Genomic DNA, 49226 nt, shown 5'->3' on the forward strand with positions numbered 1-49226 from the left:
AGTTGGAAAAGGTCGGTGTCTTTCATAGGCGAACGAATTACCCGGATGTGGTCAGGGGTTCAAGGCTCCTACCCACTTGAAACAGCGAGGAACCATTTTTTTCTCAAAAAAACAAGAAAAATACTTTACAAGCAGGCACAGGAAAGATAGCTTTTTCTTCCCTTATCCCACACGCATTGTTTCGTTACGTTGTAGCGGTTACGGTGGTAAAGCACAACCATTTGTGCATGTTACCTCCGATCTCAAGGTTGAAAGCACCCGCAACGACTCGGGTTTATCAGGCAGGAGCCACAGAAATGAAGACGTACAGTCCCAAAGCAAGTGAACTGACCCACAAATGGTACCTTGTCGACGCCAAGGACAAGGTCCTGGGCCGACTTGCAACGGAAATAGCAACCCGCCTCCGGGGAAAACACAAGGCCGAGTTCGCCCCGCACATGGATAACGGTGATTTCATCATCGTCATCAACGCGGACAAAATCAAAGTAACCGGTCAGAAGGCTTCCCAGAAGACCTACTACCGTTACACCGGTTATGTAGGCGGCCTTCGGGAAACCACTCTGGAAGAGATGATGGTCAAAAGCCCGGAAACGGTCATCACCAAAGCGGTCAAAGGCATGCTGCCCAAAAGCGCATTGGGCTTTCAGCTGATCAAGAAACTGAAAGTATACACCGGCACGGAACATCCTCACCAGGCACAGCAGCCTGAAGTGCTGGACATCTAATCAGGGATGGAGAAGATTATGAGTCAAGATTTCTTCTACGGTACCGGCAAAAGAAAGACATCCGTTTCCCGGACCAGACTGTATAAAGGCACAGGGAGCATCACTGTCAACGGTCGCGAACTGGGTGACTACTTTCCCCGGGCCACGTTGCAGATGATCATTCGTCAGCCCCTCAAGCTGACCAAGACCCTCGAAAAATTCAACATCGCCTGCCGTGTCACCGGCGGCGGACTTTCCGGACAGGCTCAGGCCGTGCGTCACGGCATCAGCCGTGCACTGCTTGAATTCGATCCGGAAATGCGCGGCGTGCTCAAGCGTGCCGGTTTCCTGACCCGCGATTCCCGCGTCAAGGAAAGAAAGAAGTACGGCCAGCGCGCTGCCCGTGCCCGGTTCCAGTACTCCAAGCGTTAATCGCCCTCTGGTTTTCGAACACACTGGGGCAGAGGTGCACGCGCACCTCTGCCTTCTTTTTTTCAAGGAGCGTCCTGTGAGCAGCAAAAAAATCCAGCCGGTCATGGTTTTCGCGGATGCGGACGGCAATGTTTACGACCACCCCGACCTGCTCATGCTCGTGCGCCGGGGCCGCGAACTGACCCTGCCCCGCCCGGACGAACTCATTCCCCTGCCCGAAGGCAGCGACCTGTATCTTTTGCCCGGCCGCCACGCCCTGGGGCTTGACCCGGAGACGGGCAAGGCCGAGGCCATGGAAGAGCGGGCCGTGGCCGCCTTTGTCTGCCCGTCCTACACGCTCTCCGCCTCGGCGGCCTACCTGGCTGATGCCGACGCCCCCAAACTGCCGTTGTTCGCTTACGGAGCCATCGGCTTCGCCAAGGACAAGTTCTGGGTCGCAGCGACTCAGGTGGACAAGGACAGAAGACAGGTCTTCACCCAGGTCGCGCCGGAACGGATCACCAAGGGCGCCCAGGATCTGCTGAAGCGCTATCCGGAGAACCGGCTGATCTCCCATCTTTCGCGCTGCGCCCTGACCTTTTGCTGCCCGGCCGCCAAAAATCTGGCCCTGGGCCGGTTCGAGGCGCCCCTGCCTACGGCCAAGGCTTGCAATGCCCGCTGCTACGGCTGCATCTCGCATCAGCCCCTAGACTCGGGATTTCCGTCCTCCCAGAACCGCATTGATTTCACCCCCACGGCGAAAGAAATTGTCGAGATCATGCAGCTGCACTCCAAGCGGGCCAAGAATCCGGTCATGTCCTTCGGACAGGGCTGTGAAGGCGAACCCCTGACGGAAGCCGCGCTCCTGACTGAAGCCATCGCCCTCTTCCGTGGCGCGGGCGGCCGGGGCACGGTCAACATCAACACCAACGCGAGCCTGCCGGATACCATGCCCTGCCTGGCCAAGGCCGGCCTTGATTCCATCCGGGTCAGCCTGAACAGCGCGCGCGAGTCCGTCTACAACAGCTACTACCGGCCCCACGGCTACACCTTCGCCGACGTCCGCCGCACCATCGTCACGGCCAAGGAACACGGACTTTTCGTGTCCCTCAACTACCTTTTCTTCCCAGGCGTGAATGACGTGGAGAGCGAACTCGAAGCCCTGACCGATCTCGTTGCATCCGCCCGCCCCGACTACATCCAGATGCGCAACCTGAGCCTCGACCCCGAGCTTTACCTGGGCTGTGTCGGAGACCCGACCGAGCCGTCCATGGGCCTTGGCAATTTCATGAAGCGGCTCAAAAAAGCCTGCCCCTGGATCAATTACGGCTATTTCAACCCCTACATCGAGAACAAGACTCCCCTGCTCTGGACATAGCTGCCGCCTGCGCGGAACCGGCCTTCCAAAACGCCAAAAAGAACCCCGCCTGGAAAACCAGACGGGGTTCAAACATTTCCTGGGAAGAAAATGGCGGCCCTTGTCGCCTTGCCGTCAGCTCATGCGTCGGCGACGGGAAAATCTATGCGGACCTGCTCTTCGCCGTCAATCCGCTCGACAATCTCGCCGATGATCCAGGCATCCTGTTTCAGGGCGCCCAGCCGGTGCACCACATCCTTGGCCACGTCCTTCTTGACGACCATGATATAGCCGATGCCACTGTTGAAAATCTGCAGCATCTCCTCCCACGAGAGGTCCCTCTGGGTCCGCAGCCATTCAAAAACGGGAGGGATGCTCCAGGAGCCGAAGCGGATCTGCGCGGTCACGCCCTTGGGCAGGATGCGCACGATGTTGTCGTAGAAACCGCCGCCGGTGACATGGACCATGCCATGAATTTCCCAGTCCCGCATGACGTTGCGCACGGCTTCGACATAGATGCGGGTCGGCGTGAGCAGCACCTCGGCCACGGTCTGATCCGTGCCGGGAAAAATGTCGGCGGGCTGCAGGCCGGAGCGCTCATAGATCTTGCGTACAAGGGAGTACCCGTTGGAATGCACGCCCGAAGAGGCCAGACCGATAATGATGTCGCCCACGCCGATGCTCGAACCGTCCACGACCTTGTCGTTGTCGACCATGCCGACGCAGAACCCGGACAGGTCGTATTCGCCGTCGGCGTAGAAATCAGGCATCTCGGCGGTTTCGCCGCCAATGAGGGCGCACTGGCCTTCCTTGCAGCCGTCGACGATGCCCTTAATGACCGCTTCGGCCTTGTCGATATCAAGCTTGCCGGTTGCGAAATAGTCAAGGAAAAACAGAGGCTTGGCGCCCTGAACAATTATGTCGTTGACACTCATGGCCACCAGGTCGATGCCGACGGTGTCGTGTCTGTCGAACATGAAGGCCAGTTTGAGCTTTGTGCCCACGCCGTCGGTGGAAGCCACCAGCACCGGTTCGTTGACCATGGACATGGAAGGCTTGAAAAGCCCGCCGAATCCTCCGATATCGTTGACAACGCCCTTGGTGTAGGTCGATGCCACCAGAGACTTGATCCGGGACACGAACGTGTTGCCCGCTTCTATATCGACTCCGGCATCCTTGTAGGCCTTGTCTCGCTGGGACATGTACAACTCCTTGTTTCTTCGCCTTCAACCAGCTACGTTAATGCAAATCATTCTTCATCTGGAGGCCAAGTTGCATAATCTCACGACTGAACCAAGTAAAGCAAAAAACACGTCGTTGGCAAGGTCGATCCTTGTCCCGGCCTGTCTTTTCATTTTCATGGGGCAGTTTGCCCTGGCTGATATCATCATTGATTCCGGCCCACAAAAGGACACCGTGATGCAAACCGGCAAGGCGGGAAACGATGCCGGGAGCATCCTCATCCATTCGGACCCGGACAACGGCTCGCTGATTCTGGTCTCGCCGCCGCCAGCTCCACCGCAGGAGGATTCAGGCCTTGGCCCAGTTATCATTGTTCCGGAAATCAACATCAAGGAGTAGGACATGAAAACACCAGCGCTACTCTGGCGATCGCTGGAAGGCAGCACCGTGCAATGTCAGCTTTGCGCCCACTTCTGCCGTATCGAGGATGGCACACGCGGTCAGTGCGGGGTGCGCGAAAACAGGGGCGGCCAGCTCTTTTCCCTCTCTTATGACAAGGTCGCGGCCCTGAATCTCGATCCGGTGGAGAAAAAACCCCTCTTTCATTTCCTGCCCGGGACCAAAACCCTTTCCCTTGGCACCCAAGGCTGCAACCTGGCCTGCGCGTTCTGTCAAAACGCGAGCCTCTCGCAGCCTCCCCGCCAGGGCAAGGCGCTCGGCGGAGAGGCCATCCCGCCCCGGGAGATCATTCGCATGGCGCAGACATCGGGGGCCGCGTCCGTGGCCTACACCTATTCCGAGCCCACCATCTTTTTCGAACTCATGCGCGAAACCGCGATCCTGGCTCAGGAAGCAGGGCTGGCCAACATCATGGTCAGCAACGGGTTCCAGAGTCCGCAATGCCTCGACGCGCTGGGCGACCTGATCCAGGCCGTCAACATCGACATCAAATCCTACCGCGAGGAATTCTACAGCGACATTTGCGCCGCACGCCTGGGACCCGTACTCAAAAACCTGGTGCACATGAAAAAACTGGGCTGGCACATCGAAACGACCACCCTGGTCATCCCGGACCTGAACGACTCGGACCGGGAACTGGGCGAGATCGCCCGCTTCGTGCACGACGAACTGGGAAAGGATACTGCCTGGCACGTCTCGCGCTTCCACCCCTGCCACCAAATGCTGGACCACGCGCCAACGCCGCTGGACACGCTGAAGCGGGCCTACGACATCGGACGGGCCGCCGGGCTCTCCCATGTCTTTGTCGGTAACGTGCCAGGATCGGATCTGGAGAACACCATCTGCCCCGGGTGCGGACAGATGGTCGTGGAACGGGTCGGCTTCAACATCCTGCGCAACAGGCTGCAGCGGGGCGTATGTCCCGGGTGCGGAGAAGTCGTCATCAGACCGGAGAATCTGGGAAAGGGCGATTAGAAGACAGCTGGAACGGATTCCTTAAAATTCAATGCCGCGACGAGCCTTGCCGCCCTGGGCGTAAACGTGCTTGACCTCGGTGATGTCCGAAACGATGTCGGCCAGCTCCACGATCCAGGACGGAGCGCCGCGCCCGGACAGGACCAGGTGGCGTCCCTGGTCCTTGCAGCGCGTGATCAGTTCCCGCAGCTCCTCTTCCATGAGCAGGCCGTGATTCAGGGCGTACAGGGCCTCATCGAGGACCAGCATGTCCACACCCCGATCAAGGAGCTCTCCTGCCCAGCACAGAAGCTGCGTGGCCTTCTCGCGGTGGGTGTCGAAATCAGTGTCGCGGTAAAAGCCCGCTCCCGAGGCCAGAAAACGCTCGCCAAGCAGCTTTGCCAGCATCTCCTGCTCACCGGCCTGATCGCCCCGCTTCATGAACTGCCCGAAGGCAACGGTGAGCCCCTGCCCCAGGGCGCGGATGGCCTGGCCAACGCAGGCCGAGGTCTTGCCCTTGCCGTTGCCGGTATAGATCAGGAGCATGCGTCCCCCTCGGGCTCTCGCGGGGCATTGAGCCGGGCCAGCGTCGCGCGGACCTGGGCCAGGATCTCCTCCTCGCCCTCGACCTTGCCACCGAGCATGAGCACCCGGCCGTCGCAGATGGTCGTGTCCACGCAGGAGCTGTTCGCGCTGTAGACGAGGTTGGAGACAAGATGATGCCCCGGAACCATGCGCACATGCTCCAGATTGACCAGGATGCAGTCCGCGAGCTTGCCGGAAGCGATGCGGCCCGCGTCCAGGCCATACATGCGCGCCCCGTTCAGGGTGGCCGTGTCGAGGGCTTCCTGGGCGGGCATGGCGGTCGGGTCCATGGACGTGACCTTGGCCAGCAGGGAAGCGATCTTCATTTCCTCGATCATGTCCAGATTGTTGTTCGAAGAGCACCCGTCCGTGCCCAGGGCCACGGTGACTCCGTGAGCCTTCATGGCGACATGGTCGAACTGGCCGGAGCAAAGCTTCATGTTCGAGACGGGACAGTGCACGACCTGCACCCCGTGCCGGGCCAGGAGTTCCATCTCGGTCCCGTTCATCCACACGGCGTGCGCAAGGATGAGGTTCGGGGCCAGCAGGCCCAGTTCGTGCAGATACTCCACCGGCCGTTTGCCATGCTTGGCTAGGCAATCCTCGACCTCTTTTTGCGTCTCCGAAAGGTGCAGATGCACCAGAAGCCCGTGGCGGTTCGCGTATTCCCCCAGCCAGCGTAAGGAATCCGAGGACACGGTGTAGATGGCGTGAGGCCCGAGAATGAACTGGATGCGGTCCGGAAACGCGGCGCTGACGGCGTGCAGATCCATGACCTGACGCTTCATGGTCTCGGCGCGGGCCGGATCGTCGAAATCGAAAAAGGCGGCGGACAGGGCCGCGCGCATGCCCATCTCGGTCACGGCGCGGGCCGTGCCCTTCCAATGCCAGTACATGTCGGCGAAAAAAGTCGTCCCGGACTTGATCATCTCAAGGCAGGCCAGCTTCGCCCCCCAGTAGATGTCATCCTCGCCAAGCCGGGCCTCGAAAGGCCAGATGTGGTCGGCAAGCCAGGTATGCAGCTCCATGTCGTCGGCATAGCCGCGCATGAGCGTCATGGCGGCGTGGGTATGGGCGTTGTGGAAGGACGGCAGGATGGCCTTGCCCAACCCGTCGATGACAACGTCGGCGGACGAATCCACGTCCGTTCCGATGGAGTCGAAGCGATTGCCCTTGATGAGCACATCAACCAACTCTCCATTCAGGCGCACTTTTTTTATCAGGATACTCAAGGGGCCACCTCCGTTGTTTGGAGGTACCTGATAACGGCATCCCCCAGGCGTTGTCCATAGAAAGGCCCTGGCGCCGCCACCAGGAAGATCGACATTTCCCGCGAATGCGCCCTTCTCTTTTGCCGCCGGCTCATTTATACTCATGTGCACGAAATTCATGGAACACGAGGTATTGAAATGAAAAACACAGACGCGGACCCAAAATCGGGCGACACCATACTCTCCACGCTGCGAGGCAAGATAACGGCGACGATCCTGACCCTGCTGGCCTTGAATGCTGCGGGCCTCATCTGGATCGCCCTGACCGCAAGCTCCGCCATTCCGCCGCTGTCGTGGAGCGTGGCCGGGATCATCCTGCTCCTGACCGTGGGGATCGGAGCCGTCGCCCTGAAGGTTCTGCACCGTGAGGCGCAGCGGGGCATCGCCGACATAAACGCCGTGTTCCAGAACATCCAGGGCCAGGAAGCCGACCTGTCCTGCACCATGGCGGATCTGGACAACCCGGACCTGAAGCACATCTCGACCTGCTACAACAGCTTCCTGGAGAGCGTGCGGGAACTGGTGGAAAAAATCCGCAAGATGGGCATCGACATCGCCCTCGACAGCACCCGCATGGCCAAATCCGTGTTCGACACCAGAAACAAGACCGCCGCGCAGGGTTCCATCGCCGAAGAAGTCGCCGTGGCCAGCAACGAGGCCAACGAGGCCATCGCAGAAATTGCACAGAACACGCAGTATGTGGCCGAAAAGACCACCAGCAACCTGAACACCGCCCACAGATCGCACACCGAACTGCAGGACGTCACGGACAAGATCCACAAGATAAACACCATCGTCGAATCCTTCCGCAACACCGTGGACGATCTGGGCGCAAGCTCGGCCAACATCCTGAGCATCGTGACCATCATCAACGGCATCTCCGAACAGACCAATCTCTTGTCCCTGAACGCCACCATCGAGGCGGCCAGGGCCGGTGAACACGGCAAGGGTTTCGCAGTAGTCGCCGAGGAAGTTCGCGAACTATCGCGCAGGATCAAGCCCGCAACGGAAGAGATCTCCAACAATATCGGAGCAATGATCAAAATCGTCGAACGCACCCAGACCGAGACCGCGCAAATCCTGGATTATGCCAGGGACACCGATCAGGTCGTGACTGCGGCCACGGTCAATTTCGAACACATGATCGACGACTTTGAGACGGCCAACGACCAACTGATCAAAATCGCAGCCGCCATCGAGGAATTGTCGACCAACAACAACGACGTCACCGAGAAGGTCAACAACATCAATGCGCTCAGCCAGGAGATCGCCACGGACATGAACTCCTCGGCCACCTCGGTGGATGCCCTGAACTCCGTGACCGAGCGGATGCTCGAACTGGTGGCGCGCTTCAAGACAGGGGAAGGAAAATTCGACACGGTCATCGACACGGCAAAAGAGATCCGCGACGACTATCAGGTCCGGATTCAGGGCATGAAGGACCGGGGGATCAACGTGTTCGACACACAGTACAAGGCCGTGCCGAACACGTCGCCGCAGAAATACGTCACCGCCTTCAGCGACGTTTTCGTCAAGGAAATGCAGAGCGTCGTCGATGACGCGCAGAAAAGAATCCCGGGAACCATCTATTGCCTGGCCATCGATCACAAAGGCTATCTGCCCATCCATCACGGGGCCGTTTCCAAGGCCATGACCGGAGACCCCGTCAAGGATCTGCTCCAAAGCCGGCACCAGCGCATCTACCAGAGCAACCGCACAGAACAGCGCAGATGTTCCCACACCGACCCGCTCCTGCTGCAAACCTACATGCGCGACACAGGCGAAATTCTGAACGACCTGTCCATGCCCATATTTGTCGACGGCAAGCACTGGGGAGCCTTCATCATGGGCTTTGACCCGCGAGCCATGTTCAACGAAGCCTGAAAGACCCGTGCTCCATTTCGAAAAGGCCGGACCGCTCCGGCCTTTTCGTCTCCATGCAACGTAATCATCCGGCCAGACCTCTGCGCATCCGATCCGCGCACAAATCCAGAAAGCAGGCATGCACGCGGCCGTCCCCGGTCAATTCCGGGTGAAAGGCCGTGGCCATGAGATGGCCCTGACGCAAGGCCACCGGGGCATCTCCCCGGCGGGCCAGGACCTTAACGCATGGTCCCGTTTCAAGCACTCTCGGAGCGCGGATGAACACGCCGGGGTAGGGCCGGGAATCCGTCAGCCCGTCAACGCTCAAACCGGACACGAAGCTCTCCTGCTGGCGACCGTAGGCATTGCGCGCGACACCCATGTCCATCAGCCCCAGAAAGGGCGCTTCGCCCTCGACCCTGGCGGCCAGAAGAATGAGTCCCGCGCAGACGCCCCAGACCGGACGGCTTGCCCCGAAATCGCGCAAGGCGACGTCGAGCCCGGACTGTCCTGCCAGACGCCGCATGCTCGTGCTCTCTCCGCCAGGCAGGATGAGCCCGTCCAGACCCTCCAGTTGTGCGCAGGAGCGGACCAATTCGGCCCGCGTCCCAAGAGCCCCGAGCATTTCGACGTGCTCGGCGAAAGCACCCTGCAGGGCAAGGATGCCGATACGCATCACCAGCCCCGACCCGCGAACTGCTGCGCGGCGTCAAGGGACCGAACCGCGATGCCGGACATGGCCTCGCCAAGATTTTCGCTGACCTCGGCCAGAATGGACGGATCTTCGAAATGAGTCACCGCCTGCACGATGGCCCGCGCTCTCTTGGCCGGATCGCCGCTCTTGAAGATTCCCGACCCAACGAAAACACCGTCCATGCCAAGCTGCATCATCAGCGCGGCATCAGCCGGGGTGGCCACTCCGCCGGCCGCGAAATTGACCACCGGCATCCGGCCCAGCTCATGCACCTGACGCAAAAGCTCAAGGGGCGCGCCGATATTCTTGGCATGCGTGGCCAGTTCCTCAGGGAGCATGCCCTGCACCTGCCTGATCTGGCTCTGCACGGTCCGGGCATGGCGCACGGCCTCGACCACGTCCCCCGTGCCCGCCTCGCCCTTGGTGCGGATCATGGCCGCGCCCTCGGCAATGCGGCGCAGGGCCTCGCCCAGATTGCGGCACCCGCAGACAAACGGCACCTTGAAAGCGTTCTTGTCGATATGGAATTCCTCATCCGCCGGGGTCAGGACCTCGCTCTCGTCGATGTAATCCACGCCAACGGCTTCGAGGATGCGGGCCTCCATGAAATGGCCGATGCGGCACTTGGCCATGACCGGGATGGAGACGGCGGCCATGATCTCTCGGATCATGGCCGGGTCGGACATGCGGGCCACGCCGCCGCAGGCGCGGATGTCGGCGGGAACCCGCTCCAGAGCCATGACCGCGCAGGCCCCGGCCTCTTCGGCGATGCGGGCCTGTTCCGCGTTGATCACGTCCATGATCACCCCACCCTTGAACATCCGGGCCAGACCTGTATTGAGCAGCGCCTTGTCGTCATTGCAGTCACTTGATTTCATGCTGTCCTCCTGGTTGAGATTGGACAGTCGTTGAAACAGTCAGGCCGCAAAATGACAATAGTGGTTTATTGCGGAGAAAATATGGAGGATTTCTCCATATCAGGATTCGAGGGAGAGCAGATGGGAGCGCAAGCCGTCCCGGCGGTCCTTGAGCCCGAGCTTGCGGCGGAGATGATGGCGATGGGTGTCGATGGTGGAGGCTCCGACACCGAGACGAGCGGCGATTTCCTTGGTGCCGAGTCCCTCGCGGATCAATTCGGCGACCTGGATTTCGGCCGGGGTCAACCCCTGACAAACGGTGGACAGCCGATGACAAAAGGGCTCGGTCAATTCCTTGAGGCTCCGGCGAAGCTCATCGGCCAGCAAACGGGCCTCTTCTCCGACGCAAAGCCCCTGCAGGCGATCCAGGGTCGGGGAGATGCGGCGGCGGACATTGGCCAGCACGACCTGTTCAAGATCTTCGCGATCCTCTTCGCGCTGACGCAAAAGGACCTTGAGCGCCGTGTTCATCTCAGCCAGGCGCTCGGTCTGGGCCAGAAGCTCTGCGGTGCGCTCCCGAACCCTTTCCTCCAGCACCTCGCTGTGCCGGGCCCGCAACGCCTCCTCTTCCTTGCGCCCGCTGATCTCGGCCAGGGTGCCTACGTAGCCCAGCAGATTCCCGTCCGGGGCGTGAACCGGCCGGGTCTGTTCCTCCACCCAGCCCACTCGGCCATCCGGGCGGGAATACCTGTACTCGGAACGAAAAAGCGGCTCGCCTCGGGTCACGGCTCCAGCCCGCTCGCTCAAAAGCCTCGGCAGATCCTGCGGATGAACGGTCCTGGCCCAGCCGTCCCCCAGGGCGTCCCTCTCGGACAGCCCCATCATCTCGCAAAAGGTCCTGTTCACGAAAACGCACTTGTCCTCGGCATCGTCAAAAAAAATCCCCAGGGGCGAGCCATCGACCAGAACCCGCAAGCGACCCTGCAGGATCGCAAGTTCGGCTTCAAGATCGTGCCGGGATTTTTTTGAATCGGTTGTCATGGAAAAAGCAGATAAAGGCTCATGGCGGTTATGGGAATACCTCTTTTTGCAGGTCCGCGCCCGGGACAGCCCCGCCAAAACAAACCGGCCCTTGATCCTGGCCCGTGCACGGCGTACGTACCTGTGAACGCACCCATACTGGAGTTTGCCATGAAAAAATTGATCCTTGTTTGCGCTCTTTTGCTGGGCATCCTGCCTGCCACCGAGTCCACGGCCGGACCGTGGACCGCCCTTGAACCCGTCCGCCTCCTGGCCTCGGACACCTCGGCGACCCTGCCGGTGGGTGAAAAGCTGGGCAAGATCGACAACCTGCGTTTCAGGATCGACGGCGCCACAGTCATGTTCGAGAGCCTGACCCTCATCCCGGTTGAAGGCGAGCCCATCGAACTTCGCGCCCCCGTGCAACTCAAATCCGGAGAATCCTCGGGGCTGATCAACATTCCGGGAATGGCCACGGTCATCGACAAACTAAGGCTTGTGTACCGCATCACCGACGGCAAGCCCGCCACGATGACCCTGCGGGTCAAGCAGGACTGAACGGCAGGACGCAGGGCAAGCGCCGCGAAATCCGCGCACGAAGCTCGGGCACCCGAAAATCCGGGGGCACGCGCAGGAAGCCGGACGCGGCAACGCACAGGTCCAAGCAAAGAATTGCGGTTTGCGGAATCAATGGATAGGGCCAGCGGAACAAATGCCCGCGACAATGGCGTTGACGGGCTCAATTCTGTTGCGTGGAGGCGCGGTTATGCTCATGGAAGACGAGGAAATCCTCTTTTCGGACATCAAACTTGACCCGGACACGTTTTATTTCCTGTATATCGGCGAAATAAAAACGGACTGCCTGAACCAATTCTTCAAGGAGACTCTCTCCAAGATTCACGGTCAGTCTTTCGACTTCATTTCCATCCTGCCGGATGTGCTCGAATCCTACCCGCACAAGAACACCATGGTCATAAACCCCATGGCCAGGGAGCTTTTTCGGGCCAAGGGCCGCAAGGTCAGCTTCCGCATCCCGCCACGGACCTTTGCCTCCCTGGTCTCCGCATCGGACACGGTCAATGAACTCATCCGCCAGCTTCTGGACAAGCAGGGGCATGTCTTCATCCACGTCTTCGAATCCGTACCCGAGCTGACCCTGGCGCTCATTCCCGGCGTGCGCATCCTCGGGCCCAGCGGCCACATCGCCAACATCTGGAACAACAAACTCTACCAGCTCCAACGCCTCAAAAACGTCGCCCCGCTGATCAACTACCGTGTCTGCCAGGATGCGCAGGACATGATGGAAGCGGCCCGGGAGCTCTGGGAGGAGTGGCCGGACGGCATATTTGTCAGCCAGCCCTATTCGGCGGCCGGAGTGAACAGCTTTGTCGCCCGTTCGCAGGAAGAGATCGAGACCAAGACCGCGCATCTGCGGGGCAAGTTCTTCATCAGCCGCTACATCCCGCATGTGGCCGACCCCACGGTTTTGGGGATCGTGGCCAACGCCCAGGACGTGTTCATCGCGGCCACCGCCGACCAGGAAATATACGACGGCAACAAGTTTCGCGGATCGACCTTCCCTTCCGAGCAACCCGAAGCCACGCAGCAGGAACTGCGCGAGATCACGCGCAGGATCGGCCAGGTCATGGGGCGCGGCGGCTATCGCGGCATCTTCGGGTGCGACTACATCGTCGACGACCAGGGCCGGATCTTCTTCGTGGAGGTCAACGCCCGCAAGCAGGGCACGACCATGGAGATGTGCTGCACCCTTGAGAACGCCCTGCCGCCCGAAACTCCAGGCCTGCTGGAACTGGAATATCACGCCGTGATGTTCGACCGCTTCCCGGACAACAAGATGGAGATCAAGGAAGCGCTGAAGGGAATCTGCTGGCGAACCTACAACTTCAAGCTCGAACACGAGGCCGAAACCGAGCACATCGTCCCCGTGGACGAGGACGAGCGGACCCTCTTTCGACAGATCGTGAGCAACGGCCAGGAGCACGGCGTGATCGTGGTCGAACACGTCGGCGGCAAGCAGGCCGTCATGCCCGGCACGTTTCTGGGCAGGGTCGTGGCCGTAGCCCGGGACCGCTGCCTGCTCGATGAAGACATTCGCCTGGGCATCGAGCAACTGAACGGCTCCATCCGCAAACACTCACAAACACAGGAATCAAGCGAGGATGACAAGTAATGAGCATCAATGCCCTGGACACGTTTACGACGGATCTCTTTGAAAAACTGTTCACCGTGAAGAATGACGCCGCGCCATCGGATGAAGCGCGTCAGACCATTGCCGAACTTTTCAGGCAGGCCGAGGCCGAAACGCTGACCGGCCCCATCGTCGCCCTTTTCGCCGCGCTGGAAAAATTCCACGACGACCGGGGCTGGACTCCAGAGCAGCTGGGCATGACACGAGACGGCCTCGCGGCCCTGGCCGTGAAGCATGAACAGATCGACGAACACAGGGTCACCGTGGGTGGCCGCGTCGGCAAGGCCCTGGCCATCGTCGATGCCGCCCAGGAGCGGGTCGCCGAATATCTGGACCGGCACCCCCGGGAAGCCCCGAGCGGTATCGAGGTCTGGGACCGGATGCTTGAGAACCAGGCGCGCATCAAAAAAGTCCTGGGCATGAGCGAGGACGACTGGAACTCCTATTCCGGCCAGCTTCGGCATGCCATCGAGTCCGTCGAGACCCTGTCCAAGGTGATCGACCTGCCCGCCAAGGCCGTGCAGGACGTGCTGCGGGTCACCAAGACCTACCGCATGCGCCTCACCCCATATTACGCGAGCCTGATCCTGCCGGGCCAGGTCAACGACCCGGTCCTTTTGCAGTCCGTGCCTACCGGAGAGATGATCGACAACGCCGGCGTCGAGATCCCTCCCGTGGCTGCGGACCATTCCCCGGCCCGGCTCATCGACCAGTTTTACCCCAGAGTGGTGACCATCAAGGCCACCAACATGTGCGCCATGTACTGCACCCATTGCCTGCGCATCGCCCACATCGGCGCCAAGGACCGCCTCTACGGCAAGGAAGCCTACGGCGAGGCGCTTCAGTACATCCGCGCCAACCCCGAAATCCGTGATGTGCTCGTGACCGGCGGCGACAGTCTGGTCCTGCCCAACAGCATGCTCAAATGGCTCCTGGGCGAACTCGACGCCATCGATCATGTGCGCATGAAGCGGCTCGGCACGCGCATCCCCGTAACCACCCCCCAGCGCATCGACGACGAACTTCTGGATATCCTGGAGGCCAGCAGCGACAGAAAACCCCTGCGTGTGGTCACGCAGATCAACACCGCCCAGGAGATCACACCGGTCTCGAAGGCCGCCTTCCAGGCCATCTCCAAACGCGTGGCGGCGGTCATGAATCAGGCCGTGCTCCTGAAAGGCATCAACGACTCCAGCGTCAAGATGTGGAAACTGTGCGAGACCATCCAGGAAGCCTATGTCCGCCCCTACTATGTCTTCAACTGCAGCTACCGCAACCCGCAGTTCATGCATTTGCGAGTGCCCGTGGCCGTCGGGCAGGGCATCATCGAGAGCATGTACGGCAACATCTCCGGTGACGCCATCCCACGCTACATCGCCACAGCCGGGGGCAAGATCCCATTGCACCGCACCAACGTGCTCGAACACGCGCAAGGCCACGTGAAGATGCAAAAACCCTGGAGCGGCGAGCAGGTCATGTACCCAGATCCCGATCCGCAAGAATACGCCCGCCGGGACTTCGGTTTCGCCAAGTACGAAAAATGATCCCGGCCATGCACGACAAAATCCAGTCATATCTCGCCCCCCGCCGCAGGGATGCCCTTGATCTGCTGCGGCGGCTGGTCGAGATCCAGAGCGGCAGCCGCAACAAGCCGGGCCTTGACCGCATGGCGGGGGAAATGGCCACGGTCCTTGGCGAGGTCTTGCCCGACGTGCGCACCCTGCCCTTCACGGAGCACGGCAACATGGTCCAGGCCATGACCGCTCCGGCCGCGAAGGGACGCAAGGGGATCGTGCTGGTCGGGCACATGGATACGGTCTTCCCCGCCGACACGGCCTTCACCGCGTTTCGCGAGGAAGGCGACCGCTGCCACGGCCCGGGCGTCTATGACATGAAAGGCGGCCTCGTGGTTGCGGTCTATGCACTGAAAGCCCTGGCGCACCTGGGCCTTCTGGACGAAATCCCGATCACCATGCTGTGCAATTCCGACGAAGAGATAGGCTCTCCCGCTTCCCGCCCCTGGATTGAAAAAGAGGCGCAAGGCGCCCTGGCTGCCCTGGTCTTCGAAGGTGGCGGAGCGGACAGAAATGTGGTCACCGGCCGCAAGGGTCGACTCGGGATGCTTCTGACCGTGCAGGGGCAGGCCGGACATGCGGCCAAGGGCGGTGCAAAGGCCAGCGCCATCCTGGAACTGGCGCACATGGTCATCGCCCTTGAAGGACTGAATGACGGCCGGGACATCACCCTAAACGTCGGCCTGATCGAGGGCGGAATCGGACCCAACACCGTGCCCGAACTGGCCACGGCGGCCCTCGATGCCCGGTTCCTGAACCCGCAGAGCAGGCAGCGGCTTGAAAAGGACTTGGACCGGATTGTCTCAAGGACCACCATTCCCGGAACCGTGGCCACCCTGATCAAGCAGTCCGGACGACCGGCCATGCCCCAGTCGGAAGGGAACCGGCGGCTTTACGCCATGGCTCGCGAGCAGGCGCAAATTCTGGGTTACGACTTGCCCGAGGAACTGCGCTCGGGCGTGTCCGACGCCAACTTCATCGCCGGCCTGGACGTGCCGGTGCTCGACGGGCTGGGACCCGTTGGCGACCTGGACCACAGCGATCTGGAGTATATTCTCAAAGACACGTTGTCCGAAAGAGCGGCGCTGACGGCGGCAACCATCGCAGCAATCTGGAATCATGCAACAAGCGCATGATTTTTCCAACCTCTCGCAATTTGACAGGATGAATGATCTTCAGCATAGAAGATCAACAACGTAGTGGATTTTTTATCCTTGATTCACAACAATTCATCGATGGAGGTGCTTATGGTTGGAAGAAAATGGCTGGTCGCCCTTGTGGTCGTACTCGGAATGGCGGTAACGGCGCCCCAGGCAATGGCCAAGCAGGACATTCTCTTCGGCGGAGCGTCGATCACCGGCGTCTACTACCAGGTCGCATTGCAGCTCAGCAACATGATGAACAAGCATGCAGCCGACAAGTACAACTACATTGGTCGCCCCACCGGCGGCTCGGTTTTCAACATCAATGCCATTGACCGTGGCGCGTTTGACTTCGCCGTGGCCCAGTCCGACCGCAACTGGCAGGGCTTCAACGGCGCCGCTGACTGGGAAGGAAAGCCCGTCAAGGGTCTGCGTAGCGTGTTCAGCATGCATCCCGAGACCGTTCTGCTGGTCACCCGCAAGGACACCGGCATCAAGACCGTCATGGACATGAAGGGCAAGCGGATCAACATCGGCAACCCCGGCTCCGGCCAGCGCGGCAATGCCGAAGACGTCCTGCGCATCTACGGCCTGGACTTCAACAAGGATTTCAGCGCCGAGGCACTGCAGCAGGCTGAAGCCTCCCGCGCCCTGGTCGACCAGAAGGTCGACGCCTTCTTCTTCACCGTCGGCAACCCCAGCGCCGCTGTCGAAGAGCCTGCCCAGTCCGTCGAACTTGACATCGTCCCCATCAATTCGGACGGCATCAAGGACTTCGTAGCCAAGCATCCCTATTACATCATGACCAAGATCCCGGCCGGCACCTACAAGGGTGTGGACAAGGACGTCGAGACCTACGCCGTGACCGCGACCGTCATCTCCAATGACTCCGTGTCCGAAGAAGTGGTCTACGACATGGTCAAGACCGTTTTCGAGAACCTGGACGAACTCAAAGCCTCCCACGCCGCTTTCCGCAACCTGAATCCCAAGGAAATGCTGCAGGGCCTCTCCGCCCCGCTGCATCCCGGTGCGATCAAGTACTACAAGGAAAAAGGTTGGATGTAGCCTCATCCTGACAAGGGGGCCACGCGGCCCCTTTGTCTGTTTGAAAGGCCCGCATTTTTCTTCCGCCTCACTTCTCTGACGCAAGGACACTGTCATGGCAGAACACGAAACACCCAAACAAGACAACGTCGCCCCCGGCCAGGAGTCTTCCGCCAGCATGAAGAAAGCTGCCGAAGACCTCGTGGCCATGGTCGAAGCAGGGGCGCGGGAACCCTCTAATTTCTTCGCGTCTGGAGCGATCACGCTACTGTGCCTGTGCTGGTCCGCCTTCCAGCTCTTCCTGGCCTACCAGCCCCTGAATTCACACATCGCCCGGGCCTGGCATCTGGCGTTTGCAGTGTGTCTGGCCTTTCTGGCCTATCCTGCCTACAAGCAGCACACTCCGCCCATGTGGGTCAACTGGACCCGGAAGGTCCTCCCGAATTTCGCCAGGCGCTCCATACGCACCTTCATTCCCTACTACGACATGATCCTTGCGGCGCTGGCCACGTCAGGCGCGCTCTACATCTGGTGGGACTACGACCAACTCATCAACCGGCAGGGCCTGCCCAACACCTTGGACATCTGGATGGGCATCATCCTGATCGTGCTGTTGCTTGAAGCCGCCCGACGCTCCCTTGGTCCGGCGCTGACCATACTGGGCTCGGTCTTTCTGGCCTACACGGTCTTTGGGCCCTATTTGCCCGAGGTGCTGCGTCATCGCGGCGTGCCGCTCGATTTCATCATCAGCGACATGTACCTGACCACCACCGGCATTTTCGGAGTACCGCTTGGCGTATCCACGGATTTCGTCTTCCTCTTCGTCCTTTTTGGCGCACTGCTCGACCGCGCGGGCGGCGGAAAATATTTCATCGACGTAGCCTTCTCGGCGCTCGGCACCTTTCGCGGCGGCCCGGCCAAGGCCGCGGTCCTGGCTTCGGGCCTGACCGGGCTGGTCTCGGGCTCTTCCATTGCCAACACCGTGACCACCGGCACCTTCACCATCCCGCTGATGAAGAAGGTGGGCTTTCCGGCATACAAGGCCGCGGCCGTGGAGGTCGCGGCGTCCACCAACGGCCAGCTCATGCCTCCGGTCATGGGCGCGGCGGCCTTCATCATGGCGGAGATAATAGGCATTCCATATCTGGATGTCGTCCGGGCCGCTTTCCTGCCCGCGATCATCTCCTACCTCGCCCTGTTCTGGGTCGTACATGTCGAGTCCATGAAACTGGGCATCAAGGCCATTCCCCGTTCCCAACTCCCGCCGTTCTTCAAGACCCTGCTGCGCGGCTGTCACTTCATCGTTCCGCTGGCTGTGCTGATCTTTTTCCTGGTCGTCGTGCGCCGCTCGCCCGTGACCTCGGCGCTCCTGGCCATCGAGAGCCTGGCCGTGATCATGCTGGTGCAGCGTCCGATCATCGCCTACCTGACCATGTGCGCTCATCGCCGCGCCGGAACCCTCGACCCGAATGTGGACACCAGGCACTTCATGGCCGTGGCTTTCCGCCAGGGCCTTGTCGACATCTGGAACGGCCTGATCATGGGCGCGCGCAACATGATCTCCGTGGGCGTGGCCACCGCCACGGCCGGAATCATCGTCGGAGTGGTGACCATCACCGGCCTTGTCGGCCGTTTCATCACCCTCATCGACACCATCTCCATGGGCAACGTGGTCCTGATGCTCATCTTCACGGCCATTACCAGCCTGATCCTGGGCATGGGCATGCCGACCACGGCCAATTACATCATCATGGCCACCCTGACCGCACCGGTCATCGTGCAGCTCGGCGCCGACGCCGGGCTTGTATTCCCCATCATCGCGGCCCATCTGTTCGTCTTCTATTTCGGCATTCTCGCCGACGACACTCCGCCGGTGGGACTTGCAGCCTATGCGGGGGCGGCCATTGCGCGCTCCGACCCAATTAAAACCGGTGTGCAGGGTTTCGCCTACGACCTGCGCACCGCGATTCTGCCGTTCATTTTTCTCTTCAACACGGACCTCTTGATGATTTCCGGCGTGACCGCCACCGGAGACATCATCTGGCTCGACGACTACCTGCACATCGCGTGGATCTTCTTTTCCGGAATGATCGCCATGTTCGCTTTCGCCTCGGCGATCCAGGGCTGGCTGGTCAAAAGCTGCAACTGGGGGGAACGCCTTCTGCTGCTGACGATATGCGCCACGACATTCCGCCCAGGGGTATTTGCACCCTACCTACCTTTCGACAGGCTAGGCATGCAAATTTTGGGAGTCAGCGTTTTCTTTCTCCTTGCAGCATGGCAAATGACGCTTAAAAAGACCAAGAAAAAGAGAAAAGTCACCACATAAAAAAGGCGAGGCACTGCATGTACAAACGCATTCTTGTCCCCATTGATTTGCAGGAACCCGACGATCGCGCCCGCTGTATGGGCCTGGAAAGATCGATTGAACTTTGCCGGCTATACAAGGCTCAATTGTACATACTGACAGTAGTTCCAGACATGGGAATGCCCATTGTAGCCAACTACTTTCCACCGGACGCAGGCGACAAGATTGTCGGCGAGGCCGAGGAAATGCTGCATGAGATGGTCGGCGTCTACATTCCTGACGACATCGATGCTAACTATCTTGTCGCACAAGGATCCATCTATAGAAGAATCCTGCGCATGGCAGAGAAGATTAACGCGGACCTCATCGTGATGCCTGCGCATCGTCTCAAACTACAGGACTATCTTCTTGGCACAAATACGGCAAAGGTCGTCCGGCATGCGCAGTGCTCGGTGCTGGTGGTGCGTTACGACTCCGAAGAATCCTGCGCGATCTTCGATCAGTCGGCCGACCAGGAAGACGAGGACTAAACGCGTTCGGCCTGCTTTTCACCCGCGCCCCGAATGATCACGCAGTCCGTGACGGCTGGCGGGCGGCCTCCCTTTTTCGGGAAGCTGCCCGCCAGTCGTCCGGACTTTTTTCTTTTTCCGGCCCCGGATCGTGACGACCAGGTATCGGGCAGGCATCGGACAGACCGCAGCCTCGCAAATACGGACCTGTTTGCGTGCGAACGGGCCGAACCCTGCTCAACGCCCTTTACATCCTGCCCCGCTCCCTTCAGAATGATGTTTTTTGAAGGAATCCCATGAACCACTCAGTCATAGTCATCGGCGGAGGGCCCGCCGGTCTTCTGGCCTCTGCCACCGCCGCCGCCAAAGGCGCCACGGTCACCTTGCTCGAACGCATGGATCGCCCGGGTCGTAAGCTTCGGATCTGCGGCAAGGGACGCGGCAATATCGGCAACACCGCGCCTTTAAATGAGTTCCTGACTCATTTCGGCAAGAATTTTCGCTTCCTGCGCCCGGCCCTGTCCCATTTCTTCACCACCGACACCGTCGAACTTCTGAACGACCTTGGCGTCCCGACCAAGGAAGAGCGCGGCGGACGCCTTTTCCCGACCAGCGACAGCGCGCAGGATCTGGTGGACGCCTTTGTGCGCAACGCCAGGACAAAGGGCGTCACCATCCGCACCGGCTGCCGGGTTCGAAGCATCACGCGCAAGGACGGACGGTTCGAGGTCTCCTTTGGCACTCAAACTCTCACGGCGGACAGGATCATCCTGACCACCGGGGGCGCCTCATACCCCGCGACCGGCTCCACCGGCGACGGCTACGAGCTGGCCAAAAGCCTGGGACACGCCATCGTGCCCATCGCTCCGGCCCTTGTCCCGCTGATCACAGCCGGGGATACCGCCGCAAAGTTGCAGGGGTTGTCGCTCAAGAACGTGCGCGTTGAATTGCGCGTTGACGGCAAGAAGGCCGGAGAAGACATGGGCGAGATGCTCTTCACCCACTTCGGGCTATCCGGCCCCCTCATCCTGACCTTGAGCAAGGCTGCCGTGCGCGCGGTGGACCAGGGCAAAAAGACCGAGATCCTCATCGATCTGAAACCCGCCCTGGACACGGCCAAGCTGGACGCCCGCCTTCTGCGCGACCTGGCGGAGCATGGCAAAATGCACCTGGAAAACCTGTTGCGCGGCCTCATGCCACCCAAGCTCATCCCGGTCTGCCTCGAACAGACACGCCTGGCCGGAGACAAGGCCGCCCACCAGATATCCTCCGAGGAACGCAAGCGCCTGCGCCTGTGGCTCAAGGAACTGCGCTTCACCGTCAGCGGCTACCGCCCCATGCGCGAGGCCATCATCACCTCCGGCGGCGTGGATCTGTCCGAGGTCAACCCCAAGACCATGCAATCGAAAGTCTGCCCGGGGCTTTTTCTGGCCGGGGAAGTGCTGGACATGGACGCCGACACGGGCGGCTTCAACCTGCAGGCGGCCATGTCCACGGGTTACCTGGCGGGGCTGAGCGCCTCCGACGCTCCATGACCGCGCAAGCACGTGAGGATTGCATGACCGCTTGGTTGACATTCCGATGATCCACGACCCCGCCCTTGCACGCACACGGGGGTTGCGCTAGACGTTTGATGGGACTTTGCTTTCCAAGGAGTTTTTCATGACCGACTTCAAGATTCCGGCTCCAGGCGAACCGGCTCCGGCTTTTTGCCTCGACGGTGCGTCACGATCCGGGGTCAGTCTGGAGGACTACCAAGGGCGCTGGGTGGTCCTCTATTTCTACCCCAAGGACAACACCCCCGGCTGCACCGTGGAAGCGCAGGAGTTTTCCGCCCTGAAGGACCAGTTCACGGAACTGAATGCCGTGATTCTCGGATTGAGCCCTGACTCCATCAAATCCCATCAGAACTTCACGGGCAAGCATGCCCTGCAAGTGGAACTCTTGAGCGATCCCGAACATGAAATTCTCAAACAATTCGGGGCTTGGCGGCTCAAGAAGAACTACGGCAGGGAATACATGGGCGTGGCGCGTTCGACATTTCTCATCGATCCCTCCGGAGTGATCCGCCGCACCTGGCCCACTGTGAAAGCTTCCGGGCACGCGGCCGAAGTGCTGGCCGCCTTGAAAGCGCTGGTCTGAACCAAAAGCCATGCCGCGCGGACAAAACACCCTACTGACGGAGCTCAAAAGCCTCGTCTCCGCCATCGAGACCAGCGCGCGTGCAGGCAAATCGGTCGCGCTCAAAGCCCATCTCAAGGAACTTGTCGCATGGGCCAGGCAACTCATCCTGCGCGTGCCCCTGGCCTCGTCCGCGCAGGCGCAGGAAGTCGAAGGCCTGAAGCGCAGGCTACGCGCCTCGAAAACCAGCTTCGATTCCATGATCTCGGCCTACAAGGCCATCCTGGACGCTTTTGAAACCTTTCGTGGAACCGTCGACCTCGTCCAGCAAACCAAACGCCTGGAAGAACTCCCCGCGACGCTGGACAGCATCCGTGAGTTGCGGAAACTGCATACCTTGCACGTCGTCCTGGATCATGATCTTTTCGAACGACGCATTCCAAAAGGAGTGGGCCGAGCTTCGGCAGCCACCATTCGCGAACGCCTGAAACAATTCTCACCCAGCCCGCACGCTCCGAGGCTCTTTCTCGGCGAGGTCGGGCAAATCGAAAAGCCCGGCTTTTTCCTCGGTCTGGAACAGGACCCTCCCACCGGGTCATGCTTCATCTTCGCCCTTGGCCACAAATACGTGCACTCCAAGATCATCGGGGTGGTGGCGGCATACGATCCCGAACCAACGCGCTACGCTCCAGAAAAGGCCACCGATTTTCTGAGCCATTTCTGCGATATCCTGGCGTGCACCCTGATCACCGCCCTGGAGCACGCCCAGCTCGAGGAATTGACCGTGCGTGACGCCCTGACCGGAGTGAACAACCGCACTTACCTGGAGCGCCATGCCGGACGCATCCTCGATTTCGCGGCGCGCAAAAAACTCCCCGTGCACCTGCTTTTCATCGATCTGAACGGGTTCAAGGCGGTCAACGACACCCTTGGACATGAGGCGGGGGATGTCATACTGGTGGAGGTGGCCAGATCCATCAAGGCCATGATCCGCAAGTACGACATCTTCGTGCGCCTCGGCGGAGACGAATTCGTCATCCTGCTCCCGGGCACGGACGAGGACATGACCCGAACGTTCGTGGCACGCCTGCGCCGGACCCTGACCGACATCGACGTCAGCCGGGTCTGCTCCCTGGACACGAATCTGCGAATTTCCGCCTCTGTCGGCGCGGCACTCCACCAGCCTCCCCAGAGCCTGGAAAGCCTCATCAAGGCCGCCGACCTGCACATGTACGAGGACAAAACGCTTTCAAAAGACGGTCCGGTCGACAGGCATCACGCCTCCATAGCAAATAACAGCCACTCTCCCGGCAAGGACCGCGCAATACCATGATTGAATTCGACATCCCAGGTTTCGGACAACGCACCCTGCACCACCTGGTCCTGGACTACAACGGAACCCTGGCCCTTGACGGACGCGTCCAGCCCGGCGTCTTTTCGCGCCTGAGCCAGCTCAAGAATCAGCTGCAAATCCACATTCTCACCGCAGACACATACGGCACCGTACGCTCGACCTTCGGGCAGACGGACTACACGGTGCACGTCCTTCCCGCCGGCAACGAATGTGCGGCCAAGGCCGAATACGTGCGCGAACTTGAGGCCCTGTCCTGCGTTTGTCTCGGCAATGGCAACAACGACGCCGTCATGCTCGCGGAGGCCGGGCTATCCATGGCCGTGCTGCAGCCCGAAGGGGTCGCCAGGGCCGCCCTCACCGCGGCTCACATCCTGGTCCCCGGCATCGATGCCGGCCTTGACCTTCTGCTGCACCCCACACGCCTCAAAGCCACCCTGCGCGCCTGACGTACGCGTCCACAATACGTACTCAAAAGATTTCTCAATCACATACTATTAATAATCTTTCTTGATTTACCTACTCCAAATAAGTAGAAAATGTACTACGTAAATCGTAATACAAAATCTCGAGAGAGGAAGGCGCATGATCAACACCCAGTCCATCAAATTCACCACCAAGCTGTTTACCGGAATCCTGTCCATCCTGATTTTGTCAATGATATCGGTAATCGCGGTCACCAACGTTCTCGTCAGGGACGGACTGGAAAGCCTCGGCAGGGATGCGCTGGAGAACGTCAACAACTCCGTCTTCATCTCGCTTGAAACCCAGAATTCACTTTTGCTCGAAAAACTCGCCGGCGACATGACCATCCTGGAGGGAGAGCTGGACCGCTACGGCTCCTTTGACCTGGACCCAAGCTACATGCTGGACCGTTCCATCACCAACCAAGTATCAAAAGAGGTCAAGCAGGTCAGCATCCCGAGGCTTATGCTCGGCGGAACCGTCATGAACGGCAACACGGGCATCGTGGACAAGATCCAGTTCATGACCAGCGGTGTGGCCACCATCTTTCAGGTGCTCGACGACAAACTGCTGCGGGTATCCACCAACGTGCGCATCAACGAAACGGACCGTGCGGTGGACACCTACATCCCCGCCGACAGCCTCGTATACAAGACCGTCATGAGTGGCGAGACCTACAACGGCCGCGCTTTTGTGGTCAACGACTGGTACGTGACCTCATACAAGCCCGTGTACAACGCCGACGACAAGATCGTGGCGGTCCTCTTCGTGGGACGCAAGATACTGACCCCGCAGCTGCGCGAAATGCTGACCACCATCAAGGCGGGCGGTGTCGGCTACTTTTTCGTGTACAATTCCAAAGGCGAGGTGCTGGTCCATCCCACCCTCGAAGGACAAAACATTTTTGAGGTGCCCGGCATCGGGGATTTCTTTCGCGAACACAAGAACGGCTTCCTCGACTATGAGTGGAACGGAGAGCACAAAATCACCTTCACTCACCACTTCGAACCCTGGGACTGGCATGTCGCCGTCGGCCTGACCGATGACCAGATGGTTCGCGGGCTGGACACGGAAATCATCACCGATTGCATCTACGTCGGCCTGGCCGTCATGCTCCTCGGCGTATTCGTCGCCGTGCTGCTTATCCGCGGCATCGCCAAGCCCCTGAACCAACTCGCGGCCAAGAGCCTGCAGGTGGCCGATGGCGACTACACCATCGCTTTCGCACACCCGGCCAAGGACGCCATCGGGCATCTGTCCGACGCCTTGAACACCATGGTCGGCCGCACCAAGGAAATGCTCGGCGAAATCAACACCGCCACCCAATCCCTGGCCACCGCGTCCACGCAACTGTCGAGCATATCTTCCCAGATGACCGAAGGCTCGGCCCAGACCGCTAGCATGGCCAACACGGTCAGCAACTCGGCCGAGGAAGTCAGCGGCAACATGAACTCCGTCTCGGCGGCCATGGAACAGGCCTCCATGAACATGACCACCGTGGCCACGGCGGCTGAAGAAATGTCCGCTACCATCCACGAGATCGCCCAGAACTCCGAACGGGCCAAGAACACGACCGCAAGCGCAGTGTCCAAGGCCCAGGCCGCATCGGGCCGGGTCGATGAACTGGGCTCGGCCGCCAAGGAAATCAGCGCCGTGACCGCGACCATCACCGCCATCTCCTCTCAGACCAACCTGCTGGCCTTGAACGCCACCATCGAAGCTGCACGGGCAGGCGAGGCCGGACGAGGTTTTGCCGTGGTGGCCAACGAGATCAAGGAACTCGCGCAACAGACCGCCAAGGCCACCGAGGACATCCGCGAGAGGATCACGGGCATTCAGTCCGTGACCACCCAGACGGTGGGCGACATCTCCGACATCACCGGGGTCATCGCCGAGATGAACGAAATCGTGGGCACCATAGCCGCTGCGGTCGAGGAGCAATCCGTGACCACCCGCGACATTGCCGAAAACGTCGGGCAGGCGTCCATGGGCATCACCGAAATCAACTCCAACGTGTCCACCAGCTCGTCCATGACCCACTCCATCAGCTCCGACATCGAAAAGGTGCGCTCGGCCTCTAACGAGATGACCGCGAGCAGCCAAACCGTGCAGCAGAGCGCGATGGAGCTCTCCGAACTTGCCGAACGCCTGCGGGATCAGGTTTCACGATTCAAGATCTAGGCCCGGCCAATGGGTGGAAAAAAAGGCCGCATGCGGCCTTTTTTTCCGTCTGCAAACAGTTTTATCCAGCCAGGACTCAAACATAGCGGCCCGGAAAAACAAACGATTTCAAAAATTGTCACGTTATTTCGGGTTGAAATCAAAAAAGTGTTTGACAAAGCCCAAGCCTCTACCTAGAAGCGTTTTCTCGTGTCGGGATGTAGCGCAGCCTGGTAGCGCACTTGAATGGGGTTCAAGGGGCCGGAGGTTCAAATCCTCTCATCCCGACCACACGAAATGCCCACATAGCTCAGTCGGTAGAGTGCGTCCTTGGTAAGGACGAGGTCAGCAGTTCAATCCTGCTTGTGGGCTCCAGATTATAAGCCGGTCTTAGGACTGGCTTTTTTTTGTTGCGTGATATCCATCTTTTTCACAAAGTTCTTTTTTGGCCGCTTCGCTGCTAGATCTTCGCGGTCAAACAAAAACCTTTCCACCGCGAGGAATACATGCACGTAGGCTCCTACACCTTTCAGGAATTCAAGGACAAAGCCGCCGAATTTCACGGCTATCCCGCCCCCGGCCTCTTGATAGGCGGCTACATGGTCGAGATGGCCAAGGCCGCGCTGCCGCCGAACATACTTTTCGAGGCCGTGGTCGAGAGCAAAAAATGCCTGCCCGACGCGGTGCAGCTCCTGACGCTGTGCAGCATCGGCAACGGCTGGATGAAAATCGTCAACCTTGGCCGCTATGCCGTCTCCCTTTTCGACAAGTACACGGGCGTCGGCGTGCGCGTCAGCGTCGATCTGGACAAACTCAAGGACTGGCCGCAGATCGAAGGCTGGTTCTTGAAGCTCGTGCCCAAGAAGGACCAGAACACCGAAGAGCTGTTCCGGGAAATCGAGGCCGCCGGAGACACCATCCTGCGCCTGGAAAAAGTCACGGTGCAGCAAAGGCTCCTGGGGCACAGCCACATGACCCGCATCGACAGTTGCCCGGTCTGCCGTGAAGCCTATCCGGTCAGCGACGGAGCCATCTGCCGAGGCTGCCAGGGCGAGGCCCCCTACGAACATTCGCGCGCAGTTGAAGCCGAGGAATGCATGCCGACCCGCGTACCCGTGGCCGAGGCTGTCGGCCGCAAGGCCCTGCACGACATGACCCGCATCGAACCCGGCCAGAGCAAGGGCGCGGAATTCCTGGCCGGACAGACCATCACCGCCGGCGATGTCTGCCGGTTGCAGCAGATGGGCCGCAACAGCGTCTACGTACAGGACGAAAACCTGCCCGAAGGCGAATTCGTGCACGAAAACGACGCGGCGATCAGCTTTGCCGCCCGCATGGCGGGCCCCGGCATCGCGTGCACGCCCGAGCCCCGCGAAGGCAAGATCGACTTTCATGCGGCCTGTTCCGGCCTCCTGCAGGTCAACCTTGAAGCACTGGAGCGTTTCAACCTGACCCCCAACGTCATGTGCGCCACGCGCCAGCACTGCGCCCTGGTCGAAGAAGGCCGCTTGGTGGGCGGCACCCGCGCCATCCCGCTCTTTCTCAGCCGCGAGAACTTCAGTCGCGCTCTGACCGCGCTCGGCGACGAGCCGATCATGTCCATCGCCCCGCTGCGCCAGGCCAAGATCGGCGTGCTGGTCACGGGTACTGAGGTTTTTCAGGGACTGATCGAGGACAGGTTTGCGCCCATCATCCGCGCCAAGGCCGAAGCGCTGGGGTCCACGGTCGTTGGCGAGGTCGTTGCTCCGGACGACCGGGCGGCCATCGCCGACGGCGTGAAGCAACTGCTGGAAAGTGGCGCCGATCTGATCGTGACCACGGCCGGGCTCTCCGTTGACCCCGATGACGTGACCCGCAAGGGCCTGGAGGACGCCGGAATGACCGACGCCCTGCACGGCGCGCCGATCCTGCCCGGAGCCATGACGCTCATCGGCCGCATCGGAAGCGTACAGGTCATGGGCGTGCCCGCCTGCGCCCTCTTCTTCAAGACCACAAGCCTGGACGTGCTCCTGCCCCGCCTGCTGGCCGGCGTGCCCATCACCCGCCGCGACCTGGCCCGCATCGGCGAAGGCGGGATCTGCCTGCAGTGCAACACCTGCACCTACCCCAAGTGCACCTTCGCCAAATAGCCCAAAAGGCCTGAATGACGCCAAGGGGCCCCGCCGTCGAGATCGCGACGGCGAGGCCCTCTTTTCTTTCACCCGTCAGGCTTGCCCGCCGCCCGATCATCGATTATCCATCCCGGCATCATAACCTCGGAGGAATCATGATCAGCATCGACCAGCTTCTCGTCTTCAGCCTGACCTCGCTCCTGCTCATCTTCACCCCCGGCCCGGACATCATCTACGTGCTGACCCGAGGCGTGGCCCAGGGGCGCTCGGCCGCGCTGGCCGCCGCCATGGGGTTCAGCCTGGGCAATATCGGGCACACCCTGCTTGCGGTCTTCGGACTTTCGGCCATCCTGGCTTCGTCGGCCTTGGCCTTCACCCTGGTCAAGGTCGCGGGCGGCATCTACCTGCTCTACCTCGGCTTCAAGCTCTGGACGGCGGACCCGGCGCTGATCCTCTCCGGACACGGGGAAGACAAGACGGCCCGCATCATCTTTCGCCAATCGATCCTCGCCAATCTGCTCAACCCCAAGGTCGCGATCTTTTTCCTGGCCTTCTTTCCGCAGTTCGTGCGCCCCGACCAGGGGCACCCGGCCATACAGATGATGATCCTCGGCCTGACCTTCGTCGTTTTGACCATGCTCGGCTTCGGGCTGGTGGCCCTTGGCGCGGGAGCGCTCAACTCCCGCCTGGCGGCCCGCCCCTCCCTCTCGGCCTGGCTGCACAAGGGCGCCGGGGCCATCCTCATGCTGCTCGGCCTGCGCCTGCTCTGGGCCGACCGCTAGCCCAAAAAAAAGGCGGGCCGCATCCGGTCCGCCTTCATTTTCATCTTTTACAGGAAAACTACATCCAGCGCTTCCTGGCCAGCAAAAGCCAGGCGAGCAGACAGCCACCGACGGCGATCCCGGAGACAATGGCGAAGGCATGGGGCGAAGCCTGAAAAGGCGTCGCGATGTTCATGCCGTAAACACCCGAGATGATGTTGGGGATCATGAGGATGATGGTAAATCCCGTCAGGAATTTCATGACCATGTTCATGTTGTTGGAGATGATGGAGGCGAACGCGTCCATGGTCCCGGACAGGATGTCGCTGTGGATCTTGGACATGTCGATAGCCTGCCGGTTCTCGGTGATGGCGTCCTCCAGCAGATCGGACTGATCCTCGGTCAACTGGATGGTGCGCATGCGCAGAACCTTGTCCATGATGATGTCGTTGGCCTTGAGGGAGGTCGTGAAGTAGACCAGACTCTTCTCGATGCCCAGAAGCTCGATGAGTTCCTCATTGCGCATGGACTGCTGCAGGCGATGTTCGATCACGTCCGAACGCCTGATGATGTCTTTCAGGAAACGCAGGTAAATGAGCGACGTGCGCTGCATGAGATGGATGGCGAAACGCATCCTGTCCGCCGTATCCACAATGCGGGTGCGGCCGTTCAGAATCCCGGTGACCAGATCCTGCGGAGAGCGGCAGACCGTGACCACGGCCGTGGGCGTTATGATCACGCCGATGGGCTGGGTGAGATAGGGAATGCGATCGGAGACATTCTCGACCGGCACGCGCAGGACCAGCAGGAGCACACCTTCCTCCAGCTCAAGCCGGGCGCGCTCGTCGACATCCAACGGGTCGGTCAGATGGTCGAGGGGAATGCCAAGCAGGATCGAAGTGCGCTGCAACTCCTCCTCGGAGGGGTTGATCAGGTTGACCCAGCAGTCGGAGTCGAGGTGTTCCTGAGGGGACAGGATTCCATCAATGGTCTTGTGGATTGTAATCATGTCGAGAGTCCTTCAAATGGTGTGAACAGGCAGAAAAAATACGCCGGGTTCATCGGCAGCCCGGACGTGGCCCAAAACCGATCTGAAGAATCACGAGTACGGGTCCGCGGAACGACCTGCGGCACGAGGAAGCTGTCCGGAGCGGACAAAGCGGCGGCAAAAGACCGCACGGGAACGAAAAGTGTGGGAAAGCATGATCCACCTGCCGCAGCGCCGAGGCTCCGTCAGGCGGCCTGGTCAGGCGCGATGAGGACGGGGAGCTCGACGAAAAAGTTTACGATGTCGGAAGCAGGGCCTAGGGCCGCAACTGTCGCCAGAATCCACTGTGATCTCCTTTGCATGTCGCCCGGGCACAATGTCCGGGACACAAAAAACGATGGCAACCCGTACGCCTGACATTCTCGAAACGCAAGTCCAATCCCGTAATTTCTGTCGCAAACGTCCAAAAAAGTTCCTGAAATCCGCGCCGGATGCGTTGCCCTTGAAAGCGTTTTAACGTAAGAGCAACCGATTCTTTCACGGCAGTTCCCATTACACGCGACCTTCGGGACGCATCCCCTCCAGAGCGCCAGGATGAACCATGATTTTTGACAACATCCGCATGAAGCCCAAGCTCCTGTTCCTGTTCATCATGACCGGAATCGTTCCTCTGGGCATCGTGGCCCTCATCGGCAGCTATTCCGCTTCCAACGCCCTTCTGGATCTGGCCTTTGAACAACTCGGCAGCATCCAGGCCATCAAGCGCGACAAGCTGCAAACCACCCTGACCGAACGCATAAGCGGGCTCAAGCTCCTGGCCGGACTGCGGCAGACCCAGCAGGCCGTGGAAGACCTGAACATGCTCGGGGAAGAAGACCCGGCGCGCCCCTATCCCATCGAATCAAGCGAATATCAAAGAATTCACGGCAGATACGATTCCCAGCTCAAAGGCTACATCGCGGTCAACGGTTTTGAGGACATCTACCTGATCGACCGTCGCGGCGGTAATGTCATGTACGCGGCCGGCCAGGGCGAGGAGCTTGGCACCAGCCTGGCCACCGGTCGCTACCGCCACACGGCGCTGGCCAGACTCTGGGAACGGGTGCTGCGCAGCGGAGACGTGGCCTTCGAGGATTTCAGCACCTACGAGCCCAATGGCGGGAAACAGGCCGCCTTCATCGGCTATCCGGTCCTTGATCTGCAGGGCGGCGTGGCCGGAGTCATCGCCGCGCGCGTCTCGGGCGAATTCATCAACCAGATAATGCCCTCCCGGCAAGGGCTGGGCAAATCGGGAGAATCCTATCTGCTGCGCTGGCTCGAAGCCCAAAAAAAATTCGAAATGCGCAGCGATATCAAGACGATGGGCAACGGGCTCTACGTCATCGGCTACACCCTGCCCCGCACTCCAGTCTACTGGCATGACGCCGTGGCCAACGGCTTCGATGGCGGTGGCGGCACCTACGAGGACAGCTCGGGCACGACGGTACTGGTGGCCTTCAACACGCTGGACGTGCTGGGCACCAACTGGATTCTCATTTCCAAGATCGACAAGGGCGAAATTCTGCGCCCCATCTGGACGTTCCTGCTGATTATCTGCGTCACCGGCGCGGTGCTGGCCCTCATGATCGCGCCGGGCGCCTACGGTCTGGCCAAGGGCATCAGCCAGCCGCTGGAACAGGGCGTGAGCTTCGCCGAGGCCATCTCCGCCGGAGATTTGAAGGCCCGCCTGGACCTGCGTCAAAAGGACGAGCTGGGCATGCTGGCCAAGGCCCTGAACAGCATGGCCCGCAACCTGCGCGAAATGGACTGGCTCAACCAGGGCAAGACAGGGCTCGACGACACCCTGCGCGGCGAACACAGCCCTCAGGAACTGGCCCGGCTTTTCATCTCCTTCATCTGCAAGCACCTGGACAGCCAGATCGGACTCTTTTTCCTGCACGATGACGGCGAGCTGGTGCTGACCTCGTCCTACGCCTTCACCAACCGGCAAGGGCAATTCACCAGGCTGCGCGTAGGCGAGGGGCTGGTCGGCCAGGCCGCCCTGGAAGGGGAAATCCTTACCTTCGCTCAGGTCGAAGAAGGGGCTCCGCATTTTCATTTCGGTCCCGGTGAAGCCGTCCCCAGCCATTTCCTGGCCGCGCCCGTGTTCATGGGCAAGGAGCTGCTCGGCGCATTCCTCATCGGCCGCGAATATGCATTTTCACCTCTGCACAGGCAGTTCATAGCCGATATCGCCAAGAATACAGCGGTTCTGTTCAACATGGCCACCTCGCGCGGCGTGATCGCGAACCTCTTGAGGCAGGCCCAGGAACAGCAGGAGATGCTGCGGGTGGCCAACGAGGAACTCGAAGAGCAGACCAACATGCTCAAAGAGTCCCAGACCGAGCTACAGGCCCAGCAGGAGGAGTTGCAGGTCACCAACGAGGAACTGGCCGAACAGACCCGCGCCCTCAAGGAATCCGAACGCAGGCTGCAGGATCAGCAGGGCGAACTGCGCTCCGTCAACGACAAGCTTGGCGAACGGGCCATGGAGCTTGAAGAGCAAAAAAGCGCCATCCGACGCAAGAACAAGGAGCTTCTGCGCGCCCAGGAGCAACTCAAGCTCAAGGCCCAGGAACTGGAAAGCGCGAGCAGGTACAAATCCGAATTCCTGGCCAACATGTCCCACGAGCTGCGCACCCCGCTCAACTCCATCCTCATCCTGTCCCAGCTTCTGGCGCACAACAAGGAAGGCAACCTTTCCACGAAACAAACGGAAGCGGCGTCGGCCATCAACTCTTCGGGCGCGGATCTTTTGCGCCTCATCAACGAGATTCTGGACCTGTCCAAGGTCGAGGCGGGCAAGGTCGAGCTGCATCTGGAAGAGATGCCGCTAACCTCCATGATTTCGGACCTGCAACGGGTCTTCAAGGGTGTCGCCGTGGAAAAGGGCGTCTCCTTTCTGGTCGAACAGGACCCGTCCCTGCCCGAGACCATGCTCACCGATACGCACCGGCTGCAGCAAGTCCTGCGCAACCTTCTGTCCAATGCCTTCAAGTTCACGGACCACGGCAGCGTGACCCTGTCCATCTCCCGCCCCGACCCTGAAATCACTCTGCCCGGCAGCATCGCCTCGACCGAGGAAGCGATCTGCATCGCGGTCACGGACATGGGCATCGGAATTCCCGAGGACAAGCAGGGCACGATCTTCGAGGCCTTCCGACAGGCCGACGGCAGCACCAGCCGCAAATACGGCGGCACGGGCCTTGGGCTGTCCATCTCCCGGGAGCTGACCAAACTTCTGGGCGGAGAAATCCGCCTACACAGCCGGGAAGGCCAAGGCTCGACCTTCAGCCTGATCCTGCCCCTGCGCCACCACGCCGGCACTTCCGCAGACGAAATCCGCCCCAGGGAGTCCGCGCCCGAGCAGAAAGCGACGCCCCCCCGGGCTGCAAAGCCCGAGGCCGAAGCACCCGCGCCCTATCTGCAGGACGATCGCGCCAACCTCAAATCCAGCGACAAATCGTTGCTGATCATCGAGGATGACCAGCGTTTCGCCCGCATCTTGCGTGATCAGGCGCGAGACATGGGCTTCAAGGTCCTCTTCGCGGCCGACGGCGAGACCGGTCTGCATTTTGCCGATTTTCATGCTCCAAGCGCCATCATCCTTGACAACGTCCTGCCGGGCATTGACGGCTGGACCGTCATGGAGCGACTCAAAAACGATCCCCGAACGCGTCACATCCCCCTGTCCTTCATCTCGGCGGAAGACCGCAGCCTGGAAGCCATGCGCATGGGCGCGCTGGCCTTTTTGACCAAGCCCGTGAAGATCGAAGAACTGCAAAAACTGCTTGAAAAAATCGACTCCTTCATCAAAAAACCCTCGCGCAGGTTACTCGTGGTCGATGACGACGCCCTGCAACGGGAGTCCATTCGCGCACTGATCGGCAACGGAGACGTTGAAACCGTGACCGCCGCCTCGGGCGCCCAGGCGCTGGCGCTGCTCAAGTCCCAGAACTTCGACTGCATGATCCTGGACCTTGGGCTCAGCGACATGTCCGGCTTTGACGTGCTGCGGACGCTGCGCTCCGGCCCGGCTCCGTCCGCCCTGCCCGTGGTCGTCTACACAGGCCGGGACCTGAGCGATGAGGAAGAGCGCAGGCTCTCGCAGTATGCTGAGAGTATCATCGTCAAGGGCGCACGCTCTCCGGAGCGGTTGCTGGAAGAAACGACGCTCTTCCTGCACCGGGTCCAGGCCAATCTGCCCCAGGAAAAGCAACGCATGCTCCAGACCGACTCGGAGCCGGAATCCGTACTCTTCGCGCGCACGGTCCTCGTGGTCGATGACGACATGCGCAACATTTTTGCGCTGACGAGCGTGCTTGAGGAAAAAGGGATGCAGGTCGTGGTGGCCCGGGACGGCAGCGAAAGCCTGACCAAGCTGCGGGAAAATCCCGAGATAGATCTGGTGCTCATGGACATCATGATGCCGGTCATGGACGGCTATGAAGCCATGCGGGAGATCCGCAAGGATCCGAGGCTCAAGGATCTGCCCATCATCGCCCTGACCGCCAAGGCCATGAAGGGCGACAAGAGCGCCTGCATCGAGGCCGGCGCCAACGACTATCTGGCCAAACCCGTGGACATGAACAAGCTGCTCTCGCTGTTGCGCGTATGGCTATACCGCAAATGAACGTCCATCCCGAGACCGAGCGCATCGAGTTGCGTCTTCTGCTGGAAGCCATCTACCTCAAATACGGGTACGACTTTCGCAACTACTCCATGGCCCACCTCAAGCGGCGGGCCGAGTACAGATTGAGTCTCTCCGGGCTGGCTTCCATTTCGCAGTTGCAGCACGCGGTCCTGCATGACGAAAAGATGTTCCTGATTTTTTTGCAGGACCTGTCCATCAATGTCTCGGAGATGTTCAGGGACCCGCCGTTCTACAAGGCGCTCAGAAACGAGATCCTGCCCATGCTCGGCACCTACCCGTCCTTCAAGATCTGGCATGCAGGATGTTCCGCCGGACAGGAAGTGTACTCCATGGCCATTCTGCTGCACGAGGCGGGAATGCGCGAGCGCGGGCAGATCTACGCCACGGATTTCAACCGCGCCATCCTGGAACAGGCCAGGGAAGCCGCCTTTCCGCTGGCGCAGCTCAAGGATTACACGACCAAATACCAGCAGGCGGGCGGGGAAAATTCATTTGCAGACTACTACACGGCCGATGACGAACGGGCGCTGCTGTGTTCGTTCCTCAAAGAAAGGGTTTTCTTTTCCGAGCACAATCTGGTCACGGACGGAGTTTTCGGCGAAATGCACCTGATTGTCTGCCGCAACGTCCTCATCTACTTCGACCGCGAGTTGCAGGACCGGGTAGTTGGACTTTTTGTCGATAGCCTGTGTCCGGGGGGATTCTTGTGTCTGGGAAGCAAGGAAAGCCTCAAATTTTCCAGGCATGCGGAAAAATTTGAAGTCGTGCGGGAAAAGGAAAAAATATACCGCAAGCGCAGGGACGCATGAAGAGAGCGTTCAAGGCCGTGGTTGTCGGTGTCTCCTCCGGAGGGCTCGAAGCCCTCAAGATTCTTGTCCCGGGCCTGCGCAAAGACCTCCCTGTGCCCGTGCTCATCGTGCAGCACCTTTCGCCCCAGGCCGACTCCTATCTTGCGGTCCGCCTGGACGAGGTGAGCGGGCTCAAAGTCAAGGAGGCCGAGGACAAGGAGTTTCTCAAGGCGGGCGTGGCATATGTGGCTCCACCCGATTATCATCTGCTGGTGGAACCGGATGGTAGCCTTTGCCTCAGCGTTGACCCGAAAGTGAATTTTTCACGGCCCTCGGTGGATGTGCTCTTCGAGACCGCATCCGACGCCTTCGGCGCCGCGCTCGTCGGCGTGATCCTGACCGGGGCCAACCAGGACGGAGCCAAGGGACTGGCCCGCATCAAGCGCCGAGGAGGCCTCGCCATCGTGCAGTCCCCGGATTCGGCCCTGGCGGACGCCATGCCACGGGCCGCCCTGGAATCCACCAATGTGGACCATGTCTTGCCTTTGCGCGAGATCGCCCCTTTTTTGAACAACCTCCTTATTGGACCGAGCCATGCCAACACCGATTGACATCCTGATCGTGGACGATCGCCCGGAAAACCTGCTGACCCTTGAACATCTCCTCGAAAACCCGGAGCTGAACATCGTGCGCGCGGGCTCAGGCCAGGAAGCCCTGGCCAGCCTGCTGGACCACGATTTTGCTCTTGTGCTTTTGGACGTGCAGATGCCGGACATGGACGGTTTCGAAACGGCGGAACTGATGCGCGGCAACAAACGCACCCGGCACATCCCCATCATCTTCGTCACCGCCAGCCATACCGAGCATCAACACATTTTTCGCGGGTACGATTCCGGGGCCGTGGACTATCTGTTCAAGCCCCTGGACCCGCAAATGCTCTTCTGCAAGGTCCGAATATTCCTGGAAATTCATCGTCAACGGCATGCACTGCAAAGCAAGACCCGGGAACTTGACGCCAGAATCGCCGAACTCAATCAGCTACAGGCCGAGCTGGAGGAAAAAAACCGCCAGCTGCAACTCCTGTCGTCCCTTGACGGACTGACCGGCATCCCCAACCGCCGGCAATTCGACGAGATGCTCAATCTGGAGTGGAACCGCATGGCCCGCGAAAAAACCCCTCTCTCGCTGATCATCCTGGATGTGGATCATTTCAAGCGTTTCAATGACCGCTACGGACATCTGGCCGGCGACTGCTGCCTGTGCCGCGTGGCCTCGGCCCTGGCGGCCATGATGCGACGCCCCGCCGACATGGTCGCACGCTATGGCGGCGAGGAATTCGCGGCCATTCTGCCGGGCACCAGCCCCGAGGGAGCGCAACTGGTGGCGGAGAGCATGCGCAGAACCGTAGCCGAACTTACGATCGAACACCTGGACTCGCCGGTCCAGAGCGTTGTCACCGTAAGCCTTGGAGTGAGCACGGTCATCCCGATTCCCGGCTGCATCCCGGCAGACTTGATCCAGGCCGCCGACCAGGGACTTTACCAGGCCAAGCAGGAAGGCCGGGACCGCTGGATTCGCACCGACTGCATTCCCCTGTCGTGCAGATCTCCCTGGAACTAGGCGCTTCACCCTTTGAAAGTCCATGTATTATGCAATGCATGGCGACAGCGGAGCCCATGAAATGACGACGCCAGACTCATTGCCTCTAAGCGCCTTCAGGATTCTTGACGGGCGGGGACATGGAGCGCGTCAGGCCTGGGTTCCGGGACAGGACGTGCCTCGAAGCGAAGGCCTCGCATGGTTCCACCTGAACTATGCCGACCCGGAAACCCGGGACTGGCTGCTGCACTCCGAACTGCTGAGCATTCCGGTGGCGGAATCTTTGCTCGACGAAGAAACACGGCCTCGCGTACTGCATCACGGCGAGGGGCTGCTCCTGACGCTGCGTGGAGTGAACCTCAATCCCGGCGCCGAGCCCGAGGACATGGTCTCCATAAGATTATGGATCGAGGACGGCCGGATCATTTCCACACGCAAGCGCCGGCTCAAATCCGTGGAAGCTATCCAGGCCAGACTCGAAGCGGGACACGGCCCCCGCAGCAGCGGGGAATTTCTGGTGATGTTGCTCGCGCTCATGACGGGCAACATCGGAGAGGTCATCGAGGCACTGGAAGACAACATGGCCGAGGTGGAAGAGAGGATCGTCGAACACAAGGATGCCAGGGCCCGCGAAAGCCTGGCCGATCTGCGCAGGCAGGCCATCGCGCTGCGCCGCTACCTCGCGCCGCAGCGCGAAGCTCTGTCACGGCTGACCACCGAGCAGGTTCCATGGATGAGCCCGGACGATCATTTCCGCATTCGCGAAACCACGGATGAACTCATTCGGCACATAGAAGATCTTGACGCGGTTCGTGAACGCGCGGCCCTCGCCCACGAGGAGTTCGTGAACCACGCCTCGGAGCAGTTGAACAGGCGCATGTTCATGCTTTCGGTGGTGACGGTGATCTTCCTTCCGCTTGGATTCTTGACGGGACTTTTCGGCATCAACGTGGGCGGCATCCCCGGATCCGGCAGCCCATGGGGCTTTGCCGCATTCTGCCTGGGCGTCGCGCTGGCGGGAGCGGGCATCTTCCTGATCTTCAAGCGATCCCGCTGGCTATAAAAAAAGACGATTGATCATTCCAAGCATGGATTACAGCGCGGCACCACCATGGCACGCACGCAAAGGATCTGATCAATCGTCTTGTGCGCTCTCTAACATTCCGGCACGCCCCTCTGCAAGAACGGATTGTGTTTTTTGTTTAGCATCCATTCTGTCGAAATAGCCGCTCAGTTGGGACACGCAGCGCACCGATATGCGTGAAAAACCCTCGGCAAGAAGAACCTCCTCCAACTTGCAAAGCATTCGGGATGAATGAATCTCACGGCCAAGATGCAGTTCATGGCATCCTGAGTCGCCAAGTCGCAGCCTGAATGGGAATTCCTCATGTCCCGCCGCTTGCAAAGCCTCTTCCACGGCCCGCTCCCCGGCGGCCAGACGCGCCAATAGCCGCGCATCAGGAGGCAGGCCATATGGCAGGCGGGTCAGCAGACAGGCCCGGGCCTGCTGCTCCGGGCGCGCGAGGCCCGTCTTCCTGGCCAGGGAGCGAATCATGTCCTTGGTCAATCCGGCTTCGGCCAGGGGAGAGCGGATGCAAAGTTCAAGCAGTGCCCGCCTGCCGGGACGGAACTGCTGGGCGTCCGAGGCGTTGGAACCGTCACAGACAGGCGACGTGGCGACGGACAGAATCTGCTCGAAAAGAAAGCGCTTGCATTCATAACAACGCTCCTTCGAACCGGCCGCGACTTCGGGCAGAATCAACGGATCAAGCAGCAGCGATTTCACGGACAGCCCCATGCTTGCAGCCCACCCGAGAGCGTATTCAGACTCTTCGGGGGCGACATGTGGGCCGCGAACATGCACAAGCTCCACCGACACTCCGGCCAGCAAACCGGCATGGGCCAAAAAACGGCTGTCGATCCCGCCGGAAAAGGCCACGGTGACAGGGCCCGTTTCACGCAGCCGACCGATCAGAAAATCCAAGGCGGCAGCTTCGTCATGCACGGGCATCGAGACTCCTCGTTTCAGGCTGATCTTCATCCAATGTTTCCTCTTCCCTGCCCGCCAAAAACACCGTAAGCGACCGCCATGAGCCACTTCAGCGCGATCCACGAAATTGACGCGGGGGAATTTTCGGTCCGCAGCGTCCTGATCCGGGGAACCCGGTTCTGCCTGATCTGGGACACCTTGACCAGTCCGCGCGACATGACCCGCTTCGCCCAAATCTGCGCTGGACAGCAGTGTCTGGCTGTCTACAGCCACGCCGACTGGGACCACGTGCAGGGCACGGCAGCCCTGGACAATCCCGTCATCATCGGCCACTCGGACTGCGCCCGGCGGTTCGAGGTCGAGGCCCGGCAGACCCTGGTCGCCATGCAGGCCAGGGAACCGGGCAGGTGGGACGAGGTCAAGCTCATCCCGCCGCACATCACCTTCGAAGGCCGCCTCGACCTTGACCTCGGCGGCCTGACGGTCCAGCTGCACTCCCTGCCCGGGCACACCCCGGACACCCTCGTGGCCTTCATACCGGAAATGGAGCTTCTGCTGGCCGGGGACGCCGTGGAACTGCCCCTGCCTTGCGTGCCTGCGGGCTGCAACCTTGATGCGTGGATAGAGGAGCTTCTGCGCTGGCGCAAGCACCCGGGTGCGTGTAGGATCATTCCATCCCACGGCCCCATGGGCGGCAAGGAAATTCTGGACGGCACCATCGACTATCTCGACGGCTTGCGGCGGGGCGAAAACATGCTCTTGCCTGAAGGGCTGTCCCCGTTTTACGTCACCACACACCGGGACAACTTGAGTAATCGCGGCATCGGCTCCGGATCGTAGTCCGCCTGTATCAATACAATTTTCAACATCAACCGAGGAGATCTCGATGAAGGTCGTCTTTCACCTGGACCTGGACGAAGAAAAGGTTCTGCGCATCGCCCTGACCAACATGGAAAACCTGCGCGCCGCCAAGCCGGGAGCACGCATCAATCTGCTGGTCAATGGACCCGCAGTCAAATTTTTCCGCAAAAACGGCGAGGACGAATTTCTGACGCGCATCAAGAACCTGATCCAGTCCGAAGTGACGGTCTTCGTGTGCCAGAACGCCCTGCGCGCCTTCGAAATCCCCGAGGAAGACCTCTGCCCCGGATGCGAAACCGTCCCAGCCGGCGTTGTCGCCCTGATCAAATTGCAACAGCAGGGCTGCGCATACATCAAACCGTAGGGGGGAGGGCAAAAGGTTTTTTGCCCCTACGGATGTCGGGGGCACCACACCAACGCCCACCCACTGTAGGGGCGAAAAATCTTTCGCCCCTCCCACGCCCACGCATTCCGGCATTTCCAGGCAACCATCCACCATCCTGCATCCTCTCATCCCGAAAACAGACAGGGACGTGGGGCCTGTCCCTATGACGCGGCCCAATCAAGGCCATATTTCATGAGCACGCCTTTTCAATTCTGTCCGCAGGGGGAGGGCAAAAGATTTTTTGCCCCTACGGATGTCGGGGGCACCACACCAGCGCCCGCCCGCTGTAGGGGCGAAAAATCTTTCGCCCCTCCCCTCCCCCGCACACGCCCCTACCACGCCCACGCCCACCACCCCTCACATCGCAAAAAATAATTCACCACGACTAATTTTTTTATTGACTTCCACCCATCCGCCCGCATAATAAGTTCATCACGACAAACAATTCCGGAGACGATATGAATCTTGACCTTCTCATCACCCTCGGCGTGATCGCCATCGCGGCAATCTACCTGCTGCGGCGTCACTTCAAGAAAAGCGACCCGTGCTGCGGCTGTTCGGGTTGTTCCAACAACCTTGAACCCAAACCGCTTGGAGATTGCCGTTCCAAAAAAGGCTGATTTTCCATAATCCTTCTCGCCGTCCCCCCTCTGCAAAGAGGTATTTTTTTATACACATGATTAGACATACCTAACTTGGAGCCGCCATGAACTCAACCATCACCCTCAGGTCCATGCAGGCCGATCAGTCCGGCATCATCGATTCCATCAGCGCATCAGGCGAACTTGGCAGGCGCATTCGCGACATGGGACTTGTGCCCGGTACCCAGGTCACCATCATGGGCCGGGCGCCGCTCAAAGACCCGGTGGCCCTGCGCCTGCGAGATTTTACCCTGACCCTGCGCAACAATGAAGCCGACCTGATCATGGTCAACGTGAACAACAGCGGAGAAAACCGTCAATGAACGCCACCATGGCCCTGATGGGCAACCCCAATTCCGGAAAGACGACCCTGTTCAACAACCTGACCGGCGCCAGGCAGCACGTGGGCAATTACCCCGGAATCACCGTCGAAAAACGTGAAGGCCGCCTCAAGATCGAAGAGCTCGACATCACCGTGGTCGACCTGCCGGGAACCTACTCCCTGACCGCCTACACCCAGGACGAACTGGTTGCGCGCAATTTTCTGATCGAAAAAAATCCCGACGCCGTGGTGGCGGTGCTGGACGCGACCAATCTGGAACGCTCCCTGTATCTTGTGCTGCAAATCCTGGAACTCGGCACTCCGGTCATCGTGGCACTGAACATGATGGACGAAGTCCGGCGCAAAGGTGTCAGCATCGACACGGGACGTCTCTCCAAGCTTCTAGACACTCCCATCCTCGAAATGGTGGCGAGAACCGGCGAGGGCCGCGAAAATCTGCTGCAGGAGGCGCGAACGGCCATGCTCGATCGTCGCCCCGCGCGCAAGGAGCTGCGCATCTCATATGGCCACGACCTCGACGAGACCCTCAACATCATGCAAGAACTGATCGAATCTTCGAATTTTCTCGATGGCCGCTATCCATCCCGCTGGCTCGGCCTCAAGTATCTGGAAAACGATGCCGAAGTCCTGGCCTTGGGCGAATCCTTCACGGATGTGCACTCGCGCCTGCTGGAACTGACCGGCACCCTGGCCGAGCATTGTCGCAAGACCCTCAACACCGAGCCCGAATGCCTCATCGCCGACTACCGGTACGGGTTCATCACAGGGCTCCTTAAGGACGGAGTGGTTACGCGGCCCTCGACCCAGGCCCGCTTCGACATCACCGACAAGCTGGACATGGTGCTGACCAATCGTCTGGCCGGACCTTTTCTCATGTTCGCCATCATCTATCTGATGTTCGAGCTGACCTTCACGCTGGGCGAAGTGCCCATGGGCTGGGTGGAGGCACTGTTCGGCTGGCTCAGCGAAACGGCCACCGCCATCCTGCCCGAAGGCCTGCTCAGCTCGCTCATCGTATCAGGCATCATTGACGGCGTGGGCGGCGTGCTCGGTTTTACGCCGTTGATCATGATCATGTTCTTCTTTCTCTCCTTCCTGGAAGATTCCGGGTACATGGCTCGCATGGCCTACATGCTCGACCGCGTCTTCCGCATCTTCGGACTGCACGGCTGCTCGGTCATGCCCTTCATCATCTCCGGCGGCATTCCCGGCGGCTGCGCCGTGCCCGGCGTCATGGCGGCACGCACCCTGCGCAGCCCCAAGGAAAAGATCGCAACCGTCCTGACCGCGCCCTTCCTTAGCTGCGGAGCCAAGGTGCCCGTCTTCCTGCTTCTGGCAGCCGCCTTTTTCCCGGGATCCGGCGCCAGCGCGCTGTTCTGGATCACCCTTGGCGGATGGGTCATGGCCCTCCTTTCAGCCCGCATCCTGCGCTCCACCGTCATCAAGGGCGAGGCCACGCCTTTTGTCATGGAACTGCCGCCGTACCGCATGCCCACCTTGAAGGGCATGTGCCTGCACACCTGGGAGCGCGTCTGGCAGTACATCAAGAAGGCCGGCACCGTGATCCTGGCCATCTCCATCCTGCTCTGGGCGGCCATGACCTTTCCCGGCCCCTCCGAGGAACAGACCGCACGCTTCGAGAACGAACGCACCGCCGCCCAGGCCATGACCTGGGAGAGCGACGCCGACATGGAAGAAGCCCTGGCCGTCATCGACAACGCCGAAGCCCAGGATGCCCTGCGCTCCTCGCTGGCAGGAAGGATCGGCACGGCTCTTGAGCTCGTCTCCAAGCCCGCCGGATTCGACTGGCGCACCAACATCGCCCTTCTGGGAGGCTTTGCGGCCAAGGAAGTCATCGTCTCAAGCCTGGGTACCGCCTATTCCCTCGGCGAAGTCGATCCCGAGGAGAGCACCGGCCTGTCCGAAAAGCTGCGCACCGATCCGGCCTGGAACATGTGGGTGGCGGTCAGCCTCATCGCCTTCGTGCTGCTCTACGCGCCCTGCTTCGTGACCGTGGCCGTCATCGGCCGGGAGATCGGCTGGAAATGGGCCGTCTTTTCGGTGGGTTTCAATACGATCCTGGCCTATGGAGTGTCCGTAAGCATTTATCAGGTCGGCATGGCCCTGTAGAAACGTTTTCCCTCGATCAACCTCCCCTCCACCGGGGCGGCAGGGCTGGGCCCTGCCGCCCCGGACCTTTTTCAGCGCGCGCCCGTGCATCCTGTCCGCGCTATTGACCGTATTTGCATCCGGATATAATCAAATGTATTCTTAAAGAATATGGAGGACGGATGCAGAAAACCACGACAGTCAGATTCGAACACGACACGCTTGCCCTGCTTGATCAGCTTGCCGGCACTCTGGGCCGTCCGCGCTCCTGGATAATCAACGACGCCGTGACCAGATATCTTGAATATGAAATCTGGTTTATCGACGAAGTGCGTAAAGGCCTTCACGCCTCCGAAGCAGGCGACCTTGTGACCCACGACGAAGTCAAGAACGCTGTGCGGAGTCTTGGCGTTGCTGTCGATTAAGTGGACACCGCCAGCCAGGCAGGACATCCTCGAAGCCGCCAAACATGCTCTGGAGGAGGATCCCGCCAAGGCTGCAAAGCTGGCAGCCACAATCTTCAAGGCAGTGGAACAACTCGCCCTTTTTCCCGGCTCGGCACCTCCTGGCCGAATCGAGGGAACTCGACAACTGAACCTTCCCAAACTGCCGTTTGTCATCGTCTATAAAATCGGTTTCACAGAACTGCACATCCTGAGAATTTTGCACAACAGCAGACATCCCGGCCATCAGAACGTCCCCTGATAGCAACGCCTCCGCCCGCCCTGCCAAATACAAAGACCCCGCGCAAAAGCACAGGGTCGTCAGGGGCGTTCTTGTAACGCAGGTTGTCTTGGTACGCGGCCCGGGATCAGGCCATTCGCGGCGGCATCATCCCACCGAGGAAAAAACCATGGCTGCATGCACTCCCACCACACATGCGGCGGCAATCAGGCCCAGAACCAGTCTCTTTCCAAAATCTGCAAGCATTTCTGCTCCTTAAAATACATTTGAGAAAAATTTCATTGCCAAAACAGCTGGCTGCGCATTCCGCGAACAAGCCATTTGCTACCTAGCGCGGGCAAGTAACACTGTCCATGAGATTTTATACACGTAGCAAAAAGCCCTTGCCGAAGCTTTTCGGCAAGGGCTTGGCAAGGGCTTGGAAATCAAATCGAGGCGAAGTCGGCCTTCGCCTCGAATCAATCGGCCATTATTCAGCCTGGGCCGCAGGGTCCTTGTAGAGGGCCGGATCAACGCCAAGAGCGGAGATCAGGTTGCCGGAAAGGGCCATGAGCTTGTAGGCTGCGATCTGCTCGTTCACGCTGGAGGTGACCAACTGGCTGGAAGACTGGAACACTTCGTTCTCGGAATCGAGCACGTCGAGCAAGCTGCGCTGTGCCACGCCGAACTGCTCCAGGTAGATTTCCTTGGTGTCGCGGTTGTACTGCACGGCAGAGGTGTATTCCTTCACTTCGTTCAGGGAGGACTTGTACTGCGACCACGTGGTCTTGGTTTCGTTCTCGACCGCCAGGGTCAGGTCAAACTTGTCGGCTTCGGCCTGGCGCTTGCGAGCCTTGGTGGCCTTGTGACCGGCCACGTCGGAACCGCCGTTGAACAGATTCCAGTTGAAGCGGACCATGGCGGCGTCAGTGCGCTCCCAGTATTCCTGATTCTCCACGCCGTCGGAATAGGAGGAGGACAGCTCGAAATACACATAGGGGTGGTAATTTGCCTTGGCGATGTTGATGCGCTCGGCCTCGGCGTTGACGTCTTCACCGGCGGCGTTGATCTTGGGATTGTTGCCGATGGCCTGGGCGGTCATGTCGTCCAGGGAAGCGGGAATGAGGTCCTGCGGATACGGATCAACGGCGATCTTGCCGGGCAGCACGCCGGTCAGGCGCTGGTATTCATTCAAAGCCGCCTGCAGGGCGGAGCGGGTCTTTTCGATGGAGGCCTGAGCCATGGACAGGCGGCCCTGGGTCTGGGTCACGTCCGCCACGCTGCCTGCACCGGCCTCCTCGCGCTCCTTGAGGGAAGACAGGATATCACGATGCGCCTTGGCGTTCTCTTCGGCCAGGAAGAGCAGTTCGCGCTGGCGGTACACTTCGAGGTTAGCAATGACGGCATCCAGGGCCAGGGATTCGGCGTTGTCGAAAACGCGATGGTCCAGGGAAGCGGCGCGCCTTTCATCCAGACGGATCTGGCTGGAAGCCTCGCCACCGTCATAAAGACGCTGGCTCAGGATCGCGGAGAGTTCACCGCGGCCCTTCCAATCTCCTTCATCGTCCACGCCAAGTTCGGAGTGGTAGGCATCCGTGCCATACCCGCCACGGATGTCGAGTTTGGGGTACCAGCGGCCCTTGGACTTGTCCAAGTCATGCCCCACCGCTTCACGGTTGTGTTTGATCATTTCCAGACGCGGGGCATAGCGCAGGGTATCGATGACACTTTTCTGAAGGGTGATGTCATTTTCGGCCACAGCCACTCCGGCCGAAAGCATCACCGACAGTACAAGAGCAAGACTCAATTTTTTTGCGTTCATAAATTTCCTCTCCTTGCTAAGGTAAAACATGGACTTATTTTGCTTTCATCTAATGATCGCAATGGAGCTTGTAAACGGAAAAAGGGAGATTTGCACTCCCTTTTAATAAAAACCAGCGTCCTACCTACATGTAGGACAAGTTACGATTCGTACGAAGTCTTGATCGCATGCTCGAGGATGTCGAGGGTCAAATCTCCCGTGCCGGAGCTCAAATCCAGATCAGCTCCGACCTGCACTCCCACGTCAAAGCCGGAAAACTCGGCCACGGGACCATGGCCGGACAGGCCAACAACGTCCTCCAGGGACAGGATGTCATCCAGGGACCAGGACTGAAAATCGGGCATTGTCTCTTCCAGGGCCTGTTCGCCAAGGGCGAAGGTACCAAACGACGTGCTTCCGTCCATGGCCTCAACAATATAGCTGTAATGCGTACCGACCATGAACTGTTCGCCGTCCCCGGAAACGGGCCAGACAAAAGAATACTGCCCGTCTGGCCAGACAGTCAGTTCCCCACCGAACGGAGGATTCAAAACCAACCCGCTGTCTGGCACGAAGTGTCCTGCAAACTCGACAACTCGCAACAAATCCGTCCCCACGTCCACGGCCCAAAACATTCCGGTTTCGGCGTGAACTGTTTCAATGTGGTCGGTTGAAGATGTCGCTGTCATAATTCTTCTCTTTGCGTTGTATTCCTGAGTTCATCTCAGGCAAGTAAGGCTGATGATCAAATCCGTGATTGAGGAAAAAGGGTGAAAGGAGCGATGCTCCCTTCACCCTTGTCATAGGTTAGGGCATTTCTGTCTTGACGATATGGTCAAGCATGGCACTGACAGCATCAGCTTCCGAAGTACCTGAGAAGTCCGTAATCTCAATCTGTGCGACAGGCGTAAATAAAGCGCCTCCAGTTGCACCATCGGAGTCCACACCCACAGTCAATTGTGCAGTGCCTGCCACCGTATCAATCGAACCTGGCTGGACCTGTATGGAGAAGAATGCATTCTTATCGGCGGCAGCTGCATAACCCTCAAGAATTTCACCCAAATCGAGCATATCGCCTCCAGAGCTAGCAACACTGAAGTCCAGGATGTGATCAATACTGCCATCCAAATCACTTTCTACATACTTGAAGATGTCACTACCAAGACCACCAGTCATGATGTCATCACCAATGCCACCTATAAGGACGTCATCCCCGTCTCCACCAATAAGAACATCATCTTCGCCGTTTCCAAGCAACACCACCCCATCATGAGCATCAATACCAACAACCGAAGATACGTCTAAATCATCTGCACTGTCAATCATAGCTATGGTAAGACTATCATTCAGCGTAAAGCTATCACCATCTAGATCTGTCACAGAAAGTTCAAAGTTAAAGCTTATATCTTCAATTGTTGTAATTAAGTCGTACGTAATGTTGTTAATATTAAAATTTTCTCCTCCACCTTCATGGTCAAACTGCAGCGATTCGAATTCATTCGCCACATACACAGAAAGCACACTCCCATTAAGGCCCCACGTCCCTGCCTGCTCAGCATCTACAACAACCTCAAAAGTCAACACAGAAGAAGCAGGCTTGCTCAAATTTACATTCTCCCTTGCATCATCAAGAGGATAAAAATCATAGACAACATTATCAATCATCAATTGCACAGATGCAGAACCAGTTGATGTCCATTGCTGCAGCGTAAAACTAACATATTTCTGCATACTGGAAAAATCCAGTTTAATCCATTCTCCAGATCCAATTGTCGGCTGTTGAATACCGATGCCATTGTCAGAAGCGTTTACTTTAGCAGAACCATAAATGACCAGAGACTGATCAGCTGTCGAGACCTGAGTAATTGGGCCAAATGCATCAAAATCACCACCAGTCACTGTTGTATTTGAAAGGATCTCATTCGAGATCATTTCAAATGAGTAAGTTCCATCACCTTTAACGACTAGCTCAAAGAACTGACTACCTGCAGGATCCGCTTGAATAGTGTACGCATTCAACACAACGCTTCCATCACCGCCATCAGCGACATTGCTTATTGTCGTTGTGTAGTAAAAATTCAACACAGTCTCACCTGCGCCGAGTACGGCAACAGGGGTTACTCCATTGATGGTCGTCCCATGATCAAAGGAAACAGGCACTCCTCCGAAGAAACCACTTTCCTCTAAGGCTACGGACATATAGTTAAGTCCATCCGCTCCGAAATCCGCAGAGTAACTACCGGTAAACGCAACCTCCGCAGCATTGGACAAAACGCCATCCATTACTGAATGAATTACCGGCCCATCATCGTAGAAGTTGATGGTTAGGTCGTCGCCAGAAGTGACATTGCCGGTCACATAGTCACCATCCCCATCGGTTACCGTCACGTTGGTCGTGACGTAGACCAAGTTCGTCAAGCTCAAGTACTCGTCTGCTCCGGTCGTGGCGTCTTCAGCGCCATTGCCTTCGCCATGATCAATCGCCTGATACTGAACCAAAGTCACCTTGCCGGTGCTGTCTATCTGCAGAGCAAAGACCGGATCGCCCGTTTCGCCACCCTCACGACCCACTACCAAATTGCCTTCGGTGAACAGGAATACCGAATCTCCATTGGTTGCCTGTAGGCCGGTGGGCACGCCATCGAAGTCATTACCTTCGCTGGTTGTGAGACTGAAGCCATTTATCTTCGTGTCACCTGCTCCATCGGCCCCGTAGGCGGCCGCACCGCCCAGAGTCATGGACACGACTATATCCTGAGCGGCTCCGAGAGGAGTCCCCAAATGCGCAAACTCAAAGGAAACCAAATCGGGGTTAACATCATCTTTGTCCGGAACGCCGCCATCCTGCAAACCGGGCGTCTCGTCATGGGTTATCTCGCTGGCCACGCTCGAAGACAAAGTCCCAAGGCTCGGGCCGTCGTCGTAGAAGGTCACCGCGCCGCCGATCTCCGCGCTGCCGCTGGCTGTGTCGCCGTCGCCATCGGTGATCGTAACCGTCGCAGAAATCAGGCCGGAAAGGTCCAGGGTGTCGTCGTAATCGGCAACGGTGTCACCGTCGTCATTGTGCTCCAGAGCCACATACTGGGTCACGGTCAGCTTGCCGTCGACGCCAATGGAAACCGTGAACGCCGTCTGCGTGCCATCGTCCTGGTACTGACCTTCGATCGTCTGATCGCCGGTCTCCACCAGAGTGATCGCAAAGTCACCCTGAGCCGTCTTCAGGAGGGTCGTGCCGTCGCCGCTCAGCGTCAAT

At 59.5% G+C, this 49226-nt stretch carries 43 protein-coding genes and 2 tRNA genes; 34 read left to right on the top strand and 11 right to left on the bottom strand.

Annotation, left to right across the window (positions count from 1 at the left end; all coding sequences use genetic code 11):
• Positions 1-296 precede the first annotated feature (296 nt).
• From rplM to BMZ40_RS17730, 3 genes are all read left to right on the top strand, one after another.
• Entirely contained in the window at positions 297-725 is a 429-nt protein-coding gene (rplM, locus tag BMZ40_RS17720) for a 50S ribosomal protein L13 (protein WP_092189319.1), read from the top strand.
• 18 nt (positions 726-743) lie between these two features.
• A complete protein-coding gene (rpsI, locus tag BMZ40_RS17725; RefSeq protein WP_092379100.1) occupies positions 744-1136 on the top strand; it encodes a 30S ribosomal protein S9 in 393 nt (130 codons plus the stop codon).
• Between the two features lie 76 nt (positions 1137-1212).
• Entirely contained in the window at positions 1213-2493 is a 1281-nt protein-coding gene (locus BMZ40_RS17730; protein WP_092379223.1) for a radical SAM protein, read from the top strand.
• A 119-nt stretch (positions 2494-2612) separates the two neighbouring features.
• Here BMZ40_RS17730 and purM read toward each other — a convergent pair whose 3' ends face one another.
• On the bottom strand, positions 2613-3674 hold the full coding sequence (gene purM / locus BMZ40_RS17735) for a phosphoribosylformylglycinamidine cyclo-ligase (RefSeq protein ID WP_092379102.1): 1062 nt from the start codon (positions 3672-3674) through the stop codon (positions 2613-2615).
• A gap of 40 nt (positions 3675-3714) precedes the next feature.
• On the opposite strand from purM, the gene BMZ40_RS17740 reads away from it, so the two are divergent.
• Together BMZ40_RS17740 and amrS are read left to right on the top strand one after the other, a co-directional pair.
• On the top strand, positions 3715-4053 hold the full coding sequence (locus BMZ40_RS17740) for a hypothetical protein (protein WP_092379105.1): 339 nt from the start codon (positions 3715-3717) through the stop codon (positions 4051-4053).
• Positions 4054-4056: 3 nt separating this feature from the next.
• The gene (gene amrS / locus BMZ40_RS17745; protein ID WP_092379108.1) at positions 4057-5088 is read left to right on the top strand and encodes an AmmeMemoRadiSam system radical SAM enzyme; all 1032 of its coding nucleotides are present in this window, start codon (positions 4057-4059) and stop codon (positions 5086-5088) included.
• Between the two features lie 21 nt (positions 5089-5109).
• Here the strand turns inward: amrS and BMZ40_RS17750 are convergent, their stop codons facing one another.
• The gene (locus BMZ40_RS17750; RefSeq protein ID WP_092379111.1) at positions 5110-5613 is read right to left on the bottom strand and encodes a cob(I)yrinic acid a,c-diamide adenosyltransferase; all 504 of its coding nucleotides are present in this window, start codon (positions 5611-5613) and stop codon (positions 5110-5112) included.
• The gene (locus tag BMZ40_RS17755; RefSeq protein ID WP_092379115.1) at positions 5604-6884 is read right to left on the bottom strand and encodes an amidohydrolase; all 1281 of its coding nucleotides are present in this window, start codon (positions 6882-6884) and stop codon (positions 5604-5606) included. Before BMZ40_RS17755 ends, BMZ40_RS17750 begins: the two co-directional genes overlap by 10 nt.
• A 177-nt stretch (positions 6885-7061) precedes the next feature.
• On the opposite strand from BMZ40_RS17755, the gene BMZ40_RS17760 reads away from it, so the two are divergent.
• A complete protein-coding gene (locus tag BMZ40_RS17760) occupies positions 7062-8807 on the top strand; it encodes a methyl-accepting chemotaxis protein (RefSeq protein ID WP_092379117.1) in 1746 nt (581 codons plus the stop codon).
• A 64-nt stretch (positions 8808-8871) separates the two neighbouring features.
• Here the strand turns inward: BMZ40_RS17760 and pdxT are convergent, their stop codons facing one another.
• The 3 genes from pdxT to BMZ40_RS17775 all read right to left on the bottom strand — a co-directional run bounded on the left by pdxT (position 8872) and on the right by BMZ40_RS17775 (position 11378).
• Entirely contained in the window at positions 8872-9462 is a 591-nt protein-coding gene (gene pdxT, locus BMZ40_RS17765; RefSeq protein ID WP_092379120.1) for a pyridoxal 5'-phosphate synthase glutaminase subunit PdxT, read from the bottom strand.
• Positions 9462-10358 (bottom strand): pyridoxal 5'-phosphate synthase lyase subunit PdxS, encoded by an 897-nt coding sequence (gene pdxS / locus BMZ40_RS17770; RefSeq protein ID WP_092379123.1) that lies wholly within the window; start codon positions 10356-10358, stop codon positions 9462-9464. Before pdxS ends, pdxT begins: the two co-directional genes overlap by 1 nt.
• A 99-nt stretch (positions 10359-10457) precedes the next feature.
• The gene (locus tag BMZ40_RS17775; RefSeq protein WP_092379126.1) at positions 10458-11378 is read right to left on the bottom strand and encodes a PAS domain-containing protein; all 921 of its coding nucleotides are present in this window, start codon (positions 11376-11378) and stop codon (positions 10458-10460) included.
• A gap of 150 nt (positions 11379-11528) precedes the next feature.
• Here BMZ40_RS17775 and BMZ40_RS17780 point away from each other — a divergent pair, with 150 nt between their 5' ends.
• The 16 genes from BMZ40_RS17780 to BMZ40_RS17855 all read left to right on the top strand — a co-directional run bounded on the left by BMZ40_RS17780 (position 11529) and on the right by BMZ40_RS17855 (position 29133).
• A complete protein-coding gene (locus BMZ40_RS17780; protein ID WP_092379129.1) occupies positions 11529-11915 on the top strand; it encodes a hypothetical protein in 387 nt (128 codons plus the stop codon).
• Between the two features lie 208 nt (positions 11916-12123).
• Entirely contained in the window at positions 12124-13548 is a 1425-nt protein-coding gene (locus BMZ40_RS17785; RefSeq protein WP_092379132.1) for an ATP-grasp domain-containing protein, read from the top strand.
• Entirely contained in the window at positions 13548-15110 is a 1563-nt protein-coding gene (locus tag BMZ40_RS17790) for a KamA family radical SAM protein (protein WP_092379135.1), read from the top strand. Before BMZ40_RS17785 ends, BMZ40_RS17790 begins: the two co-directional genes overlap by 1 nt.
• Positions 15111-15118: 8 nt before the next feature.
• Positions 15119-16276 (top strand): M20 family metallopeptidase, encoded by a 1158-nt coding sequence (locus BMZ40_RS17795; protein ID WP_177193262.1) that lies wholly within the window; start codon positions 15119-15121, stop codon positions 16274-16276.
• Positions 16277-16387: 111 nt separating this feature from the next.
• Positions 16388-17347: a TAXI family TRAP transporter solute-binding subunit gene (locus BMZ40_RS17800; RefSeq protein WP_092379141.1), complete on the top strand. Its 960-nt coding sequence runs from the start codon at positions 16388-16390 to the stop codon at positions 17345-17347.
• A gap of 94 nt (positions 17348-17441) precedes the next feature.
• Positions 17442-19655 (top strand): TRAP transporter permease, encoded by a 2214-nt coding sequence (locus BMZ40_RS17805; protein WP_092379144.1) that lies wholly within the window; start codon positions 17442-17444, stop codon positions 19653-19655.
• 17 nt (positions 19656-19672) lie between these two features.
• The gene (locus BMZ40_RS17810; RefSeq protein WP_092379147.1) at positions 19673-20164 is read left to right on the top strand and encodes a universal stress protein; all 492 of its coding nucleotides are present in this window, start codon (positions 19673-19675) and stop codon (positions 20162-20164) included.
• A gap of 275 nt (positions 20165-20439) precedes the next feature.
• The gene (locus BMZ40_RS17815; RefSeq protein WP_092379152.1) at positions 20440-21678 is read left to right on the top strand and encodes a BaiN/RdsA family NAD(P)/FAD-dependent oxidoreductase; all 1239 of its coding nucleotides are present in this window, start codon (positions 20440-20442) and stop codon (positions 21676-21678) included.
• Positions 21679-21805: 127 nt separating this feature from the next.
• A complete protein-coding gene (locus BMZ40_RS17820) occupies positions 21806-22285 on the top strand; it encodes a peroxiredoxin (protein WP_092379155.1) in 480 nt (159 codons plus the stop codon).
• Positions 22286-22295: 10 nt separating this feature from the next.
• A complete protein-coding gene (locus BMZ40_RS17825; RefSeq protein WP_092379158.1) occupies positions 22296-23597 on the top strand; it encodes a sensor domain-containing diguanylate cyclase in 1302 nt (433 codons plus the stop codon).
• A complete protein-coding gene (locus tag BMZ40_RS17830) occupies positions 23594-24064 on the top strand; it encodes an HAD family hydrolase (RefSeq protein ID WP_092379161.1) in 471 nt (156 codons plus the stop codon). The genes BMZ40_RS17825 and BMZ40_RS17830 overlap by 4 nt, the downstream gene beginning before the upstream one ends.
• A gap of 136 nt (positions 24065-24200) precedes the next feature.
• Positions 24201-26261 (top strand): methyl-accepting chemotaxis protein, encoded by a 2061-nt coding sequence (locus tag BMZ40_RS17835; protein WP_092379164.1) that lies wholly within the window; start codon positions 24201-24203, stop codon positions 26259-26261.
• Between the two features lie 193 nt (positions 26262-26454).
• Positions 26455-26531, top strand: a tRNA-Pro gene (locus tag BMZ40_RS17840).
• Positions 26532-26539: 8 nt separating this feature from the next.
• Positions 26540-26615 (top strand) — tRNA-Thr (locus BMZ40_RS17845).
• 131 nt (positions 26616-26746) lie between these two features.
• The gene (locus BMZ40_RS17850; RefSeq protein WP_092379167.1) at positions 26747-28369 is read left to right on the top strand and encodes an FmdE family protein; all 1623 of its coding nucleotides are present in this window, start codon (positions 26747-26749) and stop codon (positions 28367-28369) included.
• 137 nt (positions 28370-28506) lie between these two features.
• A complete protein-coding gene (locus BMZ40_RS17855) occupies positions 28507-29133 on the top strand; it encodes a LysE family translocator (protein ID WP_092379170.1) in 627 nt (208 codons plus the stop codon).
• A gap of 58 nt (positions 29134-29191) precedes the next feature.
• Here the strand turns inward: BMZ40_RS17855 and BMZ40_RS17860 are convergent, their stop codons facing one another.
• Positions 29192-30121, bottom strand: coding sequence for a magnesium transporter CorA family protein (locus BMZ40_RS17860; RefSeq protein WP_092379173.1), 930 nt, complete (start codon positions 30119-30121; stop codon positions 29192-29194).
• A 580-nt stretch (positions 30122-30701) separates the two neighbouring features.
• Here BMZ40_RS17860 and BMZ40_RS17870 point away from each other — a divergent pair.
• The 5 genes from BMZ40_RS17870 (at position 30702) to zntB (ending at position 38243) form a co-directional block, all read left to right on the top strand.
• Entirely contained in the window at positions 30702-34772 is a 4071-nt protein-coding gene (locus BMZ40_RS17870; RefSeq protein WP_092379179.1) for a response regulator, read from the top strand.
• Complete coding sequence (locus BMZ40_RS17875; RefSeq protein ID WP_245751144.1) at positions 34754-35602, top strand: CheR family methyltransferase; 849 nt, start codon at positions 34754-34756, stop codon at positions 35600-35602. The genes BMZ40_RS17870 and BMZ40_RS17875 overlap by 19 nt, the downstream gene beginning before the upstream one ends.
• Positions 35599-36192: a chemotaxis protein CheB gene (locus BMZ40_RS17880; RefSeq protein ID WP_092379185.1), complete on the top strand. Its 594-nt coding sequence runs from the start codon at positions 35599-35601 to the stop codon at positions 36190-36192. Before BMZ40_RS17875 ends, BMZ40_RS17880 begins: the two co-directional genes overlap by 4 nt.
• Positions 36176-37201: a diguanylate cyclase domain-containing protein gene (locus tag BMZ40_RS17885; RefSeq protein ID WP_092379188.1), complete on the top strand. Its 1026-nt coding sequence runs from the start codon at positions 36176-36178 to the stop codon at positions 37199-37201. Before BMZ40_RS17880 ends, BMZ40_RS17885 begins: the two co-directional genes overlap by 17 nt.
• Before the next feature lie 61 nt (positions 37202-37262).
• Positions 37263-38243: a zinc transporter ZntB gene (gene zntB, locus BMZ40_RS17890; RefSeq protein WP_092379226.1), complete on the top strand. Its 981-nt coding sequence runs from the start codon at positions 37263-37265 to the stop codon at positions 38241-38243.
• 72 nt (positions 38244-38315) lie between these two features.
• Here the strand turns inward: zntB and larE are convergent, their stop codons facing one another.
• Positions 38316-39221 carry an ATP-dependent sacrificial sulfur transferase LarE gene (larE, locus tag BMZ40_RS17895; protein WP_092379191.1) on the bottom strand — a complete coding sequence of 302 codons (906 nt, stop codon included), beginning with the start codon at positions 39219-39221 and terminating at the stop codon, positions 38316-38318.
• A 48-nt stretch (positions 39222-39269) separates the two neighbouring features.
• On the opposite strand from larE, the gene BMZ40_RS17900 reads away from it, so the two are divergent.
• From BMZ40_RS17900 to BMZ40_RS17930, 7 genes are all read left to right on the top strand, one after another.
• Positions 39270-40010: an MBL fold metallo-hydrolase gene (locus BMZ40_RS17900; RefSeq protein WP_092379194.1), complete on the top strand. Its 741-nt coding sequence runs from the start codon at positions 39270-39272 to the stop codon at positions 40008-40010.
• 46 nt (positions 40011-40056) lie between these two features.
• Entirely contained in the window at positions 40057-40395 is a 339-nt protein-coding gene (locus BMZ40_RS17905) for a DsrE family protein (protein WP_092379197.1), read from the top strand.
• A gap of 479 nt (positions 40396-40874) precedes the next feature.
• Positions 40875-41036 carry a FeoB-associated Cys-rich membrane protein gene (locus BMZ40_RS17910; RefSeq protein ID WP_092379200.1) on the top strand — a complete coding sequence of 54 codons (162 nt, stop codon included), beginning with the start codon at positions 40875-40877 and terminating at the stop codon, positions 41034-41036.
• A gap of 86 nt (positions 41037-41122) precedes the next feature.
• Complete coding sequence (locus BMZ40_RS17915; RefSeq protein ID WP_092379203.1) at positions 41123-41380, top strand: FeoA family protein; 258 nt, start codon at positions 41123-41125, stop codon at positions 41378-41380.
• On the top strand, positions 41377-43530 hold the full coding sequence (feoB, locus tag BMZ40_RS17920) for a ferrous iron transport protein B (protein ID WP_092379206.1): 2154 nt from the start codon (positions 41377-41379) through the stop codon (positions 43528-43530). Before BMZ40_RS17915 ends, feoB begins: the two co-directional genes overlap by 4 nt.
• A gap of 161 nt (positions 43531-43691) precedes the next feature.
• Complete coding sequence (locus BMZ40_RS17925; RefSeq protein WP_092379209.1) at positions 43692-43934, top strand: CopG family ribbon-helix-helix protein; 243 nt, start codon at positions 43692-43694, stop codon at positions 43932-43934.
• The gene (locus BMZ40_RS17930; protein WP_177193263.1) at positions 43921-44214 is read left to right on the top strand and encodes a type II toxin-antitoxin system RelE/ParE family toxin; all 294 of its coding nucleotides are present in this window, start codon (positions 43921-43923) and stop codon (positions 44212-44214) included. Before BMZ40_RS17925 ends, BMZ40_RS17930 begins: the two co-directional genes overlap by 14 nt.
• 448 nt (positions 44215-44662) lie before the next feature.
• Here BMZ40_RS17930 and BMZ40_RS17935 read toward each other — a convergent pair whose 3' ends face one another.
• From BMZ40_RS17935 to BMZ40_RS20090, 3 genes are all read right to left on the bottom strand, one after another.
• Positions 44663-45994: a TolC family outer membrane protein gene (locus BMZ40_RS17935; protein ID WP_177193264.1), complete on the bottom strand. Its 1332-nt coding sequence runs from the start codon at positions 45992-45994 to the stop codon at positions 44663-44665.
• 140 nt (positions 45995-46134) lie between these two features.
• A complete protein-coding gene (locus tag BMZ40_RS17940) occupies positions 46135-46662 on the bottom strand; it encodes a hypothetical protein (protein ID WP_143075693.1) in 528 nt (175 codons plus the stop codon).
• A gap of 118 nt (positions 46663-46780) precedes the next feature.
• On the bottom strand, positions 46781-49226 hold a 2446-nt coding region (locus BMZ40_RS20090), incomplete at its 5' end, for a DUF5801 repeats-in-toxin domain-containing protein (RefSeq protein ID WP_177193265.1).

Origin of the sequence: Desulfomicrobium apsheronum (assembly GCF_900114115.1) — a bacterium.
GTDB classification, from domain to species: Bacteria; Desulfobacterota; Desulfovibrionia; order Desulfovibrionales; family Desulfomicrobiaceae; genus Desulfomicrobium; species Desulfomicrobium apsheronum.

What these genes read in the sequence shown, in the direction of transcription:
- rplM (WP_092189319.1), top strand. Translation starts at nt 297, where the DNA reads ATGAAGACGTACAGTCCCAAAGCAAGTGAACTGACCCACAAATGGTAC.
- rpsI (WP_092379100.1), top strand. Translation starts at nt 744, where the DNA reads ATGAGTCAAGATTTCTTCTACGGTACCGGCAAAAGAAAGACATCCGTT.
- purM (WP_092379102.1), bottom strand. Translation starts at nt 3,674, where the DNA reads ATGTCCCAGCGAGACAAGGCCTACAAGGATGCCGGAGTCGATATAGAA.
- BMZ40_RS17740 (WP_092379105.1), top strand. Translation starts at nt 3,715, where the DNA reads ATGCAAATCATTCTTCATCTGGAGGCCAAGTTGCATAATCTCACGACT.
- amrS (WP_092379108.1), top strand. Translation starts at nt 4,057, where the DNA reads ATGAAAACACCAGCGCTACTCTGGCGATCGCTGGAAGGCAGCACCGTG.
- BMZ40_RS17750 (WP_092379111.1), bottom strand. Translation starts at nt 5,613, where the DNA reads ATGCTCCTGATCTATACCGGCAACGGCAAGGGCAAGACCTCGGCCTGC.
- BMZ40_RS17760 (WP_092379117.1), top strand. Translation starts at nt 7,062, where the DNA reads ATGAAAAACACAGACGCGGACCCAAAATCGGGCGACACCATACTCTCC.
- pdxT (WP_092379120.1), bottom strand. Translation starts at nt 9,462, where the DNA reads ATGCGTATCGGCATCCTTGCCCTGCAGGGTGCTTTCGCCGAGCACGTC.
- pdxS (WP_092379123.1), bottom strand. Translation starts at nt 10,358, where the DNA reads ATGAAATCAAGTGACTGCAATGACGACAAGGCGCTGCTCAATACAGGT.
- BMZ40_RS17775 (WP_092379126.1), bottom strand. Translation starts at nt 11,378, where the DNA reads ATGACAACCGATTCAAAAAAATCCCGGCACGATCTTGAAGCCGAACTT.
- BMZ40_RS17780 (WP_092379129.1), top strand. Translation starts at nt 11,529, where the DNA reads ATGAAAAAATTGATCCTTGTTTGCGCTCTTTTGCTGGGCATCCTGCCT.
- BMZ40_RS17785 (WP_092379132.1), top strand. Translation starts at nt 12,124, where the DNA reads ATGCTCATGGAAGACGAGGAAATCCTCTTTTCGGACATCAAACTTGAC.
- BMZ40_RS17790 (WP_092379135.1), top strand. Translation starts at nt 13,548, where the DNA reads ATGAGCATCAATGCCCTGGACACGTTTACGACGGATCTCTTTGAAAAA.
- BMZ40_RS17795 (WP_177193262.1), top strand. Translation starts at nt 15,119, where the DNA reads ATGCACGACAAAATCCAGTCATATCTCGCCCCCCGCCGCAGGGATGCC.
- BMZ40_RS17800 (WP_092379141.1), top strand. Translation starts at nt 16,388, where the DNA reads ATGGTTGGAAGAAAATGGCTGGTCGCCCTTGTGGTCGTACTCGGAATG.
- BMZ40_RS17805 (WP_092379144.1), top strand. Translation starts at nt 17,442, where the DNA reads ATGGCAGAACACGAAACACCCAAACAAGACAACGTCGCCCCCGGCCAG.
- BMZ40_RS17810 (WP_092379147.1), top strand. Translation starts at nt 19,673, where the DNA reads ATGTACAAACGCATTCTTGTCCCCATTGATTTGCAGGAACCCGACGAT.
- BMZ40_RS17815 (WP_092379152.1), top strand. Translation starts at nt 20,440, where the DNA reads ATGAACCACTCAGTCATAGTCATCGGCGGAGGGCCCGCCGGTCTTCTG.
- BMZ40_RS17820 (WP_092379155.1), top strand. Translation starts at nt 21,806, where the DNA reads ATGACCGACTTCAAGATTCCGGCTCCAGGCGAACCGGCTCCGGCTTTT.
- BMZ40_RS17825 (WP_092379158.1), top strand. Translation starts at nt 22,296, where the DNA reads ATGCCGCGCGGACAAAACACCCTACTGACGGAGCTCAAAAGCCTCGTC.
- BMZ40_RS17830 (WP_092379161.1), top strand. Translation starts at nt 23,594, where the DNA reads ATGATTGAATTCGACATCCCAGGTTTCGGACAACGCACCCTGCACCAC.
- BMZ40_RS17835 (WP_092379164.1), top strand. Translation starts at nt 24,201, where the DNA reads ATGATCAACACCCAGTCCATCAAATTCACCACCAAGCTGTTTACCGGA.
- BMZ40_RS17850 (WP_092379167.1), top strand. Translation starts at nt 26,747, where the DNA reads ATGCACGTAGGCTCCTACACCTTTCAGGAATTCAAGGACAAAGCCGCC.
- BMZ40_RS17855 (WP_092379170.1), top strand. Translation starts at nt 28,507, where the DNA reads ATGATCAGCATCGACCAGCTTCTCGTCTTCAGCCTGACCTCGCTCCTG.
- BMZ40_RS17860 (WP_092379173.1), bottom strand. Translation starts at nt 30,121, where the DNA reads ATGATTACAATCCACAAGACCATTGATGGAATCCTGTCCCCTCAGGAA.
- BMZ40_RS17870 (WP_092379179.1), top strand. Translation starts at nt 30,702, where the DNA reads ATGATTTTTGACAACATCCGCATGAAGCCCAAGCTCCTGTTCCTGTTC.
- BMZ40_RS17875 (WP_245751144.1), top strand. Translation starts at nt 34,754, where the DNA reads ATGGCTATACCGCAAATGAACGTCCATCCCGAGACCGAGCGCATCGAG.
- BMZ40_RS17880 (WP_092379185.1), top strand. Translation starts at nt 35,599, where the DNA reads ATGAAGAGAGCGTTCAAGGCCGTGGTTGTCGGTGTCTCCTCCGGAGGG.
- BMZ40_RS17885 (WP_092379188.1), top strand. Translation starts at nt 36,176, where the DNA reads ATGCCAACACCGATTGACATCCTGATCGTGGACGATCGCCCGGAAAAC.
- zntB (WP_092379226.1), top strand. Translation starts at nt 37,263, where the DNA reads ATGACGACGCCAGACTCATTGCCTCTAAGCGCCTTCAGGATTCTTGAC.
- larE (WP_092379191.1), bottom strand. Translation starts at nt 39,221, where the DNA reads ATGAAGATCAGCCTGAAACGAGGAGTCTCGATGCCCGTGCATGACGAA.
- BMZ40_RS17900 (WP_092379194.1), top strand. Translation starts at nt 39,270, where the DNA reads ATGAGCCACTTCAGCGCGATCCACGAAATTGACGCGGGGGAATTTTCG.
- BMZ40_RS17905 (WP_092379197.1), top strand. Translation starts at nt 40,057, where the DNA reads ATGAAGGTCGTCTTTCACCTGGACCTGGACGAAGAAAAGGTTCTGCGC.
- BMZ40_RS17910 (WP_092379200.1), top strand. Translation starts at nt 40,875, where the DNA reads ATGAATCTTGACCTTCTCATCACCCTCGGCGTGATCGCCATCGCGGCA.
- BMZ40_RS17915 (WP_092379203.1), top strand. Translation starts at nt 41,123, where the DNA reads ATGAACTCAACCATCACCCTCAGGTCCATGCAGGCCGATCAGTCCGGC.
- feoB (WP_092379206.1), top strand. Translation starts at nt 41,377, where the DNA reads ATGAACGCCACCATGGCCCTGATGGGCAACCCCAATTCCGGAAAGACG.
- BMZ40_RS17925 (WP_092379209.1), top strand. Translation starts at nt 43,692, where the DNA reads ATGCAGAAAACCACGACAGTCAGATTCGAACACGACACGCTTGCCCTG.
- BMZ40_RS17935 (WP_177193264.1), bottom strand. Translation starts at nt 45,994, where the DNA reads ATGAACGCAAAAAAATTGAGTCTTGCTCTTGTACTGTCGGTGATGCTT.
- BMZ40_RS17940 (WP_143075693.1), bottom strand. Translation starts at nt 46,662, where the DNA reads ATGACAGCGACATCTTCAACCGACCACATTGAAACAGTTCACGCCGAA.